This is a genomic window from Rhodococcus sp. ACT016 (genome assembly GCF_050477185.1).
Classification (GTDB): Bacteria; Actinomycetota; Actinomycetes; order Mycobacteriales; family Mycobacteriaceae; genus Prescottella.
In genome coordinates, this window is sequence record NZ_JBEAET010000001.1 from 907191 (window position 1) to 963438 (window position 56248).

The 56248-nt window shown below is 67.5% G+C and carries 54 protein-coding genes, 1 tRNA gene and 1 pseudogene (2 of these 56 only partly in view); 29 read left to right on the forward strand and 27 right to left on the reverse strand.

Features of this window, described 5'->3' with window-relative positions:
* The 5 genes from ACQ5DX_RS04315 to efeU all read right to left on the reverse strand — a co-directional run.
* Positions 1–591, reverse strand: the beginning of a protein-coding gene (locus ACQ5DX_RS04315) for an ATP-binding cassette domain-containing protein (RefSeq protein WP_430331444.1). It extends 1020 nt beyond the left edge of the window; 591 of the gene's 1611 nt are visible here — the first part of the coding sequence; the start codon lies at positions 589–591; its stop codon lies off the left edge, out of view.
* Positions 592–652: 61 nt separating this feature from the next.
* Positions 653–826 (reverse strand): 50S ribosomal protein L32, encoded by a 174-nt coding sequence (gene rpmF, locus ACQ5DX_RS04320; RefSeq protein WP_430331445.1) that lies wholly within the window; start codon positions 824–826, stop codon positions 653–655.
* A gap of 481 nt (positions 827–1307) precedes the next feature.
* A complete protein-coding gene (gene efeB / locus ACQ5DX_RS04325) occupies positions 1308–2624 on the reverse strand; it encodes an iron uptake transporter deferrochelatase/peroxidase subunit (protein ID WP_430331446.1) in 1317 nt (438 codons plus the stop codon).
* Entirely contained in the window at positions 2605–3765 is a 1161-nt protein-coding gene (gene efeO, locus ACQ5DX_RS04330; protein WP_430331447.1) for an iron uptake system protein EfeO, read from the reverse strand. The genes efeB and efeO overlap by 20 nt, the downstream gene beginning before the upstream one ends.
* The gene (gene efeU / locus ACQ5DX_RS04335; RefSeq protein ID WP_430331448.1) at positions 3762–4682 is read right to left on the reverse strand and encodes an iron uptake transporter permease EfeU; all 921 of its coding nucleotides are present in this window, start codon (positions 4680–4682) and stop codon (positions 3762–3764) included. Before efeU ends, efeO begins: the two co-directional genes overlap by 4 nt.
* 204 nt (positions 4683–4886) lie before the next feature.
* On the opposite strand from efeU, the gene ACQ5DX_RS04340 reads away from it, so the two are divergent.
* The 9 genes from ACQ5DX_RS04340 (at position 4887) to ACQ5DX_RS04380 (ending at position 13123) form a co-directional block, all read left to right on the forward strand.
* A complete protein-coding gene (locus tag ACQ5DX_RS04340; RefSeq protein WP_430335542.1) occupies positions 4887–5732 on the forward strand; it encodes a lytic transglycosylase domain-containing protein in 846 nt (281 codons plus the stop codon).
* A gap of 124 nt (positions 5733–5856) precedes the next feature.
* Entirely contained in the window at positions 5857–7152 is a 1296-nt protein-coding gene (eno, locus tag ACQ5DX_RS04345) for a phosphopyruvate hydratase (protein ID WP_430331449.1), read from the forward strand.
* Entirely contained in the window at positions 7152–7868 is a 717-nt protein-coding gene (locus ACQ5DX_RS04350) for a septum formation initiator family protein (protein ID WP_430331450.1), read from the forward strand. Before eno ends, ACQ5DX_RS04350 begins: the two co-directional genes overlap by 1 nt.
* On the forward strand, positions 7865–8398 hold the full coding sequence (locus ACQ5DX_RS04355; RefSeq protein WP_430331451.1) for a DUF501 domain-containing protein: 534 nt from the start codon (positions 7865–7867) through the stop codon (positions 8396–8398). Before ACQ5DX_RS04350 ends, ACQ5DX_RS04355 begins: the two co-directional genes overlap by 4 nt.
* On the forward strand, positions 8395–9351 hold the full coding sequence (locus ACQ5DX_RS04360; protein ID WP_430331452.1) for an exopolyphosphatase: 957 nt from the start codon (positions 8395–8397) through the stop codon (positions 9349–9351). Before ACQ5DX_RS04355 ends, ACQ5DX_RS04360 begins: the two co-directional genes overlap by 4 nt.
* 76 nt (positions 9352–9427) lie before the next feature.
* Positions 9428–9504 (forward strand) — tRNA-Leu (locus tag ACQ5DX_RS04365).
* A 208-nt stretch (positions 9505–9712) separates the two neighbouring features.
* The gene (locus ACQ5DX_RS04370) at positions 9713–10012 is read left to right on the forward strand and encodes a hypothetical protein (RefSeq protein WP_430331453.1); all 300 of its coding nucleotides are present in this window, start codon (positions 9713–9715) and stop codon (positions 10010–10012) included.
* A 1-nt stretch (position 10013) separates the two neighbouring features.
* Positions 10014–10568: a hypothetical protein gene (locus tag ACQ5DX_RS04375; RefSeq protein ID WP_430331454.1), complete on the forward strand. Its 555-nt coding sequence runs from the start codon at positions 10014–10016 to the stop codon at positions 10566–10568.
* Between the two features lie 1181 nt (positions 10569–11749).
* Complete coding sequence (locus ACQ5DX_RS04380; RefSeq protein ID WP_430331455.1) at positions 11750–13123, forward strand: hypothetical protein; 1374 nt, start codon at positions 11750–11752, stop codon at positions 13121–13123.
* A gap of 304 nt (positions 13124–13427) precedes the next feature.
* Here the strand turns inward: ACQ5DX_RS04380 and ACQ5DX_RS04385 are convergent, their stop codons facing one another.
* From ACQ5DX_RS04385 to ACQ5DX_RS04395, 3 genes are read right to left on the reverse strand one after another with little or no spacing between them, the layout of a single operon-like run.
* Entirely contained in the window at positions 13428–13769 is a 342-nt protein-coding gene (locus ACQ5DX_RS04385; RefSeq protein ID WP_430331456.1) for a GNAT family N-acetyltransferase, read from the reverse strand.
* A 7-nt stretch (positions 13770–13776) separates the two neighbouring features.
* Positions 13777–14010, reverse strand: coding sequence for an SRPBCC family protein (locus ACQ5DX_RS04390; protein ID WP_430331457.1), 234 nt, complete (start codon positions 14008–14010; stop codon positions 13777–13779).
* A gap of 23 nt (positions 14011–14033) precedes the next feature.
* A complete protein-coding gene (locus ACQ5DX_RS04395; protein WP_430331458.1) occupies positions 14034–15671 on the reverse strand; it encodes an acyl-CoA dehydrogenase family protein in 1638 nt (545 codons plus the stop codon).
* Between the two features lie 158 nt (positions 15672–15829).
* Between ACQ5DX_RS04395 and ACQ5DX_RS04400 the strand changes: the two genes are divergently transcribed.
* Genes ACQ5DX_RS04400 through ACQ5DX_RS04410 form a run of 3 tightly spaced genes read left to right on the forward strand, consistent with a single transcriptional unit; the run spans position 15830 to position 18651 of the window.
* Positions 15830–16918 (forward strand): LLM class flavin-dependent oxidoreductase, encoded by a 1089-nt coding sequence (locus ACQ5DX_RS04400; protein WP_430331459.1) that lies wholly within the window; start codon positions 15830–15832, stop codon positions 16916–16918.
* A complete protein-coding gene (locus ACQ5DX_RS04405; RefSeq protein WP_430331460.1) occupies positions 16915–17541 on the forward strand; it encodes an FMN reductase in 627 nt (208 codons plus the stop codon). Before ACQ5DX_RS04400 ends, ACQ5DX_RS04405 begins: the two co-directional genes overlap by 4 nt.
* Before the next feature lie 54 nt (positions 17542–17595).
* On the forward strand, positions 17596–18651 hold the full coding sequence (locus ACQ5DX_RS04410) for an alpha/beta fold hydrolase (RefSeq protein ID WP_430331461.1): 1056 nt from the start codon (positions 17596–17598) through the stop codon (positions 18649–18651).
* Positions 18652–18654: 3 nt separating this feature from the next.
* Here ACQ5DX_RS04410 and ACQ5DX_RS04415 read toward each other — a convergent pair whose 3' ends face one another.
* Positions 18655–19452, reverse strand: coding sequence for an SDR family NAD(P)-dependent oxidoreductase (locus tag ACQ5DX_RS04415; RefSeq protein ID WP_430331462.1), 798 nt, complete (start codon positions 19450–19452; stop codon positions 18655–18657).
* A 63-nt stretch (positions 19453–19515) separates the two neighbouring features.
* Entirely contained in the window at positions 19516–20412 is an 897-nt protein-coding gene (locus tag ACQ5DX_RS04420; protein ID WP_430331463.1) for a hypothetical protein, read from the reverse strand.
* Here ACQ5DX_RS04420 and ACQ5DX_RS04425 point away from each other — a divergent pair.
* Entirely contained in the window at positions 20411–21544 is a 1134-nt protein-coding gene (locus tag ACQ5DX_RS04425; RefSeq protein ID WP_430331464.1) for a class I SAM-dependent methyltransferase, read from the forward strand. The two genes, ACQ5DX_RS04420 and ACQ5DX_RS04425, sit on opposite strands and share 2 nt — an antisense overlap.
* 8 nt (positions 21545–21552) lie before the next feature.
* Here the strand turns inward: ACQ5DX_RS04425 and ACQ5DX_RS04430 are convergent, their stop codons facing one another.
* Entirely contained in the window at positions 21553–21891 is a 339-nt protein-coding gene (locus tag ACQ5DX_RS04430; protein WP_430331465.1) for a hypothetical protein, read from the reverse strand.
* A gap of 241 nt (positions 21892–22132) precedes the next feature.
* On the opposite strand from ACQ5DX_RS04430, the gene ACQ5DX_RS04435 reads away from it, so the two are divergent.
* The gene (locus ACQ5DX_RS04435; RefSeq protein WP_430331466.1) at positions 22133–22978 is read left to right on the forward strand and encodes a Bax inhibitor-1/YccA family protein; all 846 of its coding nucleotides are present in this window, start codon (positions 22133–22135) and stop codon (positions 22976–22978) included.
* A gap of 978 nt (positions 22979–23956) precedes the next feature.
* Here ACQ5DX_RS04435 and ACQ5DX_RS04440 read toward each other — a convergent pair.
* On the reverse strand, positions 23957–25174 hold the full coding sequence (locus ACQ5DX_RS04440; protein WP_430331467.1) for an acetyl-CoA C-acetyltransferase: 1218 nt from the start codon (positions 25172–25174) through the stop codon (positions 23957–23959).
* A 317-nt stretch (positions 25175–25491) separates the two neighbouring features.
* Here ACQ5DX_RS04440 and ACQ5DX_RS04445 point away from each other — a divergent pair, with 317 nt between their 5' ends.
* From ACQ5DX_RS04445 to ACQ5DX_RS04460, 4 genes are all read left to right on the forward strand, one after another.
* A complete protein-coding gene (locus ACQ5DX_RS04445) occupies positions 25492–26874 on the forward strand; it encodes a cystathionine beta-synthase (RefSeq protein WP_430331468.1) in 1383 nt (460 codons plus the stop codon).
* A gap of 78 nt (positions 26875–26952) precedes the next feature.
* A complete protein-coding gene (locus ACQ5DX_RS04450; protein ID WP_430331469.1) occupies positions 26953–27519 on the forward strand; it encodes a hypothetical protein in 567 nt (188 codons plus the stop codon).
* Positions 27520–27558: 39 nt separating this feature from the next.
* Positions 27559–28713 (forward strand): cystathionine gamma-synthase, encoded by a 1155-nt coding sequence (locus tag ACQ5DX_RS04455; RefSeq protein ID WP_430331470.1) that lies wholly within the window; start codon positions 27559–27561, stop codon positions 28711–28713.
* Between the two features lie 162 nt (positions 28714–28875).
* Positions 28876–30237: an NlpC/P60 family protein gene (locus ACQ5DX_RS04460; protein ID WP_430331471.1), complete on the forward strand. Its 1362-nt coding sequence runs from the start codon at positions 28876–28878 to the stop codon at positions 30235–30237.
* A 75-nt stretch (positions 30238–30312) separates the two neighbouring features.
* Here ACQ5DX_RS04460 and greA read toward each other — a convergent pair whose 3' ends face one another.
* Both greA and ACQ5DX_RS04470 read right to left on the reverse strand, forming a co-directional pair.
* Complete coding sequence (gene greA, locus ACQ5DX_RS04465; RefSeq protein ID WP_430331472.1) at positions 30313–30807, reverse strand: transcription elongation factor GreA; 495 nt, start codon at positions 30805–30807, stop codon at positions 30313–30315.
* Between the two features lie 245 nt (positions 30808–31052).
* The gene (locus ACQ5DX_RS04470) at positions 31053–31478 is read right to left on the reverse strand and encodes a DUF4307 domain-containing protein (RefSeq protein WP_430331473.1); all 426 of its coding nucleotides are present in this window, start codon (positions 31476–31478) and stop codon (positions 31053–31055) included.
* A gap of 205 nt (positions 31479–31683) precedes the next feature.
* Here ACQ5DX_RS04470 and mca point away from each other — a divergent pair, with 205 nt between their 5' ends.
* From mca to ACQ5DX_RS04485, 3 genes are read left to right on the forward strand one after another with little or no spacing between them, the layout of a single operon-like run.
* Entirely contained in the window at positions 31684–32559 is an 876-nt protein-coding gene (gene mca / locus ACQ5DX_RS04475) for a mycothiol conjugate amidase Mca (RefSeq protein ID WP_430331474.1), read from the forward strand.
* Positions 32560–32561: 2 nt separating this feature from the next.
* On the forward strand, positions 32562–32882 hold the full coding sequence (locus ACQ5DX_RS04480; protein WP_430331475.1) for a hypothetical protein: 321 nt from the start codon (positions 32562–32564) through the stop codon (positions 32880–32882).
* Positions 32883–32892: 10 nt separating this feature from the next.
* On the forward strand, positions 32893–34908 hold the full coding sequence (locus ACQ5DX_RS04485) for a thioredoxin domain-containing protein (RefSeq protein WP_430331476.1): 2016 nt from the start codon (positions 32893–32895) through the stop codon (positions 34906–34908).
* Positions 34909–34998: 90 nt separating this feature from the next.
* Here ACQ5DX_RS04485 and ACQ5DX_RS04490 read toward each other — a convergent pair whose 3' ends face one another.
* The 6 genes from ACQ5DX_RS04490 to trhA all read right to left on the reverse strand — a co-directional run bounded on the left by ACQ5DX_RS04490 (position 34999) and on the right by trhA (position 41204).
* Complete coding sequence (locus ACQ5DX_RS04490; RefSeq protein WP_430331477.1) at positions 34999–35139, reverse strand: hypothetical protein; 141 nt, start codon at positions 35137–35139, stop codon at positions 34999–35001.
* A gap of 981 nt (positions 35140–36120) precedes the next feature.
* On the reverse strand, positions 36121–37152 hold the full coding sequence (locus ACQ5DX_RS04495) for an alpha/beta hydrolase (RefSeq protein ID WP_430331478.1): 1032 nt from the start codon (positions 37150–37152) through the stop codon (positions 36121–36123).
* 29 nt (positions 37153–37181) lie between these two features.
* Positions 37182–38249 carry an alpha/beta hydrolase gene (locus tag ACQ5DX_RS04500; RefSeq protein ID WP_430331479.1) on the reverse strand — a complete coding sequence of 356 codons (1068 nt, stop codon included), beginning with the start codon at positions 38247–38249 and terminating at the stop codon, positions 37182–37184.
* A gap of 353 nt (positions 38250–38602) precedes the next feature.
* Positions 38603–38794, reverse strand: a complete 192-nt coding sequence (locus tag ACQ5DX_RS04505; RefSeq protein WP_430331480.1) for a hypothetical protein — start codon at positions 38792–38794, stop codon at positions 38603–38605.
* Positions 38795–38941: 147 nt separating this feature from the next.
* The gene (locus tag ACQ5DX_RS04510; RefSeq protein WP_430331481.1) at positions 38942–40429 is read right to left on the reverse strand and encodes a wax ester/triacylglycerol synthase domain-containing protein; all 1488 of its coding nucleotides are present in this window, start codon (positions 40427–40429) and stop codon (positions 38942–38944) included.
* 91 nt (positions 40430–40520) lie between these two features.
* Positions 40521–41204 carry a PAQR family membrane homeostasis protein TrhA gene (trhA, locus tag ACQ5DX_RS04515; RefSeq protein WP_430331482.1) on the reverse strand — a complete coding sequence of 228 codons (684 nt, stop codon included), beginning with the start codon at positions 41202–41204 and terminating at the stop codon, positions 40521–40523.
* Positions 41205–41385: 181 nt separating this feature from the next.
* Here trhA and ACQ5DX_RS04520 point away from each other — a divergent pair, with 181 nt between their 5' ends.
* On the forward strand, positions 41386–42153 hold the full coding sequence (locus tag ACQ5DX_RS04520; RefSeq protein WP_430331483.1) for an isoprenyl transferase: 768 nt from the start codon (positions 41386–41388) through the stop codon (positions 42151–42153).
* A 34-nt stretch (positions 42154–42187) separates the two neighbouring features.
* Here the strand turns inward: ACQ5DX_RS04520 and ACQ5DX_RS04525 are convergent, their stop codons facing one another.
* Positions 42188–42817: a TetR/AcrR family transcriptional regulator gene (locus tag ACQ5DX_RS04525; RefSeq protein WP_430331484.1), complete on the reverse strand. Its 630-nt coding sequence runs from the start codon at positions 42815–42817 to the stop codon at positions 42188–42190.
* Positions 42818–42946: 129 nt separating this feature from the next.
* Here ACQ5DX_RS04525 and ACQ5DX_RS04530 point away from each other — a divergent pair, with 129 nt between their 5' ends.
* Both ACQ5DX_RS04530 and ACQ5DX_RS04535 read left to right on the forward strand, forming a co-directional pair.
* Complete coding sequence (locus ACQ5DX_RS04530; protein ID WP_430331485.1) at positions 42947–44281, forward strand: flavin-containing monooxygenase; 1335 nt, start codon at positions 42947–42949, stop codon at positions 44279–44281.
* On the forward strand, positions 44278–45417 hold the full coding sequence (locus ACQ5DX_RS04535) for a serine hydrolase domain-containing protein (protein WP_430331486.1): 1140 nt from the start codon (positions 44278–44280) through the stop codon (positions 45415–45417). The genes ACQ5DX_RS04530 and ACQ5DX_RS04535 overlap by 4 nt, the downstream gene beginning before the upstream one ends.
* A gap of 52 nt (positions 45418–45469) precedes the next feature.
* Here the strand turns inward: ACQ5DX_RS04535 and coaA are convergent, their stop codons facing one another.
* The gene (gene coaA, locus ACQ5DX_RS04540; protein WP_430331487.1) at positions 45470–46402 is read right to left on the reverse strand and encodes a type I pantothenate kinase; all 933 of its coding nucleotides are present in this window, start codon (positions 46400–46402) and stop codon (positions 45470–45472) included.
* Between the two features lie 160 nt (positions 46403–46562).
* On the opposite strand from coaA, the gene ACQ5DX_RS04545 reads away from it, so the two are divergent.
* A complete protein-coding gene (locus ACQ5DX_RS04545; protein WP_430331488.1) occupies positions 46563–47816 on the forward strand; it encodes a DUF885 domain-containing protein in 1254 nt (417 codons plus the stop codon).
* Positions 47817–47874: 58 nt separating this feature from the next.
* Positions 47875–49185, forward strand: coding sequence for a serine hydroxymethyltransferase (glyA, locus tag ACQ5DX_RS04550; protein WP_430331489.1), 1311 nt, complete (start codon positions 47875–47877; stop codon positions 49183–49185).
* Between the two features lie 102 nt (positions 49186–49287).
* On the opposite strand, the gene ACQ5DX_RS04555 is transcribed toward glyA, so the two are convergent.
* Entirely contained in the window at positions 49288–50061 is a 774-nt protein-coding gene (locus ACQ5DX_RS04555; protein ID WP_430331490.1) for an SDR family NAD(P)-dependent oxidoreductase, read from the reverse strand.
* Between the two features lie 362 nt (positions 50062–50423).
* Between ACQ5DX_RS04555 and ACQ5DX_RS04560 the strand changes: the two genes are divergently transcribed.
* From ACQ5DX_RS04560 to kstD, 3 genes and pseudogenes are all read left to right on the forward strand, one after another.
* On the forward strand, positions 50424–51734 hold the full coding sequence (locus tag ACQ5DX_RS04560) for a PhoH family protein (protein ID WP_430331491.1): 1311 nt from the start codon (positions 50424–50426) through the stop codon (positions 51732–51734).
* Between the two features lie 404 nt (positions 51735–52138).
* Positions 52139–52425 (forward strand): annotated as a pseudogene (locus ACQ5DX_RS04565) (alpha/beta fold hydrolase); the annotation flags it as partial.
* Between the two features lie 388 nt (positions 52426–52813).
* Positions 52814–54517, forward strand: a complete 1704-nt coding sequence (gene kstD, locus ACQ5DX_RS04570; RefSeq protein ID WP_430331492.1) for a 3-oxosteroid 1-dehydrogenase — start codon at positions 52814–52816, stop codon at positions 54515–54517.
* On the opposite strand, the gene ACQ5DX_RS04575 is transcribed toward kstD, so the two are convergent.
* The 4 genes from ACQ5DX_RS04575 to ACQ5DX_RS04590 form a co-directional block, all read right to left on the reverse strand.
* Positions 54504–54914, reverse strand: coding sequence for a carboxymuconolactone decarboxylase family protein (locus ACQ5DX_RS04575; protein WP_430331493.1), 411 nt, complete (start codon positions 54912–54914; stop codon positions 54504–54506). The two genes, kstD and ACQ5DX_RS04575, sit on opposite strands and share 14 nt — an antisense overlap.
* A 150-nt stretch (positions 54915–55064) precedes the next feature.
* Positions 55065–55301, reverse strand: a complete 237-nt coding sequence (locus ACQ5DX_RS04580) for a PLDc N-terminal domain-containing protein (protein WP_430331494.1) — start codon at positions 55299–55301, stop codon at positions 55065–55067.
* A gap of 93 nt (positions 55302–55394) precedes the next feature.
* Positions 55395–55802, reverse strand: a complete 408-nt coding sequence (locus ACQ5DX_RS04585) for a limonene-1,2-epoxide hydrolase family protein (protein ID WP_430331495.1) — start codon at positions 55800–55802, stop codon at positions 55395–55397.
* Between the two features lie 34 nt (positions 55803–55836).
* Positions 55837–56248 carry the 3' end of a class II fumarate hydratase gene (locus ACQ5DX_RS04590; RefSeq protein WP_430331496.1) on the reverse strand. It continues 998 nt past the right edge of the window, so the window shows 412 of its 1410 coding nt (coding positions 999–1410); the start codon falls outside the window, past its right edge; the stop codon is at positions 55837–55839.

Sequence of the window (56248 nt, forward strand, 5' to 3'; positions counted from 1 at the left end):
GCTGACGACGATGAGCGTGCCGGACCAGTTGTCGACCATCTCCGCGAGACGCGCGCGGGTGGGGCGGTCGAGGTTGTTCGTCGGCTCGTCGAGCAGCGTGATCGGGGTGCGGCGGACCCGCAGGCCGGTGATCCCGATCAGCATGGCCTCGCCGCCGGAGAGCGTGGCGACGCGACGGTCGAGGTCGGCGGCGGTGAACCCGATGTCGTGCAGTGCCTCGTCGGCACGCGCCTCGATGTCCCAGTCGTCGCCGACCGTGTCGAAGTGATGTGCGTCGACATCGCCGGACTCGATCGCCCGGAGGGCACGGATGGTCTCGTCGATGCCGAGGAGTTCGGCGACGGTCGAGTCCTTCCCCAGCGTCAGGGTCTGGGGGAGGTAGCCGACCTCGCCGACGGTGTCGATCCGGCCCGACGTGGGCCGGAACAGCCCGGCAACGAGCCGGAGCAGAGTGGATTTGCCGGCCCCGTTTCGGCCGACGAGTCCGGTGCGACCCGTCGTGAAGGTGCCGCTCACGTGGTCGAGCGCGACCGTGCCGTCGGGCCATTCGAAAGTGATGTCTCTCAAGGTGACTGCGGAGGTCATCGACATTGCTGGGGTTCTCCTTCGAGAGATCGTGAGGGCCGGCCGGCCGGTGTGTCGGTGGTGGGACTCATGCCTTGCCGCCCTTTCCGGGCAGGATCTGGCGCCCGCGGTACGGGCACACGTGATGCGCCGGAATGGTCTCTCCACAAACGGGATTCGGGCAGGTCGTGAGATCGGGAACGGTTGCTTTCCAATGCGCGCGGCGGTGCCGGACACGGGACCGCGAGGTGCGATGCTGCATGGGACGCCTTTCGTGAAAGGTTGCGGTTCAGCAGTGCTGAAGGACGAAACCGATCACGAACAGTCGTCGAGCAGACGTGCGCCGGCGCTGTGCGCCGAGTGCCTCGAGGCTCTCGGAGATCTTCCCGTGGGCGGACGAAGGCACGCGGGGGCCGGGCGGTCGACATCGCTCTGCATGCAGAACGTGATCGGTACGACGCGGACGTGCCGGAGTGGTCTCGGTCCGTGGGGACCGCGAGATTGCAGCGAGAGGGCACACGGATGTGCTCAGGCCAGTACCACTGACGAAATGGGAAGGTCATTCACCGGGGCGCGATCCGCGCCGTCTCGGCAAAGCCACCGGCAGTCCGGTGGCTAGATTCTGTCGACCTCGATATCCATGGCGGGCACTCTATCAGCCGGACACCGGTGGGGTCGACGGGGCGAGCGGCGGTGAGAGGAACACCACCGCTCGCCGAGTCGGGTCTTCGTTCGGGTGGGCGTCACGCCTCGAACAGCGTCGAACCCCAGTAGTCGCCGTCGTTCACGCCCGGAGGCACCGCGAACACGGCAGAGCCGACGTGCTTGATGTACTCGTTGAGCGCATCGTTGCGGGCGAGGTTCTGTTGCATCGGCACGAACTGCTTCTGCGGGTCGCGGCAGTACGCGATGAAGAACAGCCCGGCGTCGAGGTGGCCGAAACCGTCTGTGCCGTCGGTGAAGTTGTAACCGCGACGCAGGATCTGGATGCCGCCCAGTTCCTCAGCCGACGCCAGACGCACGTGCGCGTCCTTGTCGATGACCGGCTTGCCGCCGGCGCCCTTGGCGTCGAGCTGCAGGTCGTCGAACTCGTCCTTCCGGCCGAGCGGTGCGCCGCTGCTCTTGCTGCGCCCGAACACCCGCTCCTGCTCGTGCAGCGTGGTGCGGTCCCACGGCTCGATGAGCATCCGGATGCGTCGGGCCACCAGGTACGAGCCGCCCGCCATCCACGCCTGGTCGTCCTGCGGGTCCACCCACACGAAGTTCGACACCGCCGCCGGGTCCTCGGCCTTGATGTTGCGCGTACCGTCCTTGAACCCGAACAGGTTTCGCGGTGTCGTCTGGCTCGTCGAGGTGGACGACGTGCGACCGAAACCGAGCTGCGACCAGCGCACCGCGACCACGCCGAAGCCGACGCGGGCCAGGTTGCGCACCGCGTGCACCGCGACCTGCGGGTCGTCGGCGCACGCCTGGATCGCGATGTCGCCGCCCGAGCGCGCGGGCTCGAGGGCGTCGCCGGTGAACTTGGGCAGATCGAGCAGTGCCGCCGGCTTCTTGTTCGCGATGCCGAACCGGTCCTTGCCGTTCGCGTCGAAGAGCGACGGACCGAAGCCGATCGTCAGGGTCAGCTTCGACGCGTGCAGGTCGAGCGCCTCGCCGGTGTCCGTGGGCGGGTTGTACTCGCCGGCGCCGGTCGCGCCGTTCTCGGTGGCCTCCTCGCCGGCGGTCATCCGCGCGGCCATCTCGGTCCACTTCTTCAGCATCGCGACCAGTTCGTCGCGCGAGTCGGTGATGACGTCGAACGCGACGAAGTGCATGCGATCCTGTGCGGGCGTGACGATTCCGGCCTGGTGGACGCCGCGGAACGGCACCACCTCGGACGTCGCAGCCGATGCCTCGGGGGCAGCCAGGCGCCCGACCGCGACACCCGCGCCCGCGACCACCGCACCCGCCCCGACCGCGCCGAAGAGGCGGCGGCGGGACAGGCCCGGACGGGACTCGGTCCGGGCGTCGTCGCCCGGTTCCTTCCGGTCGTGCTGATTACTGTCCTGCGACGACACCCTGCACCTGGCTCACTTCTGCGGACAACGCGTCGATCTTCTGCGACAGGGCCTGACGCTGCGGCTCGGTGACGGTGTCGTACGAGACGAAGCCGTCGCCGCGGCGGTACTGCGCCAGCTCGGCGTCGAGTTCGGCGAAGCGCTGGTCGATACGCTTCGCCAGGTCGGGGTTGCGGTCGTCGATGATGGGGCGCAACTGCGCGATCGCGGCCTGCGAGCCGTCGACGTTCGCCTGGAAGTCGTACAGGTCGGTGTGCGAGAAGATGTCCTCCTCGCCGGTGATCTTGGTGCGCGCGACCTCGTCGAGGAGCGACTGTGCGCCGCCGGCCAACTGGATCGGGTCGACCTCGAAGTCCTGGGCCGCGACACCGTCGGCCAACTCCTGCAGGTCCGCCAGCAGCTGATCCGCGATCGCGTTGGTGTCGGGCTGCAACCCCTGAACCCACAGATCCTTCTCGAGGCGGTGGAAGCCGGTCCAGTTCCAGCCCGGTTCGACGTCGACCTCGCGCAGGTCGAGGCGCGGATCGAGATCGTCGGGGAAGCTCTCCGCGATGGGCTCGATGCGCTCGTAGTACGTGCGGGTGAGGGGGTACTGGGCCTTCGCGGCGGCGACGTCGCCGGCCTTGATCGACGCCACGAACTTGGCCGCGGTCTCCTGCAGCGCGGTGATCTGGCTGTCGATGTACCGCCGGTAACCGGCGGCGGCCTCGGCGAGTCGGCTGTCCTGGTCGGTGGCAACCACCGAGTCGCCGGTCACGGTGAACTCGGCACGGATACCGTCGCCGACCATGCCCGGCTTGCAGGCGGTGTGGTAGGTCCCGGCCTCGGCGAGGTTGACGATGAGCTGACGCGTCAGACCCGGCCCGACGTTCTCCACCTCACCCATCACCCGGTCGCCCGCGCCGTAGACGTAGAACTCGGTGACTTTCGAGCCGTTGTTGGTGATCGAGAACGTGGTGTTGCCCGTCTCGGCGGAGTTCGTGGACACGTCGCAGGTGGTGTCGGTGGTCGTCACCGTGATGGCCGCGTTGTCGGCGGCCGACTTGGACGTGCACGCCGCGAGAGCGAGCGGAGCGATCGCCAGGAGGGCGAGCGCGGAGGTGGAACGACGCACGAGCGGAACCTTTCGAGGAGCGGTCATCGGGAAATCTCGGCCGTGGAGTCGTCGGCGGGCGCCGACGGCGACGATTCGGTCTGCGGCGCAGCGGTCTTCGCCTTGACGGGACGGAGGAACAGCGGCATCACGATCGCGAGGTAGCCGACCCAGGCGACGACCTGGAGAACCGTCGGGTCCGGGCGGAAGTTGAAGATGCCCTGCAGCACGGTGCCGTACCAGCTGGACGTGTCGAACGCGGACGAGATGTCGAACGCGAGCGACGATCCACCCGGGAGCCAGCCTGCGATCTGCAGTGCGCGAACGCCGTACGCGAGGATGCCGGCCGCGACGACGACGAGGAAAGCTCCGGTGTAGCGGAAGAACCGGGCGAAGTCGATACGGACCGCGCCGAAGTACAGCAGCACGGTGAGGACGGCCGCGACGACGACGCCGAGCAGCAGACCCACGAGCGGCCATGCACTACCGGCCGCGTTCTCGGCGTAGCCCACCAGCAGCAGCGCGGTCTCGACGCCCTCGCGACCGACGGCGAAGAACGCCATGACGGCGACCGCGGCCGGTCCCACGGCAAGTGCCCGGTCCAGGCCGGCACGCAGTTGCCCGGAGATCGACGACGCGGCCGTGCGCATCCACAGCACCATGGCCGTGACGATCGCGACCGCGACGAGCGATGCGAGTCCGCTGATGAGTTCGGCGGCCATCCCGGTGACGGTCGAGGTGCCGAAATGGATGGCGACGAAGATCACCGCGACCATCAATACGGCGGCAGCGACACCGGTCCACACCCATTTCAGCGCATCGCGGCGACCTGATTTGACGAGAAACGCGACGAGGATCATCACGACGATGCCGGTCTCGAGGCCCTCGCGGACACCGATCAGACCGCTGCCGAACAACTGGGTGGCAATGGACGGCGCGGCGGCGCCGGCGGCGAGGACAGACACTCATGCACTCCTGAGACGAGTCGGGGTGGCCGGGTGTCCTCGTCTCTGATCGGACTCTGCGAAGGCAAGGCAAACCTCGAATGACCATGGTGAACGTAGCATTCCCTAAGACCCCGGGAAAACCGCCCCCGTCCTGGAGTTTTTTGTCCGGAATGTGGCTTTGGTCCCGATCCCGGCAAGCGTCACGACCGCGCGGTCTGGATGATGGACGCCGTGACGAGACAAGCCGCGACCTCGAGTGGGGTGCCGAGGACGACCGCGGCGGGGTTGCCGCCCGATCCGTTTCCTCGCCGGCCGCGGCGTCGGCTGCGAACCTTCCTCGTCGTGACGTCGGCGACGCTGGTGGCCGTCGCGGCCGTGACCGTCGCGTCGGGACTCGACGAGTTCGACCAGCGGCAACCGCGCATCGAGATCCCACAGGGCATTCCGCCCGGGCCCGGCGCTCCGCTGCCGCCGATCGACATCGACGCGCCGGGGCGGACCGCGAATCTGCTGGCGGAGTGGGCCGAGCCGCTGTCCGAGCGCCTCGCGATCTCGTCGACCGCGCTCGAGGCATACGGGTACGCGGCCGCGGTGATGGCGCAGTCCCGGCCCGAGTGCGGCATCGGCTGGACGACGCTCGCGGGCATCGCCGCCGTCGAGAGCAAGCACGGCACACACGGTGGTTCCCGCGTCGGCGACGACGGTCTGGTGAGCCCACCCATCCGGGGAATCCCGCTCGACGGGTCGCCCGGTGTCGCGGAGATCCCCGACACCGACGGCGGCGCGATGGACGGCGACGCCACCCACGACCGTGCCATGGGGCCGTTGCAGTTCATTCCCGAGACGTGGAAGCGCTGGGGCGTCGACGCGAACGGTGACGGGGTCGCCGACCCGGACAGCATCGACGACGCGGCGCTCACCGCGGCGCGTTATCTCTGCGCGCGGGGGGGCGACCTCACCACCGAGGACGGGTGGCGCGCCGCGCTCATGGCCTACAACCTGTCCGGCGAATACCTCCTCGATGTGCGGGACCGGGCGGCGGCGTACTCGGTGGGGGTCCGGCGGTGACCGGCGTCGCGTGCGTGCCTCGGGACGGGAGTCGGTTACTCCGGTTAGGCTCAGACCTGGCACTATGCATCCGGCGGCTCAGGGCCGTCTTCACCTGCACGTAGACAACCAAGGAGAAGCATTCGTGGCCATCATTGAGCAGGTCGGAGCTCGCGAGATCCTCGATTCCCGTGGCAACCCCACGGTTGAGGTCGAGGTGCTGCTCGAGGACGGCAGCTTCGCCCGCGCCGCCGTTCCTTCCGGTGCCTCCACCGGCGAGCACGAGGCCGTCGAGCTGCGTGACGGCGGCGACCGCTACCTGGGCAAGGGTGTCGAGAAGGCCGTCGAGTCCGTGCTCGGCGAGATCGCGCCGGCCATCATCGGCCTGGACGCCACGGAGCAGCGCACCGTCGACCAGGCTCTGCTGGACGCCGACGGCACCCCGGACAAGTCTCGCCTCGGCGCGAACGCCCTGCTCGGTGCTTCCCTCGCCGTCGCCCGCGCCGGCGCCGAGAGCTCGGGCCTGGAGCTCTTCCGCTACGTCGGTGGCCCCAACGCGCACGTGCTGCCCGTCCCGATGATGAACATCCTCAACGGTGGCGCCCACGCCGACACCGGCGTCGACGTCCAGGAGTTCATGGTCGCGCCGATCGGTGCGCCCACCTTCAAGGAGTCGCTGCGCTGGGGTGCCGAGGTGTACCACTCGCTCAAGGCAGTGCTGAAGCAGAAGGGCCTGTCGACGGGCCTCGGTGACGAGGGCGGCTTCGCTCCCGACGTCGCCGGCACCCGTGAGGCGCTGGACCTGATCAGCGAGGCCATCGCGAAGACCGGCTTCAAGCTGGGTACCGATGTCGCGCTGGCGCTCGACGTCGCGGCCACCGAGTTCTACACGAACGGCACCGGCTACAAGTTCGAGGGCAAGATCCGCACCGCCGAGGAGATGGGTGCGTTCTACGCCGAGCTGCTGGGCCAGTACCCGCTGGTCTCCATCGAGGACCCGCTGAGCGAGGACGACTGGGCCGGCTGGGTCGCGCTCACCGAGCAGATCGGCAACAAGATCCAGCTCGTCGGCGACGACCTGTTCGTCACCAACCCGGAGCGCCTCGAGGAGGGCATCGCCAAGGGCGCCGCCAACGCTCTGCTGGTGAAGGTCAACCAGATCGGCACGCTCACCGAGACGCTGGACGCCGTGGACCTGGCGCACCGCAGCGGCTACAAGACGATGATGAGCCACCGCTCGGGCGAGACCGAGGACACCACGATCGCCGATCTGGCCGTCGCGGTCGGCAGCGGCCAGATCAAGACCGGTGCGCCCGCCCGCAGCGAGCGCGTCGCGAAGTACAACCAGCTGCTGCGCATCGAGGAGAGCCTCGGCGACGCCGCCCGTTACGCCGGTGAGCTGGCCTTCCCGCGCTTCGTGTTCGAGGGTGCCGCCAGCTGATGAACCAGCGCGGTAGGTCGCGGTCGGGTCGCCCGGGTGGGCGTCCCGCTCGCCGCGGTGCCGAGTCGGACCAGGGGCCACGTCGCCCCCGGCGGATTCGTTCCGGCGCGCCTGCCGCAGCTACCGACCGCCTCCGCGAGGATGCACCGGCCGACGCCGGTGCGGTCAGCGGTGGCGATACCGACGCAGCCACCTCGTCCCGTGCCCGCTCGACGCGCCGCACGGGGCGAGGGTCGGCTCCGGCCCGGTCCGAGCGCACGTTCTTCGGGCTCTCGACCGGGCGCGCCGTCATTCTCGGAGTGGTGATCTGCGCGTTGGCGCTCACCCTCGCGGTGCCGCTGCGCACCTACCTGACCCAGCGTTCCGAGGCCGATCGACTGGCCTCCGAGCAGCAGGTACTCGAACAGCAACTCGCGGACCTGCAGCGTCAGAAGGAACAGATCGACGATCCCGCGTGGATCGCCTCGCAGGGCCGTGAGCGGTTGGGGCTGGTCCGGCCGGGGGAGACGCCGTACAAGGTGCAGTTGCCCGGCGACTACAAGCCGCCGGAGAAGGACGCGCCGCCGCCGCCACCGTCGACCGGAGCCTGGCACAGCGATCTCTGGCAGCGCCTGACCGGACCGCTGCCCACCACCGAGGCTCGATCAGAAACACCGCCGGCCGCCCCCGCGGCGCCGGCCCCCGCACCAGAAGAACCAGGAGTACCCACCGGGTGAGCGAATCGTCCGTCCCCCAGGAAGACCTCGACGCGGTGGAGGCCCAGCTGGGTCGCGCCCCGCGCGGCGTGCTTGCGATCGCCTACCGGTGCCCGGACGGGCAGCCCGGCGTCGTCAAGACCGCGCCCCGGCTGCCGGACGGCACCCCGTTCCCGACGCTCTACTACCTCACCGACCCCCGGCTGACCGCGGAGGCCAGTCGGCTCGAATCCGCCGGTGTGATGCGTGAGATGACCGAGCGGCTCGGGACCGATCCCGAACTCGCCGCCGCCTACCGGCGGGCGCACGAGTCCTACCTTGCCGAGCGCAACGAAATCGATTCCCTGGGAACGGATTTCACCGGCGGCGGCATGCCGGATCGGGTCAAGTGCCTGCACGTGCTGATCGCGCACTCGCTCGCGAAGGGGCCCGGTCTCAACCCGTTCGGTGACGAGGCCGTCTCGCTCGCCGCGCGAGGCAACCTGCGCGGCACCGCGATTCCGGCCGACTGGCCCGAGTACACCGGACCGTTCGCCGAGGGCGCCGAATGACCAGGGTCGCCGCGATCGACTGCGGTACCAACTCGATTCGTCTCCTCGTCGCGGACGCCGACGAGAACGGTCGGCTCACCGACGTGATCCGACTGATGCGGATCGTGCGCCTCGGGCAGGGCGTCGACGCCAACGGTGCGTTCGCGCCCGAGGCGATCGAGCGCACCCGTGTGGCGCTCACCGAATACGCCGACATCATCCGGGAGACCGGCGCGAGCGCCGTGCGGATGGTCGCGACATCGGCCGCCCGTGACGCGGCGAACCGCGAGGACTTCTTCGGGATGACGCGGGAAGTCCTGGGCGCGGTGATTCCCGGTGCCGAGGCTGAGGTCATCACCGGCGACGAGGAAGCACGGCTGTCGTTCGCCGGCGCGGTCGGTGAACTCGACGCGGCCGAGGGGCCGTTCGTCGTGGTCGACCTCGGCGGCGGATCCACCGAGGTCGTCCTGGGTGACGACACCGGCGTCCACGCCGCGTACTCGACCGATGTCGGATGCGTGCGCGTGACCGAACGCTGCCTGCACGACGACCCGCCGACCGACGAACAGGTCTCTGCGGCACGTGAATTCGCGGTAGAGCGGCTCGCGGAGGCATTCGCTCGCGTGCCGGTCGAGCAGGCGCGCACGTGGGTCGGGGTGGCCGGAACGATGACGACGCTGTCGGCCGTCGCGCAGAACCTGCCCGAGTACGACGCGGACCGGGTGCACCTGTCGCGGCTCAGCCTCGAGCAGTTGCACGACGTCGCGCACCGCCTCGTGACGATGACGCACGACGAGCGCGCCGCGCTCGGCCCCATGCATCCGGGCCGGGTCGACGTGATCGGAGGCGGCGCGATCGTCACGGCCGTTCTGGCGGACGAACTCTCGCGCCGCGCCGGTATCGGCGAGCTCGTCGTGAGCGAGCACGACATCCTGGACGGAATTGCAATGTCGGTCTCACTGGGCGGGTCGTGAGTTAGCTCACTGTCGCTTCCGCCTACACTGTTTGAGTTCCCACGGATGTGGGCCACCGGAGTCGGGCCGGTGGTGGGCCCCCATAGCCCAATTGGCAGAGGCAGCGGACTTAAAATCCGCCAAGTGTGGGTTCGAGTCCCACTGGGGGCACCACCGTCTTTGCAGGTAGATTCGTTACCGGCCCGCTCCGTGTGAGCGTGCATGGCCTGATAAGGCCGTGAGAAGGTCGTGAAGCGCGAAATCAGACCTCGTGGTCTGGCTTGCCCGATATGCTCCTAGGGCCAGTTTTCGTTGCAAGCGCGGGAGCAAGTCAGATTGAAGATTTTCATCAGTTGGTCCAAGCCGACGAGTGGCGCAGGTCTTGAAGGACTGGCTGCAACAGGTTATTCAGCAACTTCAGCCCTGGGTGTCAAGCGAGGATATCGCTAAGGGTGCGCGCGGGCGTGACGCAATAGCGAGGGAGCTGGAAGGTACCAGCGAGGGCATCATCTGCATCACCAAAGAGAACGTACGCGAGCCCTGGCTGAATTTTGAAGCAGGGGCGCTGTCCAAGGCTACTGGAGAATCATCCGTGCGCACGGTACTGCTGGATTTGGAGCCAGCAGACGTCGTTGGTCCCCTTTCGGACTTCCAGCACACTGTGTTTGGGCGACAAAGATGATGTGTTCAAGTTCCTCTGCTCGATCAACGATCACTGCGAGCGGCCCCTTGACAGGGTGTTGCTGGAGAGGGTCTTTGATAAGAACTGGGAAGACCTCGTTACGCGATTGGCTGAGGTTCCCAGGCCTGCGAAGCAAACCGACAACAGCCACATCACGGAAGGTGACCGTGAGCCGGGGAGGTCGGAGAAACAGATGCTTGGTGAGATTCTTGAGCGGGTGCGGGGAATCGAACGCACCATCAGACTCGGCGATGGTGTGACGGGGGTGCGTGTTAGCCGCGTCGGTTCGACCATCGGTGATGCCGACTCTATTAGCCTCGATCGGCACTTCGGTTCGGGCCACGACCATCTTGATGACTATGCCGACCGGAAGGCGAAGCTTGATTCGCTGATCGCTGACGGGAGTGGGTGGGTCAGTCACAAGAAGTTCGGACTCGGTGACATCGTCGACCTACAGCCCGAGCCGCTTTGTGCTGTTGTGAAGTTTGACAGTCAACCGGAATCTCGGATGGTTGTTGATCCGCGCACTCTGAGGTCACCGCGGTCCAATCTCTAAACATCCGGTTGCACGTACCAACGGAACTTCGTTGGATAGCGGCGGAGTTGTGGATGGCAGCTTGGGCAAAAGATTCGCAACGCCGCCGTCCTCTTCTAGGATCCGGTCACAGTAGAGGTCGAGTGTCAGCGTGAGCGTCCCGTGTCCGAGCCACCGAGACATCCGCATGAAAGCGGGTGCCGGCCATGAGGTGCATGACCGCAAAGGTGTGGTGGAGGTCGCGCAGTCGGCCCCACACGTCGCCGCGCGTGGGGATGCGTCGTCCGTCGGGGTAAGGGCGGGCGCACTCATCGGCAACCGGACAGACGCCAATGCGGGACGGAACACGTTGTCGTAGAAAGGGTCCGGAGGGAGTGGCGGGGTCCGTCAAGCGGCACCGCGTAGCGCTTGCCTGCCACACTCTCATGGTTAATGGGCTACGCGAAGGCGACGAGGACGCGCCGGTAGATGCGCTTCTCGTTCGAGGACGACTTCGCGGACGCCATGGCCGCGCTGGGCCAGCCGACCACACCGACACCGTCTCGGCAAGCTGACAACGGAGTCCGGCTCAGGCGGGACTCGGTGTGGTAGGGCTGGTGTCCCGCCCGCCAGGGCATAGGGCCGTGATACGCGGCAATTCCCTGCTCCTCTATGGGGGAACTACGGCCCGCTACGGGAGATACGGAAAATCGCCTCTTCGCCGGTGATCAGTCGATCGGCCATGCCGTCGGTGGGCTTTCCTCGGGGCCGACGTCGTTCGCCCGGACGCCGTATCGGCCTTCCTCGGTTGCGATACCCGGACGAGTGCCTGCGCGGACCGAAAGTAGGTCGAGGCGACATCGGCCCCGAGTCTCGAGGATATCCGGGCCGTTGCTTGCCCCAGTCGGCGGCTGACGCCCAACACAAGGCGGCCCCGGGACGATGACTGAAAACCTCCCACAGTTCCGATCTTCTGAGTGCCCCTCTGCCACTAGGAGTTCCGCGACGGTCTGCAGTACCTGCGGAGGTCCGTAGCTTCAGTGGTAGCCGACGGCACGCCCCAAGCAAGCGGTTGGTTGCGGAATGTCCCGCGTGATGGGAAGTGTCGGTTCGAAGGGGTGAAAGGGCTCGGTATGGTGACCCGCGTCACCCCGCCAATTGCTCAGACATACGTAGCCGTTCGAGGTCCCCGACCCGCCGAACGGCCGAAGGATGGTGCCCACATGCATGCTCGATCGCTCGCTGTCGTCGCCGTGGTCCCGGCCGTCGTCGGCGCGCTGCTGCTCGCTACGCTGGCGACCGCGCACCCGCTCGATTCCAGTGGATTCGGAAGTGTGTCAGCATCGCTCGGATTCGGAAGTTCGTCGTCCCCGGTCAGCTGTCCGCGTTCGCCGCTCGCACCGCCGATGCGCTTCCTGGAAAGCAGCGGACTCGATACGCGGGCACTCGAGCTGGTGCGGGACCCGGCGGTCGCCGCCGCCAAGGCGACGCTCCGCGACACGCTGGCGCAGTCGGGTCTGGCGGCGGACGATGCCACCGCGGCCGAAATGCCGTCCTACGTCGATTCTCTCGCTCTCGCCGCGGCCAGCGATGTCGCGAACCTCGGCCGGACATCCATCGCGTGGGACGATCAGCCGGACCGCCGGTGGGGGCTCGACAATCCCGATGTGATCTACCGATCCGCCACGATCGACGAGAACGGCTCGTACGCGATCCGGGGTATCCGGCACTCGTCGCAGAACATCTACTTCCAGGTTCTCGACGCCTATCCGGGCGATGGAACCCTGGGGAACACAACCGGGTTCTTCGCCGGCAACAGCCTCAGGACGGCGGCGGATGGGTCGTTCACACTGACGCTGAGCGCCGAGCCGGGGCAGCCGGGGGACAACCACATCCAGTTCGGGGCGGGCAGCAAGCGGCTCGTTGTGCGTGACACCTTGGCGGACTGGGCGACCGAGACGCCCGCTGAGCTTCAGCTCACCCAGCTGAGTGGGCCGGTCGTCGCTGTTCCCGAGGACCCGGCAGCCGAGGTGGTACGCCGGATGACGCGCCAGGGGGAGTTCTGGGCCGACTACGCGAAGCAACTCCTGCAGGTGCTACCGGTCAACGCCGTCGCGGCGCCTGCCCCGACCCGAGGCGGGTTGCCCGGGCAGGTCAGCGCGTTCGCCCAGTTCGATCTGCGATCCGATGAGGCGCTGGTCCTTACCGTGGACCCGGCCGACGCACCCTACTTCGGCATGCAACTTGGCAACAACTGGTTCACCTCGATGAACTACTGGGACCACCAGTCCAGCCTCAACCGAGCCCAGGCTATGACGAACCCGGACGGCACAGTCACGTTCGTGGTGAGTCAACGCGATCCCAACGTGTGCAACTGGCTCGATCCGGCAGGGCACGACCGTGGGCTGATCTTCCTGCGATGGCAGGACTTGCCGGCAGGCGTAGTCCCGGGCCCGGTGGCGACACGGGTTGTCTCTGTCGACGATCTGGCGGATGTGCTCGCGGAGGTCCCGAAGATCAATCAGGGCAGCCGTCGCGCGCAGCTGGAGCATCGCGAGACGAGTCTGCACCGGCGTCCGGCGGCATGGCCCCGATGATCTGATGCAGAAGGAGATCCGCCCCGAAGCTTCCGGGCGGGTCTCCGCTCGCCAGTCTCGATGGCGTTGCGGATGTGAGTCCGCCGTGCACGATCCGCGAGAGATGTTGCCGCGGTGGTGGACTCGCGATCTCTGATTCAGAGAGGACGGAAGCGGAAGGCTCGGCCGTCCCGGAGGTTGGCCGATGCGGGCTGTGGCGATCGACCGACTCCCGTCCGCAAGCTCGTGGTCACACCCCGCGACAGTCGACGCCCGGTCCACTCGACGTGGGCGCCGACGATGTCGGGAGGTCAAGGCATTCCGGTCAGTGCTCGGACTCGATGACGACCTGCTGCGCCGCGGGGGTGACGGCGTCGACGTATCCGGCGAAGTCGTCGTGCTTCTCGAGGAAACCCGCCACGAACGGGCAGATCGGCACGATCCGCTTGTCGTGTGCGGTGGTGTCCTCGAGCGCTGCCCGGATGAGCGTGCTCGCCAGGCCGCGGCCCGCGAAGCGCTCGTCGATCTCCGTGTGGAAGAAGATGCGCTGCACGCCGCTGTCGACGAACTGCGTGAAACCTGCCGTTTCGTTTCCGACGCGGATCTCGTAGCGGCGGCTGTCGGGCGAGGAGTGAACCTCGGGCTGTGCATCCAGTTCGTCGGTCATGATCCCACTATGACGCGGGCGGTCGGCTCGCGCGACCCAAGCGTGCGCGTCCAATCCGGTTGGTGCCTTCGAACCGGGCGCCGACATGCGGACCGGTGGCGCCGCCGAGCCAGCGGGTGGAGACGGTTTCCGGACTGTAGTCGACCATTCGAGTGATGTCGCTGATCAGGGCGTACAGCGTGCGCGGTTGCGCTGCGATCACCTTGCTGACCGATACGCACACCGGTGAGGGGCGGGACATGTGTACCTCCCTGCGGAAATTCGTCAGGAACTCATCTTGGGTAAGGCCCGTTCGATGATCGGCCCCAGATCGAGGCCCGCCGGCAGCGTGCCGAACACAGTGCCCCAGTCGCCACCCAGTCGTGTTGCGCAGAAGGCGTCGGCCACTGCGGGGTGTCCGTGTCGGACCAGCAGCGCGCCCTGCAATGCCAGTGCCATGTCGCCGACCACCCGCCTGGCCCGCAGCTGGAGGGTGTCGAAATCCGTGAAGGATCTCTTCAAGGCCGCCACGGCCGCGTCGAGTCGACGGTCGCCGCCGGCGCTGTCGTCGAGTTCGTCGAAGAACGCCTCGACCGACTCCGGTTGGCGCGCCATCGCGCGCAGCGCGTCGAGTGCGGCGACGTTGCCCGAGCCCTCCCACACCGACAGCAGCGGCGCCTCCCGGTACAGCCGGGGCATCCGCGACTCCTCGACATATCCGTTGCCGCCCAAGCACTCCAGGGCCTCCGCGGCGTGGATCGGTCCGCGCTTGCACACGTAGTACTTGCTCACCGCGAGGGCAATCCGGCGCAGCGTCGCGGCCTGCGGGTCGCCGCTCGCGGCGCGGTCGGTGAGCGTGGCGAGCCACAGCGCGACCGTGGTCGCGGCCTCGGACTCGACGGCCAGGTCCGCGAGGACGTTCCGCATCAGCGGCTGGTCGATCAGGTGCGCGCCGAACGCGCTGCGGTGGACCGCGTGGTGCGTCGCCTGCGTGACGCCGACCCGCATCCCCGTCGCCGTGCCGATCGTGCAGTCCAGGCGGGTCATGTTGACCATCTCGATGATCGTCGGGACACCCCGGCCCTCGTCGCCCACCCGCCACGCGACGGCCTCGTCGTACTCCACCTCGCTGCTGGCGTTCGAGTGGTTGCCGAGCTTGTCCTTGAGCCGTTGCAGGTGCATGGTGTTGCGGCTGCCGTCGGGCAGGACCCGAGGAAGCAGGAAGCACGTCAGCCCGCCCGGCGCCTGTGCGAGCACCAGGAAGATGTCCGACATCGGCGCCGACGTGAACCACTTGTGTCCGGTGAGCAGGTAGGCGCCGTCGGCCTGCGGGACCGCGCGTGTCGTGCCGGCGCGGACGTCGGAGCCGCCCTGCTTCTCGGTCATCGACATGCCCGCGATCAGTCCCGGCTTGGTGAGCGGCGGGCGCGGTTGCGGGTCGTAGGCCCGGGCGGTCAGCAGCGGTTCGTACTGCAAGGCCAGTTCGGGGTTGTGGCGCAGCGCCGGCACCACGGCGTAGGTCATCGAGATCGGGCAGCCGTGGCCGGCGTCGACCTGCCCCCACACCGCCATCTTCGCGGCCCGGACCAGGTGTGCGTGGGGGCTGGGGTCGGCCCACGGCGCCCCGTGCAGCCCCAGTTCCACGGCGGTGTGCATGAGCTGGTGGTAGGCGGGGTCGTAGTCGACCTCGTCGATGCGGTGACCGTAGCGGTCGTGGGTGCGCAGCACCGGGGGATGCGCCTCGGCCAGGTCGCCCCACCGCTGGGCCTCCGCGCCGCCGGCGAGCCGTCCGACGTGGTGCACGTCGTCGAGGGCGTCGTGCGCGCCCTCGCTGCGGAGGGCCTCGAGGATCGGTGGGTAGTCGGCCGCGTCGTAGTCGATCAGCGGCGGGACCTGATTGGTTACCTCGTGCGTGACCCTCATACGACCCCCTGACGTGGTGGTGACGGTGATCCTCGACTGCAGTCAATGACGGTTGGGTCCACACGTCAAGCAGTTGCACGACGCGCCGGCGGAATATCCGCGGGGCCGACGCGGTTCTTGGCATATAGTTGAAACTTGAAATACCTCGGAGGTAGAGCATGCAGTTCGGAATCTTCACCGTCGGCGACGTGACCATGGACCCCGCGACCGGGCGGACCCCGACCGAGGCCGAGCGCATCAAGGCGATGGTCGCGATCGCGGAGAAGGCCGAGGAAGTGGGACTCGACGTGTTCGCCACCGGTGAGCACCACAACCCGCCGTTCGTGCCGTCCTCGCCGACGACCATGCTCGGCTACATCGCCGCGCGCACCGAGCGCATTCAGCTCTCGACGTCGACGACGCTCATCACCACCAACGATCCGGTGAAGATCGCCGAGGACTTCGCGATGCTCCAGCACCTCGCGGACGGTCGGGTGGACCTCATGCTCGGTCGCGGCAACACCGGGCCCGTCTATCCGTGGTTCGGCAAGGACATCCGTGAGGGCATCCCGCTCGCGATCGAGAACTACGCACTGCTGCACAAGCTCTGGCGCGAGGACATCGTGAACTGGCAGGGGCGCTTCCGTACGCCGCTGCAGTCGTTCACGTCGACGCCGCGGCCGCTCGACGACGTTCCGCCGTTCGTGTGGCACGGCTCGATCCGCAGCCCCGAGATTGCCGAGCAGGCCGCCTACTACGGTGACGGCTTCTTCGCGAACAACATCTTCTGGCCCAAGGAGCACTTCGTCCAGCTGATCAACCTCTATCGCCGGCGCTACGAGCACTACGGCCACGGCTCGGCGGACCAGGCGATCGTGGGGCTCGGCGGCCAGGTGTTCATGCGCAAGAACTCCCAGGACGCCGTCCGCGAGTTCCGGCCCTATTTCGACAACGCCCCCGTCTACGGACACGGCCCGTCGCTCGAGGAGTTCACCGAGGAGACGCCGCTGACCGTGGGTAGCCCGCAGGAGGTCATCGACAAGACCCTCACGTTCCGCGAGAGCTTCGGCGACTACCAGCGTCAGCTCTTCCTCATGGATCACGCCGGGCTGCCGCTGAAGACCGTTCTCGAGCAACTCGACCTGCTGGGTGAGGAGGTCGTGCCGGTGCTGCGTCGCGAGATGGATGCGATGCGTCCCGTGCACGTCCCGGAGGCTCCCACGCACGCGAGCCTGGTTGCACGCAGGAACGAGGAGGTGCTGTCGTGAGCGACCCGAAGATCCGCACGCTGACGGTGATCTCGGCGGGGTTGACGCAGCCGTCGTCGAGTCGGCTGCTCGCCGACCGGCTTGCCGCCGCGACCGAGGATGCGCTCGTCGCACAGGGCGTCGAGGTCGATGTCGCGGTGGTCGAACTGCGCGACCATGCACACGCGCTCGTCGACAACATGCTCACCGGCTTCCCGAGCGGCGCGCTGCGGTCGGCGACCGAACGTGTGGCCGTGTCCGACGGGCTCATCGCGGTGACGCCGATCTTCAACGCCTCCTACAGCGGGCTGTACAAGTCGTTCTTCGACGTCCTCGAACCCGGGACGCTCGACGGCGTGCCCGTCCTGATGGGGGCGACCGGCGGCACCGCGCGACATTCGCTCGCGCTCGACCACGCGGTCCGTCCGATGTTCGCCTACCTGCGGGCCGCCGTGGTGCCGACGGCCGTCTACGCGGCCTCGGAGGACTGGGCGGGAGCGGGCGATCAGGGGCTGGCGCAGCGAATCGCGCGGGGCGGCGGCGAGTTGGCCGCCGCGGTGGCGGTGCGTGAGAGCGTCGGACCCGTGGATCCGTTCGCGAACTCGGTGCCGTTCGAGGAGTTGCTGACACGGCAGACGCAGTAACTGACTCGCCAGTAAGATACCCGCAACGAACGTCGTCGATCAGGGGAGTGGGTCTTGCGGGAATCGGACTGGTGGACGCGGGTGGACGTCTCGCTGCGCAACGCGTGGGGACTGACGTTCGGTGACGGGGTCGTACCGGCGGTGCGGACACCGTCGACCGCGATCCATCGCGAGCTGCACCGGGACCTGCACCGCTACGGCCCCGAGGGCGGCGAACGCCCGGTACTGCTCGTCCCGCCGCTGGCCGTGCCGAGGCACTGCTACGACCTGAGGCCCGGCCAGAGCCTGGCTGCGCACCTGATCGAGTCGGGGCGCACGCCGTACGTCGTCGACTACGGGACGATGGGCTACGCCGACCGCCGCCTCGGCTTCGAGGAGTGGGTCGACGACATCGTCCCCGGCGCGTTGCGGCGGGTCAGCGAACTGCACGACGACTCCGAGGTCGACGTCGTCGGGTGGAGTCTCGGCGGGACGCTGTCGCTGCTCACGGCGGCCGCGCACCCCGACCTGCCGATCGCGTCGGTCACCGCGTTGGGCACCCCGATCGACTACACGAAGATCCCGCTGATGGCCGCCGCCCGCGGCGTCGGCCGGGTCACCGGGCACCGTCCGGTCACCGAACTGACCCGGCTGATGGGAGGGCTGCCCGCACCGCTGGTCCAGATCGCCTACCGGGCCACCGCCCCGCAGCGGGAGCTGCTCAAGCCGTGGTTCGTCGCGCGCAACCTGCACGACACCGAGACGCTCGCCCGGATGGAGGCCATCGACCGGTTCATGGCCGAGATGCCGGGCTACCCGGCGCGGCTGTTCTACCAGATGGCGGAGGAGTTGGTGCTCGGCAACGGGCTCCGCGAAGGGCGGATCACGCTCGGCGGCAACACGATCAAGCTCGCCGAGCTGCGGGTTCCGGTGCTCGCCGTCGGCGGAACCAGTGACGTCATCGCCACCGCCGACTCGGTAGGAGCGATCGTCGACGTGCTCCCCGGCTCGCCGTCGGTGCGGTTCGAGACCGCACCGGGGAGCCATCTGGGTCTACTCGCCGGGCCGGGCGCGAAGGACACCACGTGGCGGCACATCGACGCGTTCCTCGGGGAGCGTGTGGCGGGCTGAGTTTCAGTCGTCGAGCAGGACTCGTCGGCTCGCCGCGATCGGACTCTGCGCGGTGAGCCCGCCGTCGAGGACGAGCGTCTGACCGCTCATGTACCGCGACTCGTCCGACGCGAGATACACCATCGCCCAACCGATGTCGTCGGGATTGCCGATCGTGTCCAGTGCGTTGTGCTGCCGGATGTCGTCGATGACGTCCTTGGGCAGGTTGTCGCGCAGTGCCGCCGTCATGATCGCGCCCGGTGCAATCGCGTTGCAGCGCACATTGTGTCGGCCGTACTGTGTGGCCACGTACTGGGTCAACCGGATCACCGCGGCTTTCGACGCCCCGTACGCGCACTGCAGTACGTCCCCGACGAGTCCGGCGACCGAGACGGTATTGACGATCGAGCCGCCACCGGCCTCGATCATGTGCGGCAGCGCGAGACGCGACGCGACGACGGTGCTGCGCGCGTTGAGCGCCATCGCGCGGTCCCACTCGGCCAGGTCCATCCGCAGCAGGTCCAGATCGGTGCGCGGATTGCTCCCGCCGACATGATTGCACAGCACGTCGATGCCGCCGAACTCGGCGACCGCGCGGTCGATCATCGCGGCCACCGACTTCTCGTCCATCACATTCGCGCCGATCCCCACGGCCCGCCCACCCTCGAGGCCGATCTGTTCGGCCGCCTCACCCGCGGCGTCCGCGTCCAGGTCCGCGACCAGGACCCGGGCGCCCTCCGCGGCCATCAGGCCCGCGGCGGCCCGGCCGATACCGCTCGCCGCGCCCGTGATGACGACTTTCTTCTCGGCTAGACGGTCCATGGCGGTCCCTTCCTCGGGAAGTCCCCCCCCGTTCCAGTGTGTCCAACCGAGGCGCCGAGCGTGTCAGCTTCCGGGGAATCCGAGACTGCCGCCGCCGGTCCCCTCGATGAAGGCGAAGGGTGACAGCACCTGCGGCACCGCCCCGTGCACTCCGTCGACCAAGTAGCCCTTCCCGTTGTCGATGTGGAGGACGGCAGGCTCGCTGAAGCCGCTGAAATTCAGCATCCAGCCCGTGGTGTTGCCTTCCGGGATCTGAGCGATCCCGTCGGTCGGAGGTTGCTGTGTCAGTGACCCGAAAGCGATCGGTACCCAGCCCGTTTCGAGCCTGGAGTAGTAGATGTCGCCGTTGTCCACGTCCAGCCCGGTGATCGTGTGGTTCGTCTTGAACGGCCGTACGGTCGGTGTCGTTGCGCCGGAGGGCAGTTCGACTAGGAGATTGCCGGACGAATCGATTGTGTACACGTCGCCGTCGTCCACGGCCAGTTGGTCACCGACGGCGAGTTCACCGAAGGGGAGCACTGTCGGCGTAGATTCTCCGGCGCGGAGCGCGAGGATTCGGTGATTCCCGGTGTCGGCGACGTACACAGTGCCTCCTTCGACCGCGATCGCTCCCGGACGCGAGAGTCCGTCGAACGGAAGCCGCACTGGGGTCGATTGGCCGTCCAGGAGGGCGAGCACGCGGTCGTTGCCGGTGTCGGTGACGTAGACGTTGCCGTTCTCCACGGCGATACCGGACGGGGAATCGAGTCCCGTGAACGGCAGCGTGATCGGTTCCTCAACTCCTGGAACAATTCTGATCGCACGGTGGAGTGCGGTGTCGGCGACGTAGAGGTCGCTTCCGTCGACCGCGTACGCGCCGCCCTCGAGGGTGGGCAGCAGCGGCCTCGACTGCAGCGGATTCTCGCGCGAGCGTCCCCCGCTCCGGACATCGGCGCGAGCGTCGAGGACACTTGACATCATGCTCTCCGTCGAAGACCTGTTCAGCCACCTGCGGCGCTTTCCCGATGTCGAGGCGCCCAACCTGTTCGCCGTCGACGCGGCCGATCGGCTGATCCTCGACGAGGCGGCCGACGCCCTCGCTGCCGCGCCGGACGGCGCGGTGGCGGTGATCGGGGACCACTACGGCGCGCTCACCCTCGGTGCGGCAGTCCGATTCGGTGCGAACAACATTCGGGTACACCAGGATCCGATCACCGGTGAACGGGCGCTGGCGAACAACGCCGAGACCGTCGGCCTGGCCGGTCGCTACCGTGCGTGCGAGCTGGGGGAGGATCTGCTCGCCGGGGCGCGCGTCGTGCTGATGCAGTTGCCGCGCAGCCTCGACGAACTCGACGAGATTGCCGACACGATCGCGCGGTACGCCGCCCCCGACGTCGTCGTGTACGCGGGTGGCCGGAACAAGCACATCACCCCGGCGATGAACGACGTCCTGCGGCGGTCCTTCGCGAACGTCCGGGCGACGCTGGGACGGCAGAAGTCGCGCGTGCTGGTCGCCGACACGCCCCGGCCGCCCGCCGCGACATCACGTTTCCCCGTCACCGAACACCTCGACGAACTCGGCCTCGACGTCGTCGCGCACGGCGCCGTGTTCGCCGGACCCAAGCTCGACATCGGGACGCGGTTCCTGCTCGAGTTCCTGCCTCGCATGCGCGACGCCGACACCGCCGTCGATCTCGGGTGCGGGACGGGCATTCTCGCGGTGAGCCTGGCGAAGGCCCAACCCGCGGTGTCCGTGACGGCGAGCGACCAGTCCGCCGCCGCCGTCGCGTCCGCCGCGGCGACGGCGCGGGCCAACGGGGTCGACGACCGGGTGCGGGCGCTGCGTGACGACGCCATCGCATCCCTGCCCGACGCGAGCGTCGACCTGATCCTGTGCAACCCGCCGTTCCACGTCGGGGCGGCGGTACACACCGGCGGTGCGGGGAAGATGTTCGACGCCGCCGGCCGCGTGCTGCGCCCCGGCGGGGAACTGTGGACGGTCTACAACTCCCACCTCGGGTACAAGGCTGCGCTGAAGCGCGCCGTCGGGCCCACCGAGGTGGTCGGTCGCAGCGCGAAGTTCACCGTCACGCGGTCCGTCCGCGCGCTGTAACGCCGTCGCTACTGCGCCGGCCCACCGCCGGCTGCGTCGCCGTCGACCTGGCCGCGGTGCAGTCCGACATCCTCGATGATCACGCCGTCGACGATCTCCGCGCCCTGGAGTTCGTCGTCGTCCTCGCGTTCCTCACCGAACGGCGGGACGTCCGGTTCCTCCTCGGCGAGTCGCTGGTCGAGGCTTTCGCCCTGCTCGGCCTCGCGCAGCGTGGTGCCGAACCGGTCGGCCTCGCTCCACTCGTCGGGCGCATCGACGACGTCGTCGCCGTCCGCGTTGCGAACCTCGTCAGAATCGAGGCTCTCGCTCACATTCAGTGTCTCGCCGGATCCGTCTTCGATTCCCATGCCTCATTGTCTGTCGGATTGCGATTTCCTGCTGGATTGTCCGGGTGCGCGATACCGTTTGGTCGGATCCTCGTATAGCGATTGCCGCGGTGCGCCCGGTACAGTCCGAAATGTCCAACTCTGTGCGAAGTCGGGAACTCTCCCCGCGGTGCCGGACGTTCTACGGACAACGACGCCGGGCGACCCGGCCGACTCGGGCCCCACCGGGCACGACAGACGACCATGAGAAGGGATGTGCACGGTGCGCACCACCAGCAACCCGGTGTTCAAGAACCTGCCCAAGCAAGAAGGTGGGGGCTACGCCACCTTCGGATCTGCGCAGACGGGTGCCGCGCAGGTTGCTCAGGAATACGGATACGGCCAGCAGTATCCGGCGCCCGAGCAGTACCGGACGCCGCAGCGGGCCATGACGATCGACGACGTCGTCACCAAGACCGCCATCACCCTCGGCGTGCTGACGATCTCGGCGATCATCTCGTTCTTCCTGACGAACGACAATCCGTCGCTCGCGGCCCCGTTCGTCATCGTCGGCGGCCTCGTCGGCTTCGTCCTGGTGATGGTCGCGTCGTTCGGCCGGAAGATGGACAATCCGGCGATCGTGCTCGCCTACGCGGCGTGTGAGGGTGTGTTCCTCGGCGCGCTGTCGTTCCTGATGACGTTTCAGATTCAGGGCGTCGACGCATCCGTCCTGATCGGCCAGGCCGTGCTCGGCACGTTCGGCGTGTTCTTCGGCATGCTCGTCGTCTACAAGACCGGCGCCATCCGCGTCACGCCGCGCCTGACCCGCATGATCATCGGCGGCCTCATCGGCGTCATGGTCCTGATGATCGGCAACCTGGTCGCCAGCTTCTTCACCGACGGCGGTTTCGGCCTGCGCGACGGCGGCACCATGGCGATCATCTTCAGCCTGGTGTGCATCGCGCTCGCCGCGTTCAGCTTCCTGCTCGACTTCGACGCCGCCGACGAACTGATCCGCGCGCAGGCGCCGGAGAAGGCCGCATGGGGTGTCGCCCTCGGCCTGACCGTCACCCTGGTGTGGCTGTACGTCGAGATCCTGCGCCTGCTGAGTTACCTCAACAACGACTAGTCTCAGGACGCCTCACGAACGGGCGGTTATCTGACGGGCCACTCGGCCGACGTTCAGATAACCGCCCGTTCGTCGTTGTGGATAGCTGCTCTCGCGAACAAGGTCGGTGTGGCGCGGGCGGCCATGCTGTTCGCGTGGGGGATTACGACGAACCGTTTCTGCGGTCAGCGGTTTCCGGAATGTTGACCGATCACCAGCTTTATCGCGGCTTCGTGCGGGTCTACCGCGGCGTCTACGTGAGCAAGCGCGTCGAGCTCACGGCTGGAACGCGCGCGAGGGCGGCGGCGTTGTTTGCTGGACCGGATGCGATCCTGACCGGCTTCTCTGCGGCCGCGCTGTACGGAACGAAGTGGAATCGGAGCGCACGAACCGGCAGAAGTGATCCGCTCCGGCCATTGGCGAGCACCACCCAGGATGCTGGTACACAACTGCCGGGTCGAGTCGGACGAGTTCCGTGTCGCGAACGGGGTTCGGGTGGCAACTCCTGCCCGCGCTGCCTTCGACCTCGGGCGCCGTCTTCCCCGGGGGCCGGCGATCGTGGCCGTCGACGCGCTCTCTAATGCGACCGAGCTTGAAGGTTGCGGACGTCTCGTCGCTGGCAGACCGCTATGCCGGCATGCGTGGCGTGGCTCGGCTCCGGTCGATTCTCGACCACGTCGACGGTGGTGCGGAGTTTTTGCGCGGGCGGACCTCGGCTGGCCCGAGTGGTGGGTGCTGGTGGAGTACGACGGGGCTGATCATTGGAACCGGGCGCAGCGTGCAAAGAACATCGAGCGGGCAGGCGCGACTCGAAGCCGGTGGATGGACAGTGATCAGGGTCGGCGCGGAACTGCTTTACGACCGGCCATGGGTGCTGGTCGCCCGTGTCCGTGACGCGCTCCGAGCTGCGGGAGCGCCGATCTGACGACGAACGGGCGGTTTTCTGACCGTCGGCCGAGTGGCCTGTCGGAAAACCGCCCGTTCGCGGACGTCAGAGGATCAGCTCAGGCGCTCGAGCACCATCGCCATGCCCTGGCCGCCGCCGACACACATGGTCTCGACGCCGAACTGCTTGTCGTGGGTCTGCAGGTTGTTGAGCAGCGTCGCGGTGATGCGGGCGCCGGTCATGCCGAACGGGTGGCCGACGGCGATGGAGCCACCGGAGACGTTCAGCTTGTCCTCGTCGATGTTCAGCGCGCGGGCCGAGCCCAGCACCTGCACCGCGAAGGCCTCGTTGATCTCGAACAGGTCGATGTCGCTGATCGACTTGCCGGCGAGCGCGAGGGCCTTCTTGGTGGCCTCGATCGGGCCCAGGCCCATGATCTCGGGGGACAGGCCGGAGACACCGGTCGAGACGACGCGGGCCAGCGGGGTCAGGCCCAGCTCCTTGGCCTTGGTGTCGCTCATGATGACCAGCGCGGCAGCACCGTCGTTGAGCGGGCAGCAGTTGCCAGCGTTGATGGTGCCGTCGGGACGGAAGACCGGCTTCAGCTGGCTGACGGCCTCGTAGGTGACGCCGGCACGCGGGCCGTCGTCCGTGGAGACGACGGTGCCGTCGGCCAGGGTGACCGGGGTGATCTCGCGCTCGAAGAAGCCGGCCTTGATGGCCTCCTCCGCGCGGTTCTGCGAGCGGACGCCCCAGCGGTCCTGGTCCTCGCGGGTGATGCCGGTGATCTGTGCGACGTTCTCGGCGGTCTGGCCCATCGCGATGTACGCGTCGGGGGCGATGCCGTTCTCACGGGGATCGCTCCACTGCACGCCACCCTGGGCGGCAACGGCGGTGCGCTCCATGGCGTCGGCGAAGAACGGGTTCTTCGTGTCGGGCAGCGAGTCCGAGTTGCCGGCCGCGAAGCTCGACACCGACTCGACACCGGCGGAGATGAAGACATCGCCCTCGCCGGCCTTGATCGCGTGCAGCGCCATGCGGGTGGTCTGCAACGACGACGAGCAGTAGCGGGTGATCGTGGTGCCGGGGAGGGTGTCGTAGCCCAGCTTGATGGCGACGATGCGACCCATGTTGAAGCCGGCCTTGCCGCCGGGCAGACCGCAGCCCAGCATCAGGTCGTCGATCTCGGCGGGATCGAGCTCGGGAACCTTGGCGATCGCGGCGGCGACCATCTGGGCAGCCAGATCGTCGGGGCGCATGCTTGCCAGCGAGCCCTTCACGGCACGGCCGATCGGCGAGCGGGCAACGGAGACAATGACTGCCTCAGGCATGGAAACTCCTTCTCGAATTGGTCTCTTCGATCAAGAACTTACGTTGCCACGTCGGTATCTCCACGCGGCCGTCTCTCCCCGGGGCCCGGAAGATCATCCGGAAGCCGGTTTCGCGCCGGTGAACGGTTCGCGACCAGGGGAAACTTCTACATTACTGCAACGTGTTCCGGGGTGCAGAGTGACGAACACCCGTCCCACTCAGCGAGAGTCTTCCCGGTGTCCTGCGCACGCCCACGACGGAGCTCGAGCGACAGGATCGCGGTCGTGTCTCGCGGAGCGGGTGGGCGTGTCCGATTCAGATCTGGAAACATGGGGTCATGCGCATCGCGGATCATGTCGTCGACCTCATCGGCAACACCCCCCTGGTCAAGCTGTCCTCCGTGGTCGGCCCCGGCTCCGGGCTGGTCGCGGCCAAGGTCGAGTACCTCAATCCGGGCGGCAGCTCCAAGGACCGCATCGCGGTCAAGATGATCGACGCCGCCGAGGCGTCCGGCGAGCTGAAGCCGGGCGGCACCATCGTCGAACCCACGTCGGGCAACACCGGCGTCGGTCTGGCACTGGTCGCGCAGAAGCGCGGCTACAAGTGCGTGTTCGTCTGCCCCGACAAGGTCAGCGAGGACAAGCGCAACGTGCTCCGCGCGTACGGCGCCGAGGTGGTCGTCTGCCCGACGGCGGTCGCACCCGATCACCCGGACAGCTACTACAGCGTCTCCGATCGCCTGGTCCGTGAGATCCCCGGCGCGTGGAAGCCCAACCAGTACTCCAACCCGGGCGGACCCGACAGCCACTACGAGACCACCGGTCCCGAGATCTGGCGCGACACCGAGGGCAAGGTGACGCACTTCGTCGCCGGCGTCGGCACCGGCGGCACCATCACCGGCACGGGCCGGTACCTCAAGGAGGTCTCGGGCGGCAAGGTCAAGGTCATCGGCGCCGACCCGGAGGGCTCGGTGTACTCGGGCGGCACCGGACGGCCGTACCTCGTCGAGGGCGTCGGCGAGGACTTCTGGCCCAGCGCGTACGACCCCGCCGTGCCCGACGAGATCATCGCGGTCTCCGACGCCGACTCGTTCGAGATGACCCGACGCCTTGCCCGCGAGGAGGGCCTGCTGGTCGGCGGTTCGTGCGGCATGGCCGTCGTCGCAGCGCTCGAGGTCGCCGAGCGCGACCCCGACGCCGTCGTCGTCGTGCTGCTGCCCGACGGTGGCCGCGGCTACCTGTCGAAGATCTTCAACGACGAGTGGATGGCGTCGTACGGCTTCCTGCGCACCCCGCTCGACGGGGACACCACCGAGCCGACCGTCGGCGACGTATTGCGCGGCAAGTCGGGTGAGCTGCCCGACCTGGTCCACACGCATCCGGGTGAGACGCTGCGCGACGCGATCGAGATCCTCCGCGAGTACGGCGTCTCGCAGATGCCGGTCGTCGGTGCGGAGCCCCCGGTCATGGCCGGTGAAGTCGCGGGCAGCGTGTCCGAGCGGGACCTGCTCAGCGCGGTGTTCGAGGGGCGTGCGGCTCTCGCCGACCCGGTCGAGAAGCACATGGGTAAGCCGTTCCCACTGATCGGTGCGAACGAACCGGCGTCGGCCGCCACGAAGGCGCTGGGCGACACGGACGCGCTGATGGTCGTCGCCGACGGCAAGCCGGTCGGCGTCATCACCCGTCACGACCTGCTCGGGTTCCTCAGCGCCGGAGCCTGATTGCTCGAACCCTGACGAATTCCCGGCGGACACCCGCCGGGAATTCGTCGTTTCGGGCCCTCGGTTAGGCTCTCCGCCATGCAGCGGGGGAGAAGTGTGGGCGCGGTCGCATGTCTTGCCGCGGTGGTGATCACAGGGTCGGCGTGTGCGGATTCGGTTTCGGGGGCACCGCAGGCGCAGAGCGGTCCGGCGTCGCCGAGTGCGTCGTCGAAGTCGGGCGTCGTTCCGGCCGCGCTGCCGACGTGCGAGGGGATCGAATCGACCGTGACCGGCGTGGTGAGCGGCTTCCGCTTGGACCCGACACCGGCGTCGCCGGGAGCCGGCAACGCGACGATGTGCTTCTTCGTCGAGAAGGGGAAGACCGGCGGCCACGAGTTCGCGGTATCGATCATGCCGTTGGACCAGAACGTCGACCAACTGGCGCGGACCCGCGAATACCTGACGGAGTCCAAGCCCGGACAGGTGATCGACTCCCCGGCCGCGACGCGCCTGGGCGGCTACATTTCCGCGCCGCTCGGCGACGGCTCCCTGGCGCTCGCGATGCCGGGAGCCCAGGTGGCGGTGCTGACGGCGGGCGGATTCAGCCTGCCGCGGGAGCAGGTCGTCGACACGCTGGTGGCGATCGGGTCGGGGATTGCGGGTTGACACGACAGGTGGCCGAGCCCGGTCGCTAGGCTGAACGCCATGAGTGAGCAGGGATTCTCCGCAGGGTTTTCCACGAGGGCCATCCACGCCGGGTACGAGCCGGACCCGCAGACCGGCGCGGTCAACGTGCCGATCTACGCCAGTTCGACGTTCGCGCAGGACGGGGTTGGCGGGATGCGTGGCGGCTTCGAGTACGCGCGCACCGGCAACCCGACCCGCCGTCCGCTCGAGGCGAACCTGGCCGCGCTCGAATCGGGCACGTTCGGGAGGGCATTCGGGTCGGGCATGGCGGCGACGGACTGCGTGCTGCGGTCGGTGCTGCGTCCGGGCGACCACCTGGTGATCCCGAACGACGCCTACGGCGGCACGTTCCGGCTCATCGACAAGGTCTTCACGCAGTGGGGGATCGAGTACACCCCGGCCGCGGTGTCCGACGTCGACGCGGTCCGCGCCGCGATCCGCCCCAACACCAAGCTGGTGTGGGTCGAGACGCCGACCAACCCGCTGCTCAACATCGGTGACATCGCCGCCATCGCCGAGGTGGCGCATGCGGCGAACGCGAAACTGGTGGTGGACAACACTTTTGCTTCGCCGTACCTGCAGCAGCCGCTGACGTTGGGTGCCGACATCGCGCTGCACTCGACGACGAAGTACATCGGCGGTCACTCGGACGTCGTGGGCGGCGCGCTCGTCACGAACGATGCGGAGCTCGACGCCAAGTTCGCGTTCCTGCAGAACGGTGCCGGCGCGGTGCCCGGTCCGTTCGATGCGTTCCTCACGACGCGCGGCATCAAGACCCTCGCGCTGCGCATGGAGCGCCACAGCGACAACGCCGAGAAGATCGTCGACCTGCTCTCCGGCCATTCGGCGATCTCCCAGGTCATCTACCCGGGCCTCGAATCGCATCCGGGCCACGCGGTCGCGGCCAAGCAGATGCGCCGTTTCGGTGGCATGGTCTCGGTGCGGCTGCAGGGCGGTAAGCAGGCCGCGCTCGACTTCTGCTCGCGCACAAAGATCTTCACGCTCGCCGAGTCTCTCGGCGGCGTCGAGTCGCTCATCGAGCATCCGGGTGCGATGACGCACGCTTCGACCGCCGGCTCGGCGCTCGAGGTTCCGGACGATCTGGTGCGTCTGTCGGTCGGCATTGAGGACGCCGCCGACCTGCTCGCCGACATCGAGCAGGCGCTCGGCTGACCGGTCGCTGAACTGGCGTTTTGCACGCTCGCCGTCGCCGTGGGTGAACGCCCGGCGACGGCGAGCGTGCGAAAGGCTGAGGGTTTCCTGAATCTCGCACGCGCCAGTCGGTTTGCCCGTTACGGTGAGTCCTCGGAACAAGCGCGACCCCAGGAGCGGTGTATGTCATGGGAGCCTGCAGCCATCGTCGTGGCTGTTACTGCAGCAGCAGGTGCGGCATTTCCGGGAGTCGCCAACGCGGCACCCGACCCGGCTCCAGTGGCTCCACCCATAGAGCAGCCCGCCCCGCCGCCCGCGCCGCAGTTGGTGGAGCCCGTGAACAGCATCATCGCGCTGCTCCCGCCGGAGATGCGGCAGCAGGCGGCTTCGGATCTCGCGAAGGCCATTCCCGCACTTCAGGCGCCGGCCGCCCCGCCTGCGTCCCCTGCGACGACGGAGGCGCCCGCCCAGCCGTCGACCACCGAACCGGCTCCGCCCGCGCCGGAAATGCCCGCGCCCGCGGCGCCCCCGGCCGCGTTCCGCGCGCCGGCGCCGGTCGCGGCACCGACGGTCGACCTTCCGGGGGTCGGTTCCTTCGCTCTCCCCGCACTTCCCGCGGTGCTTCCCTCGAGTACCGCTCTGGGGCAGGTCGGTTCGATCGCGGTGTTCGCACCGTGGCTGCGCAAGGCCGGCGAGATCTGCGACGGCGTCAAGGCGCCCACGCTCGCCGCGCTGTTCTCCGTGGAGAACGACTTCCGGTACGGCCCCAGCGCGCCGGTCTCACTGGCCGGTGGACGCGGTCCGGCCAAGTTCATGCCCAGCGAGTGGGCCAAGTACGGCAAGGACGCCGACGGTGACGGCACCGCCGACATCCTCGGTGTGGCCGACTCCGTCATGGCCGCCGGGCACATGCTGTGCGACAACTACGCGCAGGTGGACGCCTGGAAGCAGGAAGGACTGGTCCAGGGGGACACGCTCGACCTCGCCCTCGCCGCCTTCAACGCCGGCCCCCGGGCGATCCGCAAGGCCGGTGGCATCCCGACCGGAATCGACGACGCCGCCGACCAGAGCGGCCCGTACGTGCAGAAGATCCGCGGGTCGGAGGCGCAGTTCGAGCAGCTGCTGTCGCCGTTCACGAACTTCAACCTCGACATCAATCTGCCCACCACGGGAATCGGTGGGGCCGCCGTCCAGCTCGCGATGCGTTACCTCGGCCTGCCGTATGTGTGGGGCGGCGGCAATATCACCGGGCCCACGATGGGCGGCTTCGACTGCTCGGGTCTGACGTCGGCGGCGGTGTTCGCGGCCACCGGCGGCAAGGTCGTCCTGCCGCGTACGTCGGAGACGCAGTGGGGTGTCGGCACCGAGATCCCGATGGCTGCGGCACAACCTGGCGACCTGGTGTTCGGTAACTGGCAGGCGGGTGGACCCGGCCACGTCGGCATTTACATGGGCAACGGCCTCATGGTTCACGCCCCGCAGACGGGCGATGTCGTCAAGATCGGCCCGGTGTTCGCGGACATGAAGGCGCGCCGGGTGCTCTGAGGGACCCGTTCGAAACGCGAGAACCCCGGTCCGGGCGCTTGCCCGAGCCGGGGTTCCGTCGTGTGAGCGGCTGTATCAGCCGTGGTACGGCTCCGCGCTGACGAGGGTGACCTTCATCAGGCTGCCGTTGGGGAGGGTGTACTCGCGGGTCTCGCCGACCTTGGCGTCGATCAGCGCGCCGCCCAGCGGGGAGCCCGGCGAGTAGACCTCGAGCTTGTCGTTGCGGGCGCCCTCTTCGCGGGTGGCGATGAGGAAGGTCTCGGTGTCGGTCTCGTCGCCGTCGTAGTAGACCTTGACGACCGAGCCGGGCAGCGCGACGCCGGACTGCGTCGGGGCCTCGCCGACCTTGGCACTGTTCAGCAGCTCCTGCAGCTGGCGGATGCGCGCCTCCTGCTGGCCCTGCTCCTCGCGAGCAGCGTGGTAGCCGCCGTTCTCCTTCAGGTCGCCCTCTTCGCGACGCTCGTTGATCTCGGCGGCAATGACCGGACGATTGGCGATGAGCTGGTCGAGCTCAGCCTTGAGCCTGTCGTGAGACTCCTGAGTAAGCCAGGTCACCTGGGTCTCGGTCATTGTCGATCACTCCCTTGTTGTCGAAGTCCCTAGTGGACTCCCTCGGCAGATCGCTGCGAACAGCAGCGACCAACGGGCAGGCCGCTCTTGTCCGTGGCGGTTATCCCCCGGTAGCCCACTTCGTGAGCAGACTCGTCCTGCCGTCAATGCAGCAATACACGGCTCCGAGTGGAACCGTGTATCAACCGATTTTAGCACGGAGGGGCTTTTCGACCGGGCCCAACGAAGACCGGCCGGTCGGAACGTCAGCCCGCGTGAAGATAGTCCGGAACGTCCATGCTGCATCCGTACAGATCGCCCATAGCGGGTGGCTGGGAGGCATGGACGGGTGCGGTGACTTCGACGGTCTTCGACTCGGACGGCGCGATGTACACCTCACGGCGTCCGGTCTCGGAGCCGTCCTTCGAGCGAGTGCGGATGATGCACACCGCAGGCTCGGAGGGGTCCTCGCGCGTCACGGTGATCTGAACGTTCATCGTCCGGTCGTCGACGATGTCGAACGCGACCTGTTTGCCGTCGACGTCCTTGACGACGAACTTGGTGTAGCCGATGTAGGCGATTCCGATGCCGGCGAGGATCACGATGGCCGTCAGAGCCCACTTGCCCCAGTTCTTCGGTCGGGCAGTCCGCGGCGCGGACCCGTAGCGGTCGGTGGGAGGTGTACTGCTCATCACTTCGCTCTCGAGCCGGTTGTGGAGGTGCTCCGTGGGGCCGTCCGGATCGGTGTACACCCCGGGTATCGGGGGTACGACAGACGGTCGTATGTGTCAGGTGGAACTATAGGGGAAGGACGACGGCACGCCGTGCGCGGTAGCGGTCGACCACTGCAGGTGACACGCCACGACGGTGACAGGCGAAGCTGAGGTGAAGACACACGTGAGCGGATTCCGACTCATGGCCGTTCATGCCCATCCCGACGATGAGTCGAGCAAGGGCGCCGGGACGATGGCCCGCTATGCCGCCGAGGGCAACGAGGTGCTCGTGGTGACCCTGACGGGCGGCGAGCGCGGCGACATCCTGAACCCCGCGATGGATGTCCCGGGCATCCGGGATCGGATGCCGGAGGTGCGCCGCGAGGAGATGGCCGAGGCGGCCCGCATCCTCGGTGTGCAGCAGACGTGGCTCGGGTTCGTCGACTCGGGCCTACCGGAGGGCGATCCCAAGCCGCCGCTGCCGGAGGGGTGCTTCGCGCTCGAGCCGCTGGAGGTGCCGACCGAGGCGCTGGTGAAGGTGATCCGCGAGTTCCGTCCGCACGTGATCCTCACGTACGACGAGAACGGCGGCTACCCGCATCCCGACCACATCAAGTGCCACGAGGTGTCGATGGCTGCGTACGACGCGGCCGCGGATCCCACGCAGTTCCCCGACGCCGGCGAGCCGTGGGAAGTCCAGAAGGTCTACTACACGCACGGCTTCATCCGGAAGCGCCTGGTCCAGTTCAAGGAGGAGTACGAGCGCCGCGGGGAGGAGTTCCCCATGGCCGAGTGGCTTGCCAAGTGGAAGACCGAGCAGGGCGACCTGATGGCACGCGTGACGACGCAGATCCAGTGCGGTGACTATTTCCCGCAGCGGGACGACGCGCTGCGCGCCCACGCGACGCAGATCGACCCGAACGGCTCGTTCTTCGCGGTTCCGCTGGACATCCAGCAGAAGATCTGGCCGACCGAGGAGTTCGAGCTGGCCAAGACCCGGGTACACACGGCGATCCCGGAGGACGACCTCTTCGCGGGCATTTCGGAGGATGAGAAGTAGTGATGACGACGTTGGCGTGGGATCTTCTCGCGCAGGGAACGAGCACTCCCAGCAACCCGTCGGGCCCGGAGTTCGGTAAGGCGTCCCCGCTCGGCCTGGTGCTCGTCGTGGCGCTGTTGGCCGGCACTGTCCTGTTGATCCGTTCGATGAACAAGCAGCTGCGGAAGCTGCCGGACACGTTCCAGCCGGAGCATCCGGAGGCTGACCAGGCCGCGGACGAGGGCACCGACCGGGGGGCGGCGGTCGTCGAGGTCACCGAGCCGGAGAAGCCGGCCGGGGGCTCGCAGGCCGACCAGGACCCGCCCGCGAAACCGGCGAGCTAGGAGGAGAGTCGTGTCGCTCGAGAGGAACACCCTGGGCGGCGCGACCAGCCCGTACCTGCGGCAGCACGCAGACAACCCGGTCCACTGGCATCAGTGGGGTCCGGAGGCGTTGGCGTGGGCCCGTGAGCGCAACGTCCCGATCCTGTTGTCGATCGGGTACGCGGCGTGTCACTGGTGTCACGTGATGGCCCACGAGTCGTTCGAGGATCCGGCGACCGCGGCCGTGATGAACGAGAACTTCGTGTGCATCAAGGTCGACCGCGAGGAGCGCCCCGACCTGGACGCCGTCTACATGAACGCGACCGTCGCGATGACCGGCCAGGGCGGCTGGCCGATGACGTGTTTCCTCACTGCGGACGGCGCCCCGTTCTACTGCGGCACCTACTACCCGACGCAGCCGCGGGGCGGGATGCCGTCGTTCACTCAGCTGCTCCACGCGGTCACCGACACATGGCGCACGCGGCGCGGTGACGTCGACAACGCGGCCGCCTCCGTGGTGGCGGAACTGCGGCGCAGCAGCGGTGCGTTGCCGGTCGGTGGGCCACCCGTCGATGTGCCCTTGCTGTCGGGCGCCGTGTCCAGCGTGCTGCGGGACGAGGACCGCGCGAACGGCGGATTCGGAGGCGCACCGAAGTTCCCGCCGTCGATGCTGCTCGAGGGGCTGCTGCGCTCGTACGAACGCTCGGGGGCCGAGCCGGTGCTGCGCGCGGTCGAGCGCACCGCCGACGCGATGGCTCGCGGCGGAATCTACGACCAGCTCGGGGGCGGCTTCGCGCGGTACTCGGTGGACGCCGAGTGGGTGGTGCCGCACTTCGAGAAGATGCTCTACGACAACGCGCTACTGCTCCGCTGCTACGCGCATCTCGCCCGACGCACCGACTCGTCCCTCGCGCGCCGGGTTGCCGAGGAGACTGCCGAGTTCCTGCTGCGAGACCTGCGCACCAGTGCGGGTGCCTTCGCCTCGGCGCTTGACGCCGACACCGACGGTGAGGAAGGTCTGACGTATTCGTGGACCCCCGCGCAGTTGATCGAGGTGCTCGGCGCGGACGAGGGAACGTGGGCGGCGGAGACGTTCGGGGTGACGGCGGAGGGGACGTTCGAACGCGGAACCTCCGTGCTGCAGCTACTCGAGGATCCGTCCGACGACGTCCGCCTGGCCGACGTGGGTTCGCGCCTGTTCGCGGCGCGCAGTCGCCGGCCACAGCCCGCCCGCGACGACAAGGTGATCACCGCATGGAACGGGCTCGCGATCACCGCGCTCGCCGAGGCCGGTGCCACCCTCGACCGGCCGGAATGGGTCTGGGCGGCAGCGGAGTGCGCCCGTGTCCTCCTGACCACACACGTGGAGGACGGTCGCTTGCGGCGCGCATCGCTCGCCGGTGTGGTCGGGGAGCCGGCGGGAATCCTGGAGGACTACGGGGCGCTCGCAACGGGCCTGCTAACACTGCACCAGGTCACCGGCGAGGCAGAGTGGCTGGACGCCGCAACCGGATTGCTGGATATCGCGATCGCCCGCTTCGCCGATCCCGACGAGCCCGGTAGCTGGTTCGACACCGCCGACGACGCCGAGACGCTCGTGACGCGTCCGCGGGACCCGCTCGACGGCGCGACCCCTTCGGGGGCGTCGACGATCACCGAAGCGCTGCTGACTGCGTCGGCGCTGGTGGACGCGGACCGTTCGGGGAAGTACGCGCAGGTCGCGGCGGATTCGCTGGCGCGCGCGTCGGTGGTGCTGCAAAGGGCGCCGCGGTCGGCCGGGCATTGGCTCGCGGTCGCGGAGGCAGCGGTCCGCGGTCCTGTTCAGATTGCGGTATCGGAGACCGAATCGTCCGAATTATCCAGACAGGCGCGACGTCTCGCTCCTGGTGGTGCTGTAGTGGTTGCGGGCCCGGCCGATTCGACGCCGCTACTCGCCGACAGGCCGCAGATCGACGGCACTCCGACGGCCTACGTGTGCCGGGGATTCGTGTGCGACCGGCCGGTGACCGAGGTCGACGCGCTGCGTGAGTTGGTCAATGCGGACTGAGACGGTGGACACGGACTGACGCGAAAAGGGCCGTGCGGCAAAGCCGCACGGCCCTTCCGGCGATTCCTGTCCGGGAATCCTTCGGTCGGACTAGGAGCCGATGAAGCTGAGGACGTCGCCGGCGACCTTGCCGAGTCCCGCGATCGTGGTGTTGATCGAGTTGATGAAGCCGGTGATGACGTCGTCGGCGCTGCCGACCGGGATGCGGATGGCGTCGATGATCGAGCCCATGGTGTACCTCCGAGATGCGGCAGGGCCGATTGTCCGGCCCTGCAAGTGATGGGGATGCTCCCAAGGAGCGAAGGAACCGCGCCGGCGCTCAGTAGCGCTCGCGGTTCACGTCAGCTTCTCAGCTGTTGAAGATGCTCGAGACCGAGCCGCTGATCGTGCCGAACAGGTCCTTGACCGCGTCCAGCGATCCGGTGTCGGCGAAGATGCCCTTGAAGATGTCCTCGATCGAGCTCATGAAACTCTCCTTCGTGAATGCCTTTGGCGTAGTTAGCCTGCAAAACGGTTGCAGGACAAGCGCCTTCGTCTGATCGCAGGGGTGATCCCCGCGACCGGAGCGACGATAGCAAGCCCGCGGAGGTCACGGAGGCGAAACGAACAAAACTGTTCAGTTGTTCAAATCGGGCGTGAGCTGCGGGAAGGGTTCGTAGTCGATACCTGCGGATCCTTCCCGCAGCTCAGGCCACCGAACACGGTGGCCTGCCAACCCCTCAGCTCAGCGCCAAGGTGGTGTAGTCGATGAGATTCCTGAAGGACTGGAGAATTCCGACGCCGAGTGAGTCGATGCTCATGACGGGAATGTGGATCAGATCTGCGAGCGAACCCATTGTGCTTCCTCCTGATCGTGCAGGCCTGCGGCACTGCTGTTCGAGTCGAACGGATCTCCTTGCGCCGCACAGTGGTCGGCGCGAAGATCCATATCAGGTGGTGCCGCTGCTGGTGAGAACCCCGCCCAGCCAGGTGAATATGGTCCGTACAGTGTCGCCGGCCAGCTCGGCTGACTGCACGTTCTCGAAGATCTCCCCGACAGATCCCATGATTCCTCCCTGCTTCCGAACGCGGTGCGGGAGTATTTCGATCAACTGCTCAGTCCCGCAAGCGCGTTGTCTCGGTCACGGGTGAATTCCCGTAACGGCGACGCTAGCAATTCCGGGTCGATTATGTGCGATTCTTCGGGAATCGAATCGTTGTCGTTTGATGCGGCTATCGGTCGAGTGCGGACTCGATCGTCGGCCACGACCGCCCGATTTCGTCCCGCCAGTAGCTCCACGCGTGGACGCCGACGGGCTGCGCGCTCCGGGTGACGTCGGCTCCCGCATTCCGAAGCGCCTGTGCCAGTTGGTCGGTGCACAGGTTCGAACCCGCTTCGAGGAGCCCGCCCACCACGACGGTGTTGGCGATATCGGGCTGGTCGAGGGATTCGTGCGGGCCGGGCAGTCCGGTCCCCGACGACAGGTAGACCTTCTTGCCGGCGAGGCGGGAAGCGTTGCGGAACAGATCGTGGTCACGCCAGGCGTCGTCGCCCTGCGGGCCCCACATCATGTCGGAGGTGGCCAGGCCGTTCATGACGATCAGGTCGGTCAGGATCTGTCCGCCCGGCCCCTCGGTCAGATAGCAGCCGCTGTAGCCCACGGCGCCGTCGTACAGTTCCGGGTCGCGGGCCGCGAGCATCACGGCACCCTGGGCCCCGGACGAGATTCCGCCGATGACGTTGCGCCCGCTGGTATCGAAGCGGGCATCGATCAGTGGAGGCAATTCCTTGGACAGGAACGTCTCCCACTGGGTGCGACCGAATTTGGGATGGTCCTGCGCCCAGTCCTGGTAGAGGCTGCCGGTGCCGCCCACCGGCAGCACGACGTTGACGTTCTTGTCCGCGAAGAACTCCCGCGCGTTGCCCTTGGCCGGGGCGAGCCAATTGGTGTTGTCCACCTGCCCGGAATTGCCGTCGAGCAGGTAGAGAACTCCGCGTGGCTCGCTGCGATCGGCCGGGAGAATCACGTTCACGGGGACCTCGCGGCGCATTGCCGGCGACGCCACCTGTAGCAGCAGGACGCGGTCGTCGACCGCGGTGACGCTGGTGATCGCCGGCTGCGCGTCTGCCGCGACCTCCACGTAGTCCGGGACGACGGTCCCGACCTCCGGGTCGAAATCGGCGTTCGCGACGGCGGGGAGGCCCACCAGCAGCCCCGCCGCGAGGATTCCCGCGACGACGGCACGGGTCGTTCTCTGCTGCATGCTTCTTCGATCCCTCTGCTCAGATCCGATCAGATGCCCAGCGACTGCGCGATCATCGGCCAGGACTCGTGCAGATCGTCCTGCCAGTACCCCCACGAATGGGTACCGGTCGGACGGAAGTTGTAGACGATGTTGTCCATGCCCAGTGCGCGGGTCTTCTTCGAGAGCTGGTCCGTGCAGTACTGCGTGGATGCCTCGATGATGCCGCCGACGACGACCTGGCTCGCCAATGTCGCGAACTTACCCTCGATTCGGGGGTTGTCCATGTTGTCGTGCGGACCGGGGAGCCCGCTGGCCGTGGAGATGTACATGGGGATCCGGGGGAGCTTGTCGGCGTTCACGTACGGATCGCGCGCGATCCACTCGGGGTCGTCCTGCGGTCCCCACATGTTGTCGACGTTGCCGTCGCCGAGTCCCACGACGAGCCTGACGAACTGGCGTCCGGGCGTCTGGCTCGTGATCGCGCATCCGCTGTACGAGCCGACGCTCTTGTAGAGGTCGGGTGCCTGGATCGCGAGGTCGAGGACCGACGTGCCGGTCATGGAGATCGCGGCGATGGCGTTGACGCCCGTCGTGTCGAAGGCGGCGTCGATGACCGGCGGCAGTTCCTGCGTCAGGAACGTGGTCCACTTGTTGATGCCGTTGTTGCCGCTGGTAGCGGCCAGCCCGGGGTCGGGATTGCGCCAGTCGGTGTAGTAACTGAATGCGCCTTCCATGGGCGTGACGACGTTGACGTGCTTGTCCGCGAAGAACTCTCCGACATCCGTCTGGAGGTCCCACGCGGCGCCGTCCTCACCGCCACCGGCACCGTTCAGCAGGTAGAACGTCGGTGCGGGAGTGCTGGTGTCCTTCGGACGGAGCACCTGCAGGGGAATGTTGCGCTGCATCGACGGCGAGTACACCTCGATATCGACCCGCTGGCCGGCGCCCGGTGTGGAACTGACCAGCCGCGCGCCGGACGTGCCGTCGACCGCGGTGGTATCCGGTGACCCGGGAATCTCCGCTGCCGCAGGGATTCCGCCGACGAGCGGAAGTGTTGCCGCAGCGAGGACGACGCACATCGTGCGCAGTCGCCGCATGCTCTTGACGTTGTTCATCGATCGTTTCCCCTGCGAAAGACTGTGAAACATGGGTTGAACACACGTAATCGGGACCCGCGCGGAAGGCGCGGGCCCCGATCCGGTGCTCTATGGCAACCAGTGCGTGGAATTAGCCCTTTTCCATCGGGTTCGTGGCACCGCTCAGGGCGAACAGCGAGTTCACGACCTTGGTGATCGCCGGGCCAGCGCTGCCGGCGACGACGCCGAGAGCTTCGTAGACGGATCCCATGATTCTCCTTAGGTATGGCGAGTTGGTGCGATCGCCGACCCTGGTACACGGCGAACCGAGATCACTCGGTCCTGCCCGCTGCGGCCGGTATCGCCTGGTAGGTCAGGCTGCTGCCGGGTAGTTACTTCGGCGGAGCGGCGGAGAAGCTGTCGATCGAGCCGAAGCCGATGTTGACCAGCTCGCCCGCCGAGGCGAGGGCGCCCTGGACGGAGTCCTGCGCCGAGCCGATGAATGCACCGAGCAGACCGTCGGCACCCAGCGAGCCGAATCCGCCCTGGAGCAGCGCGCCCAGAAGTGGCTGGAGAGAACCCATGTTTGCCTCCTGAAGACATATGTAATTGCCCGGCATCGAATCCGGCAAAACACAATTGATCGGATTGGCACCGGTCCATGTATCACGGTCGGATTGCCCGTGACGCAATGAGACGGTAACAACCGGTCACAGCATGATGGGTCGGTTTCAGGAAATTTCTCGGGATTCGGTAGAAATGCTTTCCGTCGCCGATTCATTTGAACGGTCGACCAACTTCCGGAATGCCCTGGTGAGAAGTTCTTTGTAACGATCCGTATCCGGCATCATCGCGGTGTCGGTACAGAACGAGATCTCGATCTCGTCGTCGTGATGGGACACGATCAGGTGTCTGAGCCCCACCTGGTCGATGATTCCGAGGATGCCGAAACTGCGGACCAGGGGCGCGCCGCGCAGCACCAGGTCGTCGCCCGTCCACGGGATGTTGCTGACCATCGTGTTGACGGTTTCGACTGTGTTTTCCGGTTGCTTGCGCAGCTGCATCAGCCAATTGACTCCACGCAGCAACCAGGCCGGTGACGTTTCCACCCGGGACGCTGTGATCTGGACATCGGGATGGCGGTGGCGGTGCTTCTCCGCGCGGACCGACGCATTGATCGCCCGCAGGCGTTCGAGTGGGTCGTCGATGTCCATGTGCAGGTCGACACTCATCAGCGCGAGGTGATTGGCGCGATTGTTGTCCGGCTGGTTCGCGACTCCCGGTCGGGTGCCCCGCAGCGACATCGGGACCACCGCGGCCAGCGAGGCATTCGGGGTCTCGCCCTTCTCGGCCAGGTACGCGGAGAGTCCACCCGAGATGGTGGCAAGGAGAACGTCGTTGAAGGTCGCACCCTCGACCGCGGCCTGCACCGCGCGGATGTCGTCCGGCGAGAAGCTCACGACGTCGAATATCAGATCGGGGGTGATCTGTCGGTTGAATCGAGTAGCGGGCCGACGTGGCCCCGGCGCAGCGATCGTGCCGGCCTTGACCTCGTCGGTCACGCGCTCGGCTGCTTCGCCGGTGGTCGTGAGCCCCTCACGGAAGGCACGCCACTGCTCGGGCAGTCGCCAGACCGCCTTCGCGAATTCGGTGGTTGTGGACCACTTCTCGGATGTCGACGGAACGGGCGGATGGACTTCGGATCGTCCGAAGATCCGCAGGCCCAGATCGCGGGCGGTGAGCCCGTCGCCGGAACTGTGGTGGCACCGAAGAACAGCGACCGTCATCCGATCGGGAAGGCCCTCGACGCCGGTGACTCCGGTGAGGAAGTGCAACTGCCACGGCGGCCGGGTGAGGTCCAGCGGCTTGCCGGAGAATCGGGAGATATGGCGGCGCAAGGCGTCCCAGCCGGGCCCGTCGACCGGTTCGACGACCACGTGCTTCGCGAGGTCGAGCGTGGGGTCGGGCACCCAGAACGGGTAGTCGAGTTCCAGTGGCAGGTGTTGCAGTCGCCGCGTGAAGACACCGCTGTAGCCCAGGCGCGCGCGCATCCACTCCTCGGCCTCGCGCTGTGTGATCGGTGTGTCCTCGCCGGTGGTGTCGAACATGTAGATTCCGGTCGAGTTCGAAATGTGGCGCTCGCCCTCGTGGTACACGAATTCGGCATCCTGGGGCGCCAACTGGGTAATTCCAGCAACTGTTTGCTCGGTCGTGGTCACAGTGCTCCTTGGTCGGGCCAGATCCGCTCAGAGTAGGCAGATTGTCGGATATTCCGGGCCGTTTCGGGACGCTTCACCGCAAGTCGGGCGATCAGGAACTACCGAACACCACCAGACATACGGCGACGAAATGGCACACGGCCGCGACGGCGGTTGCGGCGTGGAAGAACTCGTGGTGCCCGAACGTGTGCGGCCACGGGTTGGGCCACTTGGTGGCGTACAGGATGGCCCCGACGCTGTAGAGGACTCCACCAACGGCGAGCAGGATCATCGGTGCCACGCCGGCCTCCTGGACCAGTTCGCCGGCGACGGGGACGATCGCCCAGCCGAGCAGGAGGTACAACGGCACACCCACCCAGCGAGGGGCGGTGGGCCACAGCATCTTCAGCGCGATGCCGGCGATGGCGCCGCTCCACACGACTGTTAGCAGCACCGCGCCTGTGTGCGGCGGCAGCGCCAACAGGCCGAACGGCGTGTAGCTACCGGCGATGAACAGGAAGATCATCGAATGATCGGCACGCTTCATCCACGTTCGTGCGCGGACCGTGTGCCAGTGGACGCGGTGGTACGTCGCGCTCACCGCGAACAATCCGCACACGGTGGTGCAGTAGACGACGGTCGCGACACCCGCCCGCGCGGACTCGAGTGAGAACGCGAGCGTCACCAGCGTGATGCTCGCGACCGCCGCGACCACGAGCGACCACGCGTGGATCCAGCCGCGCATCCGCGGCTTGACCGGCAGAGCGATGAGGTCGTCGAGCCCGAGAGCCGTCATGGTGTGCCCCTGTCGTCGGTTCGGGCCGATTGCACCCGGAGAACTTACGGAACCGTAACTTACGGGTGCGTAAGGATGGTAGGGATTCAAGGTGAGGCGTGCGCGACACCAGGTGGGCGCGACGGTCGGCGTGGGTGGAACGTGTTCGCGGCGTAGTCTTTCTTCCCGTGGTGATGTCCAGGTGAAGTTGCGCGGCCTGCTGTACAGCATCTACGAGCGACGGCTCCTGCGCCGTCTGGACGGTTTACAGCATCCGCGCCATGTGGCGGTGATGTGCGACGGCAATCGGCGTTGGGCGCGGGAGAACGGATTCACCGACGTCAGCCACGGGCACCGGATGGGTGCGCGCAAGATCGCCGAACTCCTCAGTTGGTGCGACGCGGCCGGTATCGAGATGGCGACGATCTACCTGCTGTCCACCGAGAACCTGCGCCGCGAACCGGAAGAACTCGACACGCTGCTCGAGATCATCACCGAGGTGGTCGAGGAGATCTCCGCTCCGGGAAAGAACTGGAGCGTCAAGATCGTCGGCACGCTCGACCTGCTGCCCGAGGATCAGGCGCGGCGGTTGCGCGACGCCGCCGAGGGGACGCGTGGACGGACCGGCACCCACGTCAACGTCGCGGTCGGGTACGGAGGGCGCCAGGAGATCGCCGACGCGGTCCAGTCGCTGTTGCGGGACAAGCTGCGCGAGGGCCTCACGGGCGACGACCTCGTCAAGGCGATGAGTGTCGAGGGCATCGACGGCCACCTGTACACGTCGGGGCAGCCCGATCCCGACCTGGTGATCCGGACGTCGGGGGAGCAGCGGCTGTCGGGATTCCTGTTGTGGCAGAGCGCCTATTCGGAGATCTGGTTCACCGAGGCGTACTGGCCGGAGTTCCGTCGCGTCGACTTCCTACGGGCGCTGCGCGACTACGCCGCCCGCCATCGGCGGTTCGGCGCGTAGGCGCCGTCATCGGCACAGTGGCGCCTGACTCGAATCACCCCGCCGGCGGCGTGAGGGCGGGGAACCAGATGTCGGTGAGGACCTCCGCGGCCTGGTCGCGGGGGATCTCGATCGTTCCCTGGACGGCCCAGCGGGTGAAGAACCGTTCGAGCTGGGTGACGAGGAGTTCGATCCTCACTCGGGCCTCCCGCTCGCGTTCGACACCCCAGCGCGCCAGGTAGGACGGCATGGCGTTCGGCAGCGCCGCTATCGCTTCGCGCGCGGGCTCGCGGAAGTCCGGTTCGAGGACGAGTGCCTCGTCCCAGGCGGGAAGGATCGCGCGATTGCGGTCGAACCAGTCGATGGCGCGCTCGATCCAGCGCGTGAATTCGTCGCGCGATCCGGTCTCGAGGACCTCGTCGAGATCGGCGTAGATCGACACCGCGCGAGGGTCCATCGACTCCGCGCCGATCTTGCGTAGTACGTCGGTCTTGCTGGTGAAGTGCAGGTAGAACGTGGCGCGGCTGCAGCCGGCCGCGGACGCGATGTCGTCGATCTTCACCGCTGCGTAGCCGTTGGCCGCGAACTGTTCCCGGGCGCAGTCGAGGAGGCGCCGTCGTGTCAGCCGTTTCTGTTCGTCCCGTTGCGTCGGCTTCCTGTCGGGGACGGGGTCGATCTCGTACACCGCATACCTCCTGACCGGAATCGTACGTCGACGATTCGCTTGACAGCATGTCAGTGAATCCGGTTCTATGACGCAGATCACGTTTTCTGCGGTGGGTCTGCGCAATCCGATTGAGGGAAAGGAACTTCCATGCCTCAGCTGCCCAAGGTGTGCATCATCGGTGCCGGTTGTTCCGGGTTCACCACGGCCAAACGCCTCAAGGACCACGGGATTCCGTACGACTGCTTCGAAGCGTCCGACGACATCGGTGGCAACTGGTACTACAAGAACCCCACCGGCATGTCGTCGTGCTACGAGAGTCTGCACATCGACACGTCGTCGACGCGGCTCCAGTTCGAGGACTTCCCGGTCCCGACCGACTGGCCGCACTTTCCGCACCACTCGCTCATGCACGGCTACTTCCGCGACTACGTCGAGAAGTTCGGCCTGCGCGACACCATCACGTTCGACACGATGGTCGAGAAGGCCGAGCGACTCGCCGACGGGATGTGGGCGGTCACGCTCGACACCGGAGAGACCCGCACGTACGACGCGCTCGTCGTCGCGAACGGTCACCATTGGGACCCGCGGATGCCCGAGTACCCGGGCACGTTCGACGGACAGATCATCCACAGCCACGACTACCTCAACGCGTTCGAGCCGATCGACATGCGCGGCAAGAACATCGTGGTGGTCGGGATGGGCAACTCGGCGCTGGACATCGCGTCCGAGTTGTCACACCGGTCGATCGCCAAGCACGTGTGGGTGTCGGCGCGGCGCGGCGTGTGGGTGCTGACCAAGTACCGCGAGGGCAAGCCGGCCGACAAGATGATGATGCCGCCGTGGATGCCCAAGAAGCTGGGGCTGGCCATCGCGCGCCGCAAGATCAAGAAGTCGCTCGGTCGGATGCAGGACTACGGGCTGCCCGAGCCCGACCACGAGCCGCTCGGTGCGCACCCGTCGGTGAGCATCGACTTCCTCGCCAAGGCCGGATCCGGCGACCTGACGTGCGTTCCGGCGATCGAGTCGCTCGACGGCGATCACGTCCGGCTCGTCGACGGACGACGGATCCTCGCCGATGTGATCGTGTGCGCCACCGGCTACAACATGAGCTTCCCGTTCTTCGACGACCCGGCACTGCAACCGGATTCGCAGCACCGGTTCCCGCTGTTCAAGCGGATCATGCAGCCCGGCGTCGACAACCTCTTCTTCGTGGGGCTCGCGCAGGCGTCGCCGACTATCGTCAATCTCGCCGAGCAGCAGAGCAAACTCGTCGCCGGCGTGCTGACCGGGGCCTACCAACCGCCGACCGACGACGAGATGCAGCGGATCATCTCGGTCGACGACGCCGCCAGCCTGGCGCAGTACTACCAGGCGCCGCGGCACACCATCCAGGTCGACTTCGCGCGGTATGTGCGTGACCTGAAGAAGGAGATCGCGGCCGGTGAGAAGCGGGCGCAGCAGACCCCGGTGGGTGCGCGATGACCTCCGTCGAGGGTTTCGCCGATCCTGCCTTCGGGGGTCTGCGAGAGCTGTTGCAGCGCAATCTCGACGACGGCACCGACGCGGGCGCGTCGGTGTGCGTGGTGTGCGACGGGGAGACCGTGGTGGACCTGTGGGGCGGTGTCGCCGATGTCGACACCGGCGCGCGCTGGGTGAAGGACACCGTCGTCAACACGTACTCGTTGACGAAGACGATGACCGCGCTCGCGGCGCTGGTGCTCGTCGACCGTGGCCTGTTGGACCTGGACGCCCCGGTGGCCCGCTACTGGCCGGAGTTCGGCGCGAACGGCAAGGACGGCGTGCTGGTGCGGCACGTGCTGGGGCACACGTCGGGCGTGAGCGGGTGGCAGGAGGCGGTCACGCTCGCCGACATCTGCGACGACGTCCGGGCGGAGGATCTCCTGGCGCAGCAGGCGCCGTGGTGGGAGCCGGGGACGGCCTCGGGCTATCACGCGACCAACTACGGGCACCTGGTCGGCGGGATGGTTCGCCGCGTCACCGGGCGCAGCCTGGGCGAGTTCTTCGCCGGCGAGGTGGCCGACGCGTGCGGCGCCGACTACCTGATCGGCACACCGGCCGACGTCGACGGGCGGGTCGCCCCGCTGGTGGCGCCGCCGCCCACCGGATTCGACTATGCGGCACTGCCGCCCGACGGTGTTTTCGTCAAGACGATGGCGAACCCGGTGATTCCGGTGCCGGAGACGTCGAGTCGCCTGTGGCGCGGCGCCGAGATCGGGGGCGCCAACGGGCACGGCAACGCGCGGTCGGTCGCGTCGGTGCAGTCGGTCGTCTCGCACGGCGGACGAACCGCGTCGGGGGAGCAGTTGCTCCGCCCCGAGACGGTCGACCGGATCTTCGACGTGCAGGCCGACGGCGTCGATCAGGTGCTGGGTGCGTCGCTGCGCTTCGGTCTCGGCTACGCGCTGCCCGCGCCCGCCGTCCATCCGTCGATGCCCGAGGGGCGGGTGTGCTGGTGGACGGGATACGGCGGCTCGATCGTCGTCAACGATCTCGACCGCCGGATGACGTTCTCCTACGTCATGAACAAGATGACCCCGCAACTCCTCGGTGCGCCGCGCACCGAGGAGTACGTCGCGCAGGCGTACGCGGGCCTGTAGACCCGGGTGTCCTTTGCGTCTCGAGGGGAACGCAAAGGACACCCGTACCTGATCAGAGCTTGCGCAGGCGCAGCCGGTTGATGGTGTGGTCGGCGTCCTTGCGCAGCACGAGCGTGGCGCGCGGACGGGTCGGCAGGATGTTCTCGACCAGGTTCGGTCGGTTGATGGAGTTCCAGATGTCCTCGGCGGCCAGCGTCGCGTGCTCGTCCGACAACGCTGCGTAGTGATGGAAGTGCGCGTCCGGGTCGGCGAACGACGTCTTGCGCAGCGCCAGAAAGCGTTTGATGTACCACGCCTCGATGTCCTCGATGCGGGCGTCGACGTAGATCGAGAAGTCGAACAGGTCCGAGACCATCAGCCGCGGGCCGGTCTGCAGCACGTTGAGCCCCTCGATGATGAGGATGTCGGGCTGGCGGACGAGGTGGTACTGGCCCGGAATCACGTCGTACGAGATGTGCGAGTACACAGGGGCCGTAACCTCTTCGGCGCCGGACTTCACCTCCGTGACGAACCGCAACAGCTTGCGACGGTCGTAGCTCTCGGGAAAACCCTTGCGGTGCATGATGCCCCGGCGTGTGAGCTCGGCGGTGGGGTAGAGGAAGCCGTCGGTGGTGACGAGGTCGACCCTCGGGTGGTGTTCCCAGCGGGCGAGGAGGGCCTGCAGCACGCGGGCCGTGGTCGACTTGCCGACCGCCACACTGCCGGCGACGCCGATGACGAACGGCACCTGGCGATCGGGGTGCTTCTCGCCGAGGAAGGTTGCGGTGGCGGCGAACAGTCGTTGGCGGGCGGCAACCTGCAAGTGGATCAGACGAGCGAGCGGGAGGTAGACCTCGGCAACTTCGTCGAGGTCGATCTGTTCACCGAGACCGCGGAGCCCGACGAGCTCTTCCTCGGTGAGCACGAGCGGCGTCGACTTGCGGAGCTTGCGCCACTGCTTGCGGTCGAACTCGACATAGGGGCTCGATTCGCTCACCCGTGCCATCGATGCACCTCCCGGGAGGGCGGCTTCGAATGCGACCGGTGCATGCGCGTGCTGAGGGGAGGCAGGTGCATGAGGCAAATTGTGCTCGCAGCCACAGGCGCCCGCTGCGCCGGGTCCGCCTCCCGGCGGAAACCACAGGTAAAGGACTACTGTCCCGAGCATGGAACCGGACGCATTGGTACGCGACTACCTCCTGCTGGGCCTGCGGTTCGACCGCCTCGAAGAGGGCTTCGTCGACGCCTACACCGGTGACCCCGCGCTGCGCCGACAGGTCGAGAACGAGCCCCGGCCGGATCCGCGCCGACTCGCCGGCGACGCCCGCGCGCTGCGTGCGGAACTCGCGGGCGCCGGATTCTCGGAGGAGCGGACACGCTTCCTCGACGCGCACCTGACGGCCCTCGAATGCTCGGCACGCAAGTTCGCGGGCGACGACATCGGTTTCGTCGACGAGGTCGCGGCGTACTTCGACGTCCGGATCGAGCCGGGCGACGAGGACGAGTACCGCGAGGCCCACCGACGCATGGACGCCGTGCTGCCCGGTCCGGGCACGCTGGCCGAGCGGATGGAGGCGTACCGGGTTTCCGACCGCATCCCACCGGATCGGCTGCGGGACTGCGTCGACGCGTTCAACAGTGCGCTGCGCGACCGGGTGCGGGCCGAATACGCCCTGCCCGAGACCGAGCGCGTCGACTACGAGGTGGTCGGCGACAAGCCGTGGTCCGGGTTCAACTACTACCTCGGCGGTTACCGGTCCACGGTCGCGATCAACTCCGACCTCGATCAGCACATGTCTAACCTGCCGCGGCTGATCGCCCACGAGTCGTACCCGGGCCACCACACCGAGCACTGCCGGAAGGAGGCGGGTCTGGTCGGCGCCGGACAGCTCGAGCAGACGCTGTTCGTGGTCAACACCCCGCAGTGCCTTATGGCCGAGGGGCTCGCGGACCTGGCGCTCGAATCCATCGTCGGAACCGCGTCGAGCCGTCAGTCGGGTTCGGGCTGGGGTGCCTGGGCGCAGGAGATCTATGCGGACCTGGGCCTGCGGTTCGACGGGCACCGGGCCGAGGAGTTGTCGGCGGCGTCGAGCGGACTGCTCGGCGTGCGGCAGGACGCCGCGCTGCTGCTGCACGACCGTCGGGCAAGTGTCGACGACGTCCAGGCCTTCCTGCAGCGCTGGACGCTGTCGAGTCCGGAGCGGGCCAAGCAGAGCCTGCGGTTCCTGTCGTCGCCGCTGTGGCGCGCCTACATCAGCACGTATGTCGAGGGCTACCGGCTGCTCGGGGGCTGGCTGACGCAGGCTCCGGTGGGTCCCGAGCGGTCCGCGCGGTTCCGCCGGCTGCTCGACGAACCCCTCACTCCGGGGGCGCTGCGCGACGAGGTGACGAGCAGCGGCGGAGCCGCATTGGGGAACTGACACCCGCGTTCCTTAGACTGAGGGCGATACTTCCGCAATCCAGCCTGGAGATTCGCTGATGACTGCTGTGCCTGCCACCGACGTGAACACCGCGTCCCTCGCCGAACTGGACCCCGAGGTCGCTACCGCGATGGCGGGTGAGTTGTCGCGTCAGCGTGACACCCTGGAGATGATCGCGTCGGAGAACTTCGTTCCCCGCGCGGTGCTCGAGGCCCAGGGCAGCGTGCTGACCAACAAGTACGCCGAGGGTTACCCGGGTCGCCGCTACTACGGCGGCTGCGAGTACGTCGACGTGGTCGAGGATCTGGCCCGTAACCGCGCGAAGGAGGTCTTCGGCGCCGAGTTCGCGAACGTGCAGCCGCACGCGGGTGCGCAGGCCAACGCCGCGGTGCTGATGGCGCTGATGAACCCGGGCGAGAAGCTGATGGGCATGGACCTCGCCCACGGCGGGCACCTCACGCACGGGATGAAGCTGAACTTCTCGGGCAAGCTGTACGAGGTCGCCTCGTACGGTGTCCGGGAGGACACCCATGTGGTCGACATGGACCAGGTGCGTGAGACCGCGCTGCGGGAGCGCCCGCAGGTGCTGATCGCCGGCTGGTCGGCGTACCCGCGTCACCTCGATTTCGCGGCGTTCCGGTCGATCGCCGACGAGATCGGCGCGAAGTTGTGGGTCGACATGGCGCACTTCGCCGGTCTGGTGGCCGCGGGTCTGCACCCGTCGCCGGTGCCGCACGCGGACGTTGTCTCCACCACGGTCCACAAGACGCTCGGTGGCCCGCGTTCGGGCATGATCCTGGCGAAGCAGGAGTGGGCGAAGAAGCTGAACTCGTCGGTGTTCCCGGGCCAGCAGGGTGGGCCGCTGATGCACGCGATCGCCGCGAAGGCCGTGGCGATGAAGATCGCCGGTACTCCGGAGTTCAAGGCCCGTCAGGAACGCACGCTCGCCGGGGCGCGGATCCTGGCCGAGCGGCTCGGCGGCGCGGACGTCGCCGGCAACGGCATCTCCGTGCTCACCGGTGGCACGGACGTGCATCTGGTGTTGGTGGATCTGCGGCATTCGCAGCTCGACGGTCAGCAGGGTGAGGATCTGCTGCACGAGATCGGGATCACGGTCAACCGCAATGCGGTGCCGTTCGATCCGCGTCCGCCGATGAACCCGTCGGGTCTGCGGATCGGTACGCCGGCGCTGGCCACGCGTGGTTTCGGGGACGCGGAGTTCACCGAGGTCGCGGACATCATCGCGACCGCCCTCGCCCAGGGTGCCGGCGCGGACGTGCCGGCGTTGCGTGCGCGGGTGTCGAAGCTGGCGCAGGACTTCCCGCTGTACGACGGGCTGGAGAACTGGGGCCTGCTGCCCAAGGCCTGATCCTTCGGACCGCGACGACGGCCCACACCCTACGGGGTGCGGGCCGTCGTGCATCTCGGCGCCTGGAAACTATTGTGGACAAGGATGATTCACAGCGGGGCCTTATCCGAACATCCACTGGCCGCCGTTGACGTGGATGACCGCCCCGGTGATGGCAGCGGAGCGTGTCGAGCACAGGAAGGCGCATGCCCATGCGAGCTCCTCGGGTGTCGGCTGACGTCGGATCGGGATGTCCTGGAGGAACTTCTCCGTACGCTCCCTGGTTACCTCCGGATGCGTCTCCATGTCGCGGGCGGTGTCGATGAAGCCGGGCGACACGTCGTTGACGGTTATGCCGAACTCACCCAACCCGTGGGCGAGGGACTTGGTCAGCGTGCGAAGTCCGCCCTTTCCGACCGAATGGGGGATGCGGCTCCAGCCGCCCAGCCAGCCGTCCTCGCCGTTGATGTGCAGCACCCGGCCCCAGCCGCGAGCGCGCATGCCGGGCACGAATGCTTCGGCCAGATACCAAGAGGCGGTGAGCTGCTGGTTCAGGTGGGAATGCCAGTCCTCGTCAGTGGTCTCGAAGAAGTCCTTGTACAGCCGGCGAGCTGCGTTGCTGACGTAGATGTCCACGCCGCCGAAGGACTTTTCGGCCTCTGTGCGCATACGTTCGACGGTGCCTTTGTCGGAGGCGTCCCCCATCACCACGAGCGAGCGGGCGCCGAGACGCTCGGCCTCCTCAGCCACTGCGGTCGCCTCCGCCTCGTCGCTGCGGGCGTTGACGATGACGTTCGCACCACGGCCGGCGAGTTCGAGCAGAATCGCCCGCCCGATGTTCCGTCCTGATCCCGTGACCAACGCGGTCTTTCCTGCAATCCCGAAGTCGTCATTCACGTCGGACTCCCTGGCCTCGCCGTCACGAGGATCGGCATCTGAGCAGCTCTGAGATCGAAACTACGCACGAATGCGTCGACGTCAACGCTCACGAACACGATCACCTTCGTAATCGGCACGGATCGGCGCTGCGCAGTTCACTCGACACGCCGTGTTCGTTCACTGTCCGGATGGTCGGCAGGCGTACCGTCCGGGGGTAACAGGCAGCAGGTGAAGCCGTCTGTACGGGAGGTCCTGATCGTGGCTGATCTGTTCAGTGCGAGGGGGCCGGCACCCGGCCCTCGTGTCGATTGACACATCGGGTTCGGACCGGTCCAGCGAATACGTTTGCGCGGGTGCCACGCAGACACGAGGAGCCTCACGTGACCGCAATCAGCTCCGTCCGCACCTATGTCCTCGACACCTCGGTCCTGCTCTCGGATCCGTGGGCCGTCACCAGGTTCGCCGAACACGAGGTGGTCCTGCCGCTGGTCGTGATCAGCGAGCTCGAGGACAAACGACACCATCACGAGCTGGGATGGTTCGCCCGCGAAGCGCTGCGGATGCTCGACGATCTCCGTCTGGAGTTCGGTCGCCTCGACCGTCCGGTGCCGATCGGCTCCGAGAACGGCACCCTCCAGGTGGAGCTCAACCACACCGACCCATCAGTCCTGCCGGTCGGATTCCGCACGGACAGCAACGATTCCAGAATCCTCGCGTGTGCGCTCAACCTCGCGGCCGAGGGCCGAGACGTCGTTCTCGTCAGCAAGGACATTCCGTTGCGGGTCAAGGCCGGCGCCGTCGGTCTACCGGCCGACGAGTTCCGCGCGCACGACGTCGTCCCCTCGGGGTGGACGGGCATGACCGAACTGGGCGTCGCGCCCGGCGTCATCGATGCCCTGTTCGCGGAGGGAGTCGTCGACATCGACGAGGCACGGGAGCTACCGTGCCACACGGGTATTCGGCTGCTGGGTGGCACCTCGAGTGCTCTCGGGCGGGTCACGCCGGACAAGCGTGTGCAATTGGTGCGGGGCGAGCGGGAGGCGTTCGGTCTGCACGGACGGTCCGCGGAGCAGCGGGTTGCGCTGGATCTGCTGCTCGACGAGAGCGTGGGGATCGTCTCGCTCGGTGGCAAGGCCGGCACGGGCAAGTCGGCCCTCGCCTTGACCGCCGGGCTCGAGGCGGTGCTCGAGCGCCGCAGCCATCGCAAGGTCGTCGTGTTCCGGCCGCTCTACGCGGTCGGCGGCCAGGAACTCGGCTACCTGCCCGGCAGCGAGAGCGAGAAGATGGAGCCGTGGGCGCAGGCCGTTTTCGACACCCTCGATGGACTCGCGAGCCCCGAGGTCATGGACGAGGTGATGAGCCGCGGCATGCTGGAAGTGCTGCCGCTCACGCACATTCGAGGTCGATCGCTGCACGATTCGTTCGTGATCGTCGACGAGGCGCAGTCCCTCGAGCGCAACGTGTTGTTGACCGTGCTGTCCCGTCTCGGCACCGGATCCCGGGTGGTGCTCACCCACGACGTCGCCCAGCGTGACAACCTGCGCGTCGGGCGGCACGACGGTGTGGCCGCCGTGATCGAGAAGCTCAAGGGACACCCGCTGTTCGCGCACATCACCCTCACCCGCAGTGAGCGGTCGCCGATCGCGGCCCTCGTCACGGAGATGTTGGAGGAGTTCGGGCCCAACGCCTGAGCGTCGAACACCGACCGGGGGTGGGAACAGTTGGATCCTGCAGTCGCCCGGCGCTCCCGAGGGGAGGAGTGCCGGGCGGTGGCATTCAACCGGCGTGACCGAACCCACCGCCCGGCGGTTGAGCGCTCGCCCGCGTCGGGGTATGGGCGAGTTCTCGACTGCTTTGACAGAGGATAAGCAGCGCCTGTGACGCTATCCGCCCGGAACGTCCCCGGCAATCTGAAACGGGCCGAAAGTGAGATTTCATCCGGGTATTTCACCCTCGCCGGCGCAGTGACAGGTAGTCGATCGCCGAAAAGCGATGTGGAACCGGCCGGCGCGAATGCCAGACTCGAGTGCCTGGTCGAGTCCTCACCAGCCCCGCAACCCTACGAATCCGGTCTCCTGGACGTGTCCGGCGGCCGACGGCGCATCTGATCGCCGACATCGAGCGGCTCCGTGAACACCTCGGGATCGAGCGGTGGATCGTCGTCGGCGTGTCCTGGGGTGTCCCCCTGGGGCTGGTCTACGCACAGACGCACCCGGGCCGGGTGATCGCCATGGCGCTGGGTGCGATCACGTCGGGCACGCCGCTTGCTCCGGCACCGGGCGGTACGACGTGTCCGGGCCGCTCGACACCGCCTGGGAACTCTCGCGGCTGTGGGCGGGAAGTCGGCTCGTGGTGGTCGACGACGCCGGGCACGGCGGCGGCAGAGCGCTCCGGAAGCGATGCAACGTAGATGCAACGGTGCTCGTGGGAGCCTCATTGAAGAGGTTCCCATTCGTCGGGGGTGGGACGACCTCCCGCGATGCGGTGTCCGAGCCCAGTCGGGGTTGGGCTCGGACACCGCGCCGACGACCATAGCGACCTGCGCCGCACTTTCGTGGCGATTGTGCTTCAACTCTCATTTCTGCGCAGCCTGTCCGGCCGGTGAACCTGCCGCGTGCGCCCTGCCATCCTGCTCTCCCGTGGTTGCGGATCTGTGTCTGTCGATGGACACCCCGCAGGTCGAGGCCGGTCCTGTCTCAAACCGTTGATCAATACTGAAACGTGTTCTAGATTCTGGGCATCACATTCCAGTGCGCACCGAGGGGTGGTCATGGCAGGGAACGCGGACACGGGCGAGCGGTTCGACGTCGTCGTGGTTGGTGCCGGTGGTGCCGGCATGGCGGCGGCCATCACGGCCGCCAAGCAAGGCCTGAAGACTGTCATCGTCGAGAAGTCGCAGTACTGGGGCGGTTCGACGTCGCGGTCCGGCGGCGGTGTCTGGATCCCCGGCAACTCGGTGCTGAAGCGCGATGCCCCGGCCGACGACGTCGAAGCCGCGCGCCGCTACCTGCACAGCATCATCGGTCCCGGTGTCGATCCGGTGCGAATCGACACGTACATCGACCGCGGTCCCGAGGCGCTGCAGTTCCTCATCGACAACTCGGCGCTGAAACTCGAGTGGGTCAAGAACTACTCCGACTACTACCCGGAGGCGCCGGGCGGACTGTCCACCGGGCGGTCGTGCGAACCCAAGCCGTTCGACGCCCGTGCACTCGGTGACGACCTGGACACGCTGCATCCGGCGTACAGCAAGGCTCCACTGAACGTCGTTGTGAAGCAATCGGATTACCGCTGGCTCAGCACCGGACTCCGGCACTGGCGGGGTCCGGTCCGCATGGTCCGCGTCGGTCTGCGCACGTTCATCGCGAAGGCTCGGCGACAGAAGCTGATCGGCATGGGCGCCGCGCTCATGGCGGAGTTGCTGCTGGGAGTGCGGCGGGCGGGGATTCCGATGTGGCTGAACACCGGGTTGGTCGACCTGGTGGTCGAGGACGGCCGCGTCACCGGAATCGTCGTCGAATCCGATGGTGAGAGGCGCACGCTCCACGCCGAGTGCGGCGTCGTCCTCGCGTCCGGCGGGTTCGACGCCAACGACGAGATGCGCAAGAAGTACCAGCGCGCGCCCATCGGCGCCGACTGGACGATCGGTGCGCCGTCGAACACCGGTGACGGCATCAACGCAGGTCTGAAGGTCGGTGCCGCAATCGATTTCATGGACGACGCATGGTGGGCGCCGTCGATCCCGCTGCCAAAGGGTCCGTGGTTCGCGCTCGCGGAGCGCTCGCTGCCGCGCAGCCTCATGATCAACGACCGCGGCGAGCGGTTCATGAACGAGTCGCTGCCCTACGTCGAGGCGACCCACCGGATGTACGGCGGCGAGTTCGGGCAGGGCGAGGGGCCGGGCGAGAACCTGCCGTGCTGGCTGATCTTCGACCAGACCTACCGCGACCGCTACCTGTTCGCCGGTGTCACCGCCCGCGCCCCGCTGCCGCGCAGGTGGCTGGAGAGCGGGGCGATCGTCAAGGCGGCGAGCATCGAGGCGCTCGCCGAGAAGATCGGTGTGCCCGCCGACAAGGTGGCCGCAACGGTCCAGCGGTTCAACGTATTCGCGCGCACGGGCGTCGACGGGGACTTCCACCGCGGTGAGAGCAAGTACGACCACTACTACGGCGACATCACCAACAAGCCCAACCCGAGCCTGGGCGAGCTGAACAAGCCGCCGTTCTACGCCGCGCAGATCGTCCCGGGCGACCTCGGCACCAAGGGCGGCATCGTCACCGACATCGCCGGGCACGCCCTGCGTGAGGACGGTTCGGTGATCGAGGGCCTGTACGCGGCCGGCAACACCAGCGCGCCCGTCATGGGCCACACCTACGCCGGACCTGGCGCCACGATCGGGCCCGCGCTGGTCTTCGGTTACCTTGCCGCGCTGGACATTGCGGAGAAAGCAGGCAAGCCGGTCAGTCGTCGCTGAGCGGACCCAGCTCGGCCTCGAGGACCTCCTGCACCACGCGCATCGCGGCCAGCCCGGCGGGCGCGCCGCAGTACGCGCTCGCGTGGATGACGGCCTCCACGATCTCGGTGCGGGTCAACCCGTTCCGCAGGGCGCCGCGCACGTGGCCACGCAGTTCGTTCTCGGCGCGCAGCGCGATGAGCATGCCGAGGTTGAGCAGGCTGCGGCTGCGGCGGTCCAGACCCGGGCGCGTCCAAACCGATCCCCACACGTGCTCGGTGATGAACTCCTGGATGTCCTCGGAATCCGTGCCGCGGGTGCGTTCGAAGGCCCGCTCGACGAAGTCGGCGCCCATCACCTCGGTGCGCACGTCGATTCCGGCCTGGAATGCGGGGGAGGTGTTCTCGTGCTCGGTCATTCGCCGTCGACTTCCTGTGGGGAGGATTCAGCGGCACATCTCGCCGGTACCGCACGAACTGCGAGCCTACTAGCCCCGCTCACGGCTGTGATCTTCAGTGGAACGTGGCGATGTTCGGCTCGGCTACCTCGGTTCCTTCCTTCGACGTCGCTACTGCAGCTTCGCTCGCCGTCGCAGCGGCGGTGCGCCGAACAGGAACCATGCCGCCGCGCCGATCAGAGGCAGCACGATGACCAGCGCGGACCACCAGAACTTCGATCCAGCCCGGTCGTGCGGGACGCGGAAGATCGAGATGAGCGCCGCGATGACGAGCGAGGGATAGGCGAGCATGATGAGCGTCGCTTGGATGTCGAAGCTCAGCGGCAGCAACACGTCGTGTTCTTCCACGAAGAAACCCCCTCAACCGATGTCCGGTCGAGGCTATCGGACGTCTCGTGCGATGGCTCGGTGGTTGTGCGCGCGCCACTCAGCAGCGGGGTGCTACCGATGAAGGAGGGAGCGGGCCGTGGCCCGGACCGTGCCGACGGCGACGTTGCCCCAGCTGAACCGGTCCCGCCACAGCACGATTCGGCCGTCGTGGAGTTCGAACGTTCCGCAGACCCAGAACGTCGACCGCAGCGGACCCACGAACAAGGTGTCGATCCGCTCGGTGAGCACCGTCTGGCCGTCACTCGCGATGTTCTGCAGCACCGCCTCGAACCTGCGCGTCGGTCGGTTCGCGAAGGCGAGTGCCCGCCGCACCGCGGGCAGTCCGCGCAGCGTCGGCAGCGTCGTGTTCTGCCATACGACGTCCGGCGCGAGGTGCTCGACGGCCCGGTCGACGTCCATGTCGGTGAGTGCGGCGAAGAAGTCCTCGACCACCTCGACCGCGGTCGGCGGTGCGTTCACGATGCCCTCCTGGTGACTGCTGAGTCCGGCCGATCTACTCGTCCCGGTCGACGTTCGTCATCGCGAGAACATCGAGCCTTCGGTCGAGTTCCGCCTCGGTGAGCCCGTCGCCGATCAGGCCGCGGTCGATCACCGTCTGACGAATCGTCTTCTTCTCCTTCAACGCCTGCTTGGCGACCGCAGCCGCCTCCTCGTAGCCGATCGCCGAATTGAGCGGTGTGACGATGGACGGCGACGACTCGGCCAGCGTGCGCAGGTGCTCCTCGTTCGCCTCGAGCCCGGCAATGCAGCGGTCCGCGAACAGCCGGGAGACGTTGGCCAGCAAGCGGAACGACTCGAGAAGGTTGCGGGCCATCACCGGGATGTAGACGTTGAGTTCGAACGCGCCGGCGGCGCCGCTCCAGGCGACGGTCGCATCGTTGCCGACCACCTGCGCGGCGACCTGT

What these genes read in the sequence shown, in the direction of transcription:
- ACQ5DX_RS04490 (WP_430331477.1), bottom strand. Translation starts at nt 35,139, where the DNA reads ATGGGCTCGATCATCGACGCCATCCGCATCCCGGTCGGCAGCGCCGAC.
- ACQ5DX_RS04470 (WP_430331473.1), bottom strand. Translation starts at nt 31,478, where the DNA reads ATGAGCAGTACACCTCCCACCGACCGCTACGGGTCCGCGCCGCGGACT.
- ACQ5DX_RS04430 (WP_430331465.1), bottom strand. Translation starts at nt 21,891, where the DNA reads ATGGGAATCGAAGACGGATCCGGCGAGACACTGAATGTGAGCGAGAGC.
- ACQ5DX_RS04545 (WP_430331488.1), top strand. Translation starts at nt 46,563, where the DNA reads ATGGAACCGGACGCATTGGTACGCGACTACCTCCTGCTGGGCCTGCGG.
- ACQ5DX_RS04390 (WP_430331457.1), bottom strand. Translation starts at nt 14,010, where the DNA reads ATGTCCCGCCCCTCACCGGTGTGCGTATCGGTCAGCAAGGTGATCGCA.
- ACQ5DX_RS04575 (WP_430331493.1), bottom strand. Translation starts at nt 54,914, where the DNA reads ATGACCGAGCACGAGAACACCTCCCCCGCATTCCAGGCCGGAATCGAC.
- ACQ5DX_RS04340 (WP_430335542.1), top strand. Translation starts at nt 4,887, where the DNA reads ATGGACGCCGTGACGAGACAAGCCGCGACCTCGAGTGGGGTGCCGAGG.
- kstD (WP_430331492.1), top strand. Translation starts at nt 52,814, where the DNA reads ATGGCAGGGAACGCGGACACGGGCGAGCGGTTCGACGTCGTCGTGGTT.
- ACQ5DX_RS04500 (WP_430331479.1), bottom strand. Translation starts at nt 38,249, where the DNA reads ATGAACAACGTCAAGAGCATGCGGCGACTGCGCACGATGTGCGTCGTC.
- ACQ5DX_RS04380 (WP_430331455.1), top strand. Translation starts at nt 11,750, where the DNA reads ATGCATGCTCGATCGCTCGCTGTCGTCGCCGTGGTCCCGGCCGTCGTC.
- ACQ5DX_RS04395 (WP_430331458.1), bottom strand. Translation starts at nt 15,671, where the DNA reads ATGAGGGTCACGCACGAGGTAACCAATCAGGTCCCGCCGCTGATCGAC.
- trhA (WP_430331482.1), bottom strand. Translation starts at nt 41,204, where the DNA reads ATGACGGCTCTCGGGCTCGACGACCTCATCGCTCTGCCGGTCAAGCCG.
- ACQ5DX_RS04350 (WP_430331450.1), top strand. Translation starts at nt 7,152, where the DNA reads ATGAACCAGCGCGGTAGGTCGCGGTCGGGTCGCCCGGGTGGGCGTCCC.
- ACQ5DX_RS04455 (WP_430331470.1), top strand. Translation starts at nt 27,559, where the DNA reads ATGAGTGAGCAGGGATTCTCCGCAGGGTTTTCCACGAGGGCCATCCAC.
- ACQ5DX_RS04360 (WP_430331452.1), top strand. Translation starts at nt 8,395, where the DNA reads ATGACCAGGGTCGCCGCGATCGACTGCGGTACCAACTCGATTCGTCTC.
- ACQ5DX_RS04450 (WP_430331469.1), top strand. Translation starts at nt 26,953, where the DNA reads ATGCAGCGGGGGAGAAGTGTGGGCGCGGTCGCATGTCTTGCCGCGGTG.
- ACQ5DX_RS04420 (WP_430331463.1), bottom strand. Translation starts at nt 20,412, where the DNA reads ATGATGTCAAGTGTCCTCGACGCTCGCGCCGATGTCCGGAGCGGGGGA.
- ACQ5DX_RS04495 (WP_430331478.1), bottom strand. Translation starts at nt 37,152, where the DNA reads ATGCAGCAGAGAACGACCCGTGCCGTCGTCGCGGGAATCCTCGCGGCG.
- efeO (WP_430331447.1), bottom strand. Translation starts at nt 3,765, where the DNA reads ATGACCGCTCCTCGAAAGGTTCCGCTCGTGCGTCGTTCCACCTCCGCG.
- ACQ5DX_RS04445 (WP_430331468.1), top strand. Translation starts at nt 25,492, where the DNA reads ATGCGCATCGCGGATCATGTCGTCGACCTCATCGGCAACACCCCCCTG.
- ACQ5DX_RS04400 (WP_430331459.1), top strand. Translation starts at nt 15,830, where the DNA reads ATGCAGTTCGGAATCTTCACCGTCGGCGACGTGACCATGGACCCCGCG.
- coaA (WP_430331487.1), bottom strand. Translation starts at nt 46,402, where the DNA reads ATGGCACGGGTGAGCGAATCGAGCCCCTATGTCGAGTTCGACCGCAAG.
- ACQ5DX_RS04505 (WP_430331480.1), bottom strand. Translation starts at nt 38,794, where the DNA reads ATGGGTTCTCTCCAGCCACTTCTGGGCGCGCTGCTCCAGGGCGGATTC.
- ACQ5DX_RS04535 (WP_430331486.1), top strand. Translation starts at nt 44,278, where the DNA reads ATGACCTCCGTCGAGGGTTTCGCCGATCCTGCCTTCGGGGGTCTGCGA.
- glyA (WP_430331489.1), top strand. Translation starts at nt 47,875, where the DNA reads ATGACTGCTGTGCCTGCCACCGACGTGAACACCGCGTCCCTCGCCGAA.
- greA (WP_430331472.1), bottom strand. Translation starts at nt 30,807, where the DNA reads ATGACCGAGACCCAGGTGACCTGGCTTACTCAGGAGTCTCACGACAGG.
- ACQ5DX_RS04530 (WP_430331485.1), top strand. Translation starts at nt 42,947, where the DNA reads ATGCCTCAGCTGCCCAAGGTGTGCATCATCGGTGCCGGTTGTTCCGGG.
- ACQ5DX_RS04440 (WP_430331467.1), bottom strand. Translation starts at nt 25,174, where the DNA reads ATGCCTGAGGCAGTCATTGTCTCCGTTGCCCGCTCGCCGATCGGCCGT.
- ACQ5DX_RS04480 (WP_430331475.1), top strand. Translation starts at nt 32,562, where the DNA reads ATGACGACGTTGGCGTGGGATCTTCTCGCGCAGGGAACGAGCACTCCC.
- ACQ5DX_RS04460 (WP_430331471.1), top strand. Translation starts at nt 28,876, where the DNA reads ATGTCATGGGAGCCTGCAGCCATCGTCGTGGCTGTTACTGCAGCAGCA.
- ACQ5DX_RS04385 (WP_430331456.1), bottom strand. Translation starts at nt 13,769, where the DNA reads ATGACCGACGAACTGGATGCACAGCCCGAGGTTCACTCCTCGCCCGAC.
- ACQ5DX_RS04425 (WP_430331464.1), top strand. Translation starts at nt 20,411, where the DNA reads ATGCTCTCCGTCGAAGACCTGTTCAGCCACCTGCGGCGCTTTCCCGAT.
- ACQ5DX_RS04415 (WP_430331462.1), bottom strand. Translation starts at nt 19,452, where the DNA reads ATGGACCGTCTAGCCGAGAAGAAAGTCGTCATCACGGGCGCGGCGAGC.
- rpmF (WP_430331445.1), bottom strand. Translation starts at nt 826, where the DNA reads ATGCAGCATCGCACCTCGCGGTCCCGTGTCCGGCACCGCCGCGCGCAT.